Source organism: Microbacterium sp. KR10-403, from assembly GCF_040196215.1.
Taxonomy (GTDB): Bacteria; Actinomycetota; Actinomycetes; order Actinomycetales; family Microbacteriaceae; genus Microbacterium.
This window is the reverse complement of sequence record NZ_JBEGDC010000008.1, coordinates 173015-228336: the sequence shown is the minus strand read 5'-3', so window position 1 is coordinate 228336 and position 55322 is coordinate 173015. Positions and strand designations below refer to the sequence as shown.

The following is a 55322-nucleotide window of genomic DNA, read 5'->3' as shown; positions in this document are numbered from 1 at the left end:
TTGATCGCACCGACCAGGTCGGCGCCGTCTTCCAGGAGCAGGGTGCCCGCGAACGGGGAGGTGTGGTCCTGCGCGGTGGCCACCAGCGGGTTGGCCATCAGCCCAGGGCCCCCTCGATCTGCCGGATGGAGGCAGCCAGTTCCTCTTCGAACGCGGCCATGTCGTCGCCGACCCCGCGGATCTCTGTGGCGGACCGGTCGACCAGGCCCTGCGCGGAGCCGATCGCCGCGGAGGCGGCGGTAGCGACCAGGGTGGCAGGGCCTACCAGGAACGCGCACAGGATCCCGAACGCGCCCCCGGACATGCTGGTGGCCGAGGCGGCGTCCCGTGCGGTCTGCACGTCGGCGGAGACCTGTCGCACGCGTGCGGCGTGGGCGATGATCAGGTCCTGATCGATCGTGATCTGACCGGCCACCGGTTACCGTTCCTCGTCCGGGACGCCGGTGCGGGCGGTCACCTCGTCACGCAGCCGTGCGACCACCGGGGAGTCCTCCCCGAACGCGGCCGCGGCCAGACCCACCGCCTGCTGCCCGGCATCGCGGGACGCGGCCTGCGCGGTGGTGATGATCAGGCGTGACAGATCCCGTGCCCGCAGGTCCAGCGCGGCATCCGACAACTCCACATCCACCAGCCGCCCCGACGCGTCGACGGTGACCGACAGTTCCCGGCGTTGCGAGTACGCGGTGCCACGGACCGCCTCGACCTGCGCCCGCATCTGCTGCGCGGCCTGCGCACGCTGCTGCGCCGCCGCAACCTGATCCTGCACCCGGGCGATCAGAACATCCGGATCCTCAGCTGTGAAACCATCCATCCCGAACGACGATACGACAACATGCGGCGCGGGCGGAAACGGATCGACACGAACGGACGATGTTCACACCGGCACGGGTGCCGGTGGGGGAGTGGATGCCGCGACCCGCGGCATCCACCATTCATCATCGGTCCAGCGATCCGAGGCCGTCGCCCGCGCGAGCGACGGCAGGTACGACGGCGTCGCCGCCCGACGCTCGCGCACCGAGGCGTGCAGCACGGCGTGATCGGGGATCTGCCGGTGCAGCGGCAGCAGCAGGTTCCAGGCCCAGCCGTTCGCGTGCACGGGGCCCGAATCCGCCCAGGCGCGCTCGACGCCGCAGTACCGGTGGTAGATCGCGGCGGTCTGCTCGTCGCGTAGTAGGAGCGATCCGCAGATGCCGTCGAACACCCACTTGAGTGCGATCGTGGCGAGCTCGTGATTCTCGAAGGTGCCGCCCACATCGCAGTGCACGCCGGGGAACCACACCTCTTCGCAGTCGGCGCGGCACTCGATCGGCAGGTAGCGGAACGGCCGGCGCGCCTCGTCGATCGACACCGCATGGCGGATGCGACGCACGTTCCACAGCGACGCGGTGTCGGGCCAGTCGAGGCTGCCGAGCCCCGCGAACCAGGCCTCGACGGTGTCCCACAGGCCGAGGTATTCGACGGGGATCGCGTGGATGTCGCGGGCCAGATCGTCGGGAGTGGATGACGCGAACCCGCCGGTCGCGCCCGAGATGGGTTCGCCCGCGGTGCCCCAGCACAGTGCGTCGGCGAACGCCTTCGCCTCTTCGGCGCGCTTCGCGACCGCCTTGCGGGTGCCGGCGGGCTTCACGTACTGCGCGACGGCGTAGTCGACGAGGTGCTCGGATCCGCTGCGCAGCAGCCCCGGCCGGGCCAGGAGCGCGGCCAGGGCGCGGGCCGTGTAGGCGCCGCGGCTGAATCCGAAGATGTAGATGCGGTCGCCGGGCCGGTAGCGCTCGACGAGCCAGCCGTAGGCGCGGCTCACCTTGGTGCGCATGCCGAAGCCGAACGCCAGGCCGCACAGCTCGGAGAGACGGCGCTCGATCCAGCCGTGTGCGGTGGCCGACGGCAGCGTGCCGACGCCCGGGTCGTAGTAGGCGATCTGCTTCGCGGGGTCGTCGAGGTCGAGCATCATGAACACCTTCGCGGCGTTCGTCGGATGGTGATCGAGCTCGTTGCTCGTGCCGTCGAGGCAGATGACGATGTTCTTCGGCGTGATCGGGGCGCTCATGGTGACCTCCCTCTGAGGAGAGAGGCGTTGCGCGCGGTCGCTGATACCGCGTGGATGCCGCGGGTCCAGAGCGCGCGGCGGCGAGCCCGCGCGGCGTGGTCAGCGCGCGGCGGCCCGCGCGGCGAGCACCGCGTCCCACACGACGTCGGCGACCGCGCGCTTGGTGCCGGCGGCCTCGGCCACGACATGCCCGCCGCGGCCCAGCACGACCACCTCGTTCGCGCTCGCCTCGAACCCCTTCTCCCAGCCCACCTCGTTGACCACGAGCAGGTCGGCGCCCTTGCGCTCGAGCTTGCGGCGCCCGCGTGCGAGCAGCTCGTCGCCGCGCGAGGTCTCGGCGGCGAAGCCGACGAGCGTCTGCCCGTCGCTCCGGCGAGCGGCGAGGGTCGCGAGCACATCCTCGGTCTCGACGAGCTCGAGCGACCGGCCCTTGCGCCGCGAGCCCTCCTTCGTCAGCTTCCCGTCGGAGGTCGACGCGGGCCGATAGTCGGCGACCGCCGCGGCCATGATCACGACGTCGGCGTCGGCCGCGGCATCCACCATCTCGGTCAGCAGGTCGGCGGCCGTCGTCGCCCGCACGACCGGCAGGCCTGCGGCATCGGCCAGCACGCCGTCGTCGGTGTGCGCGGCCACGAGCGTCACGTCCGCGCCGCGGTCGGCGGCCGCGCGAGCCAGCGCCACGCCCTGCCGCCCGCTCGACCGGTTGCCGATGAAGCGCACCGGGTCGATGGGTTCGCGCGTGCCGCCGGTGGAGACGACGACGCGCAGCCCGTCGAGGTCGGCCGGGTGCACCACGGCCAGCGCCTTCGCCACGATCTCTTCGGGCTCGAGCATGCGGCCGGGGCCCGAGTCGCCGCCGGTCAGCTCGCCGTCGGCGGGCCCTGCGATCTGCACCCCGCGCTCGGCGAGGGTCGCGATGTTGGCCTGCGTGGCCGGATGCCGCCACATCTCCGTGTGCATGGCGGGCGCGACGACGACCGGTGCGGTCGTCGCAAGTAGGGTGGTTCCCAGCAGGTCGCCGGCGAGTCCGGCGGCCATCTTCGCGAGGGAGTCAGCCGTGGCGGGAGCGACGATGACCAGGTCGGCCTGGCGTCCGAGTGCGACGTGGCGCACCTGCGGAACATCGTCGTGCACGCTCGTGGTCACCGGGTGGCGGCTGATGGCCTCCCACGTCGGCAGCCCGACGAACCGCAGCGCGTCCGCGGTGGGGATGACGTGCACCTCATGACCCGCCTTCACGAGCAGGCGCACCAGGTGCACGGACTTGTACGCGGCGATGCCGCCGGTCACTCCCACGACCACGAACATGGCTCGATCCTCCCATGCGCGGGTGCTCCGTGTGCACGGTGATCGTCCGGGTGCCGGCGGCCGCCGGCGAACCCGTGCGCATGCTCGCCGTACGCGATGAAGACCCGGCGCGACCGTGGCAGCCGCTGGGAGAGTGGTGGCCCGACCGCCCCGGCGTGATCGGCGTGCGCGATGTGCGAGCGGGCGGTGCGTGGTTGGCGGCGGATGCTGCGGCCGGCCGCCTCGCGGTGCTGCTGAACCGCGAGAGCCCGCCGGTGCCCGCGGGGGTCGTGCCTGTGTCCCGGGGAGGGATCGTTCTCGATGCGGTCGCGGGGCGGCCGCCGCATCCCACCCCCGCGGTGCTGGGATTCAACCTCGTCACCGTCGACCGTTCGGGCGTGCACGTGGTCACCTGGGACGGTGTCGTGCGCACCGAGCTGACCGTGCCGCCGGGAACGCACATGATCGCGCACCATGACCTCGACGACGCGCGCTCGCCCCGCATCGTGGCGTGGCACGACGCGTTCGCGGCCGCGGACCCCGACGAGTGGATGCGGGTGCTCGCCCGCACCGCGCAGCTCGACCCGTCGGATGATCGGGCGATCATCCGCGACAACAACGCGCACGGATACCCGACCCAGTCGCTGCTGTTGTGCACGGCGTCGGTGGGGCCGTCGGGGGTCGACGTGGAGTACGCGGAGTTCGACCGCCCCGGCGTGTGGAACCCGGTGACCCTCGTCGGCCCGGTGCGCCCGGGCTGAGCCGGGCGCGTCGTGCTCCGCGCTCGCGGGCCATGCGATCTCGCGTGGTCCTGTGCGACCTCGCGAGGTCGTACCTTCTTTCGCGAGGTCGTATGTCTTCTCGCGAGATCTGGTGCGACCTCGCGAGCTCGAGCGCGACGGCGTCAGACGAGGCGGTGGTCGACGCCGAGCGCGTCGTACGTTCGATGTGCCCGCCGATCGAGGGAGAGCAGCGTCAAACCGTGACGGCGGGCTGTCGCGGCGATGAGTGCGTCGTACGACGCGCCGCCCGAGACATCGGCGGCTGCGAGCTCGGTGATGAGCTGTGACTGGTCGGTGGCGCTCAGCGACAGCGGCCGCCACGGCAGCGACGCGAGCGCAGCTGCCGCGACGACAGGTGCGACTCGTCGTGCTGCCGGAAGGCGGGTCAAGACGCTGTACGTCTCGAGCAGCACATGCGCCGGCACGACACGCACGTCGGCGACCGCCTCGCGCGCGGCATCGTGCGATTCATGCCACGACACGAGCGCGGCGACGAGCACGCTGGTGTCGCAGGAGGGCGTCATCGTCGAGTGGTCTCCAGGGTCGCACGCACTTCTTCGCTCGTGAGCGGGGGGACGTCGTCGCTCGTCGTGATCACCGGGAGCCCGTTCGACGCGTCGACGGTGGCGTCGATCGGTGCGAACTCGATCTGAATGCGCCCATCGATGTACACGATGTCGATGGGCACGCCGGGCTTCAGCCCCATCGCGTCGCGCACGGCCTTCGGCACCACGAGGCGTCCGGCCGGATCGATGGTAGTGGACATGGTAAAAGTCTACCATTTTGGAGGGACGGCGGCATCCATTCGACTCCTCGAACGCGCCACCCCTGATACGCGAGATCATCCTTGTGCACGCCCGGAGGCGTCAAAGGCGTGCACAAGGATGATCTCGCGAGGTCGTTCGCCCCGCGCGGACCGGCCGCGGCATCCGCTCGTCGTCCGCTGTCGGAGCGCACGGATACGATCGAGCGGATGTCGAAGAAGCCCGCACTCGCCGCCCCGTCCATCGATCCGCTCGAGCTGCACGATCTCGAAGACGGCGACGTCGCGCGCCTCGAGGCGCACGGCATGGTCGACGCGACCCGGTTCACCGGCGGCGACATCTCGGGCGACGACCTCTCGGGCCTCTCGTTCAACGAGTGCGAGCTGATCGGGGTGACCGCGCACGAGACGCAGCTGCGCGCGGCGCGGTTCGTCTCCACGCGCATCGAGCGGATGAACGCACCGGTGTTCACCGCGGCGCGGGCGACGGTGCGGGATGCCGAGATCCGCAGCTCGCGCATGGGATCGATGGAGCTCTACGACACCGACTGGCAGAACGTCGTCGTCTCGGGCAGCAAGCTCGGCTTCGTCAACCTGCGCGCCGCGCGCATGCGCGATGTGCGCTTCACCGGGTGCACGATCGACGAGCTCGATCTGTCGGGTGCGCAGCTGTCACGCGTCGCATTCGGCGAGTGCACGGTCGAGACGCTGCGGCTCGACGGCGCCCGGCTGGTGAACGTCGACCTGCGCGGCCTCGACATGCACGTGGTCGCGGGTATCGAGGGCATGCGCGGCGCGACGCTCAGCCACGAGCAGACCGTGCTCATGGCGCCCCTGTTCGCCGAGCACCTCGGCGTGCGCGTCGACGGGTGAGTCCGGCCCTTCGTCTCGCTGCGCTCGTTCAGGTACCTGGGGTGCCGGGTCAGAGGCTGCCGTCGCGGACGCGGGCCGCGGCATCCCCCCGCCCCTCCGCCTCGAAGCCGGAGACGACTCCCGACCGATCGGCGTCGGAGCGGTTCTGGCTCCACTTCGCCTTCGCATCGACGTGTTCCACGGCCATCTCGACTCCGACGATCGCCCGCAGCTGGCCGTTCACGTACTTCTCGGGCGCATCGGTCACGGCCCACGGCTCGTCGCGCGGGGTCTCGTGCGTGTCGGTGAGGGCGGTCACGGCATCCCGCAGCCACTCGACGTCGTCGTGCACGGTCACCGGGCCGCGCAGCTGCACGGCGGAGTAGTTCCACGTCGGAACGACCTTGCCGTGCTCGGCCTTGGCGGCGTACCACGACGGGGTCACGTACGCGTCGGGCCCGTAGACGATGAACAGGCCGGGCGCGCCGGTGACGATGCGCTTCCAGTGCTCATTGGCCCGGGCGAAGTGGGCGATGACGCGATCGCCGTGCCACATGATCGGCAGCAGCGTGGCGTCGGGTGCGCCGTCGGGTCCGGTCGTGACGAGGGTGGCGACGGATGCCGCGGCCACGAACCCGCGCGCCGCGTCGAGGTCTTCGATCCGGTTGAAGTGGGGGACGTACATAGAAGGAGCGTACGCGGCTATCGTGGGCGCAAAGGTCGGAGGCGGCATGCGCAGGCTCGTCGGACTCGTGGTGGGCACGGTGGCGCTCGCCGGCGCCCTTGCCGGCTGCTCGGCGGCGGGCGTGAGCTACGAGCGGGTCACGGCGTTTCCGACGGATGCGCCGATCGCGAGCATCGCGCCCGAAGACATGGGCACGCCGCTCGCCCTCGCACACGGTGCGGATGCGCTCATCGTCGTGGTGTGGGGCAGCTCGTCCTGCCGGCCGACGCCGACCGGTATCGATGCCGGCGCTGCCGTGCCGGTGATCACGTTCGCCGCCGACAGCAAGGGCGGGGCCGCGTGCACGGCCGACCTCACGTCGACGATGTACTCCTTCCCGGTCTCCGAGCTCGGTGGAGCCATGCCGGCGAAGGTCGTCATCGTGACCGACGGGGTGCGCAGCACCGTGACCGTCGTCGACTGAGACGGGATGCCGCAGGCGGGTCGCGGCCCTGGGCTCTGCCCGTGGCGCGCACCGTGTCGCGCCGGCGTCACTTCGTCGGCACCAGGGCCGCGTCGGTGGTGATCTCCGATACCGCGACGTCGACGAGACGCGGGTCACCGGGCGTCACGCGGTGCACGTCGCCGGTGATCTCGATCACGGCGCTCGTCTCGTGCTCCTCGCACGACGGTCCGACCCAGAGCTCGACGTGGCCGGGCTCGACGATGCGCACGCCGTCGCGCCCGGTGAACGCCAGACGCTGCGTGGGCACGGTGAACGTGACGTCGGCCGACGCCCCCGGCTCGAGCTCGACGCGCCGGTATCCGAGCAGCTGAGCGACCGGACGCGTGACGCTCGCATACACGTCTCGCGCGTACAGCTGCACGACGTCGGCGCCGCTTCGGTCGCCGGTGTTCGTCACCCGCACGGTCGCGGTGAACGCGTCGCCTGCATGCACCGCGTCGGAGACCTGCAGCGCTTCGTGGGCGAACGACGCGTACGACAGGCCGAAGCCGAAGGGCGCCGCCGGCGTCGAGTCGGCGCTGGTCACCTCGGTCGGCCCGCCCAGGATCGGATGCAGGTAGGTGTACGGCTGCGCGCCCGCCGAGCGCGGCAGCGACACGGGCAGCCGCCCCGAGGGGTTGACCCGGCCCGACAGCACGCCGGCGATCGCCGGCCCGCCCTCTTCGCCGGGGAAGAACGCCTGCACGACAGCAGCCGGCGCAGGCGCGTCGCGCTGCAGCGCCCAGTCGAGCGCGTACGGGCGCCCCGACAGCACCACGAGCACGACGGGCGTCCCGGTCGCGATCGTGGCCTCGACGAGCTCGCGCTGCACACCGGGCAGGTCGAGGCTCTCAACGTCATTGCCCTCGCCGACGGTTCCGCGCCCGAACAAGCCCGCGCGATCACCCACGACGACCACTGCGACGTCTGCCTCGGCTGCGGCAGCGGCCGCGGCATCCACCCTCGTCCGGTCGTCGCCCTCGACCTCGCAGCCAGCGACGTGCACGAGCCGCGCATCGGGGAGCTCTGCGCGCAACGCGTCGAGCACGGAGGGGATCTCGAAGCCCAGCGGCGTCTCGGGATGGTGTGCGAGCACGTGGTTCGCGAACGAGTAGCAGCCCATGAGCGCCTCGGGGGCGGCGGCGTTCGGCCCGAGCACGGCGATGCGCCGCGCGGTCGTCGATAGCGGCAGGGCCCCGTCGTTGCGCAGCAGCACGATCGATCGCTCGGCGAGCACGCGGGCGGCGGCGCGATGCGCGGGAGAGTCGAGGTCGACCGATGTCGGCGGCTGGGCGAAGTCGTCGTCGAGCAGGCCGAGCTCTTCCTTCTGCGCCAGTACGCGCAGGACGGCCCGGTCGACGAGCGTCTCATCGGTGCGCCCGTCGGCGATGCGGTCGGCGAGCTCGAGGAACGCGTCACCCGTGGGCAGCTCGACGTCGACGCCGGCCTCGAGGGCGAGTGCCGCGGCCTCGCCGCGGTCGACGGCCACTGCATGCATCGTGTGCAGGAACGCGACCGCGAAGTAGTCGGAGACCACGGCTCCCTCGAAGCCCCACTCGTCGCGCAGGATCCCGGTGAGGTAGGCGGGGGTGGATGCCACGGGCAGGCCGTCGATCTCGGCATACGAGTTCATCACCGAGCGCACTCCGCCGTCGCGCACGGCCATTTCGAAGGGGGGCAGCAGCACATCGGCGAGCTCTCGCGTGCCCACGTGCACGGGTGCGTGGTTGCGGCCGGCCTGCGACGCCGAGTAGCCGACGAAGTGCTTCAGAGTGGCGTGGACTCCGGCATCCTGCAGTCCGCGTACGTAAGCGGTGCCGATCGTGCCGACCACGTATGGGTCTTCGGCGATGCACTCGTCGACGCGGCCCCAGCGAGGGTCGCGGATCACGTCGAGCACGGGTGCGAGCCCCTGGTGGATGCCGAGCTCCCGCATCGAGGCGCCGATCGTTCCGGCCATCTGCGCGACCGCATCGGGGTCGAACGACGCCCCCCAGGCCAGCGGCGTCGGGAATGTGGCCGCCTGCCAGGCGGCGAGGCCCGTCAGGCACTCCTCGTGGACGATCGCGGGGATCCCGAGCCGGGTCTGCGTGCGCAGGCGGCGCTGCTGCTCCCACAGCCACGCCGCACGCTCGACCGGGTCCACGGGGCGTGTGCCGTAGACGCGCGTCAGGTGCCCGATGCCGTGCACGATGGCCTCGTCGTAACGCGTCGAGGTCGCCATCTCACCGGCCATGGGCGCGACCAGGTCATCGCCCTGATCGACCCAGAATCCGACGAGCTGCGCGATCTTCTCGTCGAGCGTCATCGCGGCGAGGATGCCGCGCACGCGCTCGGATGCCGTCGGGCTCATCCCTTGACCGCCCCCGTCAGGCCGCCGACGATGCGGCGCTCGAAGATGCTGAAGAAGATCAGCGCGGGCAGCATCGACAGCGAGACGAAGGCGAGGACCTTCGCGGTGTCCATCGAGTACTGCGATGAGAACGCCTGCACGCCCAGCGGCAGCGTGAACGACGTGTCGTCGTTGAGGATGAACAGCGGCAGCATGTAGCTGTTCCAACTCGCGATGAAGGCGAGGATGCCGACGGTCACCACTCCGGGACGCGACAGAGGCAGCACCATCCGCCAGAAGAAGCCCAGGCGTCCGCATCCGTCGATCGAGGCGGCCTCCTGCAGCTCAGCGGGGATCGCCTGCAGGAACGGCACGAGGATCACGATCGTCATCGGCAGGGCGAAGGCGACCTGCGGGATGATGACGCCGGCGAGCGAGTTCATCAGACCGAGCGAGCGAACGAGGATGTAGAGCGGCGTGATCGCGACGGTGATCGGGAACATCAGCCCCGCGGTGAACAGCGTGTAGATGAGCCCGCGACCGCGGAACGAGTACCGCGCGAGCGCGAAGCTGGCCATGAGACCCAGCACGACGACGAGAAGGGTGGTGGCCACGGCCGCGATGACGGAGTTGCCCGCCTCGCGCCAGAACACCTCGCTGCTCAGCACGTCGAGGTAGTTCGACACATGCCAGACGGTGGGCAGTCCCGCCGGATCCTGCGAGATCTCCGAGTTCGTGCGGAACCCGCCGATCACGATGTAGGCGACCGGCGCGAGCATCGCGGCCACCAGGATCAGCGCGATGAAGTAGATCACCGGCTTGCTCCACGTGATGCGGCGTCGGGGGCGCTGGGGTGCCGTGGGGCGGACGGCGGTTGAGGTCACGGCGGTCATCGGCTCTTCTTCCCTCCGGTGAGTGCTCCCTCGGTGTCGCGGCGCAGCACGAAGCGCTGGTAGAGCAGCGCGATGACCAGGGAGATGACGAACATGACGACGGCCACGGCGTTGCCGTACCCGTAGCTGCCGGCGTTGCGGCCGTTGACGACCATGTAGGTCGCCATCGTCGACGTGCCGGCGGTCGAGGCGACGTACTGGCCCCAGATGATGTAGACGAGGTCGAACAGCTGCAGTGAGCCGATGATCGACAGGAACGCCCAGATGCGGATCGTCGGCCCCAGCAGTGGCAGCACGATGTGGCGCTGCACCTGCCAGAACGAGGCGCCGTCGATCGCGGCGGCTTCGGAGAGCTCCTCGGGGATGCCCTGGAGGCCGGCGAGGAAGAGGATGACGGCGAAGCCGACGTACTTCCAGGTGAGGATGCCCACGAGCGACCAGATCGCGAGCTTGGGATCGGCGAGCCAGTCCGAGGCCAGTGAGCCCAGCCCGACCTTCTCGAGCAGGCCGTTCAGGCCGCCCTCGGTCTGCAGCATCAGGCTCCAGCCGATGCCCACGACGACCTCGGCGATCACGTAGGGGATGAAGATGAGGACCCGGATGAGCGACTGCCCGCGCATCTTGCGGTTCAGCAGCAGGGCGAGCCCGAGGGCGACGGGCCCCTGGATGACCAGCGACAGCACGACGATGACGCCGTTGTGCCACAGCGCGTCGTGGAAGGTCGGGTCGGTGAAGATCGTGACGTAGTTGCGCAGGCCGACGAAGTCGGTGGCGGGGCCGTAGCCGTTCCAGCTGAAGAAGCCGTAGTACGCGGCCATCGCGACCGGAAAGATCACGAACGCGAGGAAGACGACCAGCGCGGGCGCGATGAGGACGATGAGTTCGATCCGGGCGGCCCAGCCGATGCCGCGGCGGCGCCGCCGGGCGGACGGAGATGTGTTCTCTCCGTCCGCCCGGTCGGCGGGCGCGGCATCCACGCGGGTCGCCTTCATGGTGACGGATGCCATCGGTCGGGGCCTTACGACTTGGCCGCGGCGGAGTTGACGGCGTCGACGATGGCCTGCGCGTCTCCCTTGCCGGCGAGCATGTTGACGACGGCGACGTTCAGCGCGTTGCCGACGTTCGAGCCGTACATGGTGTCGAGCCACAGCATCACGTACGACGCGTCGTCGTAGGCCTTCAGCACCGACTTGAGCGACGGGTCGGTGACGACGTCGGTCGCGTCTTTGCTGGCGGGCAGGGTTCCGTAGGCGGTTGCGTAGCCCTCCTGGTACTTCTTCTGCACGATGAAGTTGAGGAAGTCGGCGCACTGCTTCGGGGCGTTGATCGAGCACGAGAACCCGTCGACGCCGCCCATCATGGCACTCGGGTCGCCCTGGCCGCCGTCGATCGACGGGAAGGGGAACCACGACAGGTCGGCGAGTGCCTTCTCATCGGGGGTCAGCGACTGCACGACGCCCGGCTCCCAGGCGCCCATGAGCTCCATGGCGGCCTTGTGGTTGGCGAGCATGCCCGCCGACGAGCCGGCGCCCTGCTGCGCCGAGGTGGTGAGGAAGCCCTCGTTGAACGGCTTCGTCGCGGCGAAGTCGGCGAGGTCCTGCCCGGCCTTCAGCCAGCAGCTGTCGGAGAAGGTGCGGGATGACGCGGCCTGGTTCATGACGTCCTCCGAGCACTCGCGGAGCGCGAAGAAGTAGTACCAGTGCGCGGCGGGCCAGGCGTCCTTCGCACCGACGGCGACGGCGGTGGAGCCGTTGGCCTTGAGCTTGGCGATGTCGGCGTTCAGCTCATCCATCGTCGTCGGAGTGTCGGTGATGCCGGCGGCCTTGAACATGTCCGCGCTGTAGAAGAGACCACCGGGCAGAACCGAGACCGGCATGCCGTAGATCTTGTCATCGACCGTGAACGCCTTGAAGACGGCGTCGCCGAGTGCGGCCTTCGTCTCATCGGTGATCTTGTCGGTGAGGTCCTGCACCTGGCCGGCCTTCACGACGTCGCCGAGCTTGCCGCCGCCGCGGGCCATGAAGATGTCGGGCGCGGCGCCCGAGTTCAGGGCGGTCTGCAGCTTTCCGTCCATGTCTTCGTTCTGGATGAACTGGACCTTGATCGTCACGCCCGGGTTGGCGTCTTCGAAGTCCTTGATCGTGTCGTTCCAGTACGTCTTGCCGGGGCCGGTGCTCGCGTTGTTCCAGAACGTCATCTCGACGTTGCCGCCGCTGTCGCCCGAGTCGCCGCTCGAGCCCGAGCACGCGCTGAGCGCGAGGGCGCCCGCCACGAGGACAGCCGATCCGGCGAGGATCTTCTTGGCCTTCATGTCATTCCTGCTCTCGTCGTTGAGTGGTGCCTCGTGCATCGAGGCACGCATGGGTGTGCTGTGTTGCCGCAGGGGCCGGGCGCAGGTCGCGTCGGTCCTTGCCGCTCCTGCCCGGGGAGGGATCCGGACTCGGAAAGTTTCACAGCACAACAAATACGTGTCAAACGTTTTCGAAAACGTTTTTCATCTATGCTGACGACGATGCAGCGACGCGCGACGATCCATGATGTGGCGGCGGCGGCGGGGGTCTCCGTCTCCACCGTCTCAAAGGCCGTCAACGGCCGGTATGGGGTCTCGCCGGTGACGGTCGAGCGCGTGCTCGCCGCCGTGCGTGAGCTGGGGTACGAATCGAGCCTGATCGCCAGCAGCATGCGCTCTCGGCGCACCGGCGTCATCGGCGTGCTCGTCGCGGACTTCGAGCCCTTCAGTGCCGAGATCCTCAAGGGCGTCGCGACCGGTCTGCGCGAGACGGGCTACGACCTGCTCGCCTACAGCGGCGCGCGCGAGGCGCCCGGCGACGGGTGGGAGCGGCGCTCGCTCAGCCGCCTGTCGGGCACGCTCATCGACGGTGCGATCATGGTCACGCCGTCGGTGGTGAACGTGACGGCCGACGTGCCCGTCGTCGCCATCGACCCGCATACCGGGCCCGCAGACCTGCCCGTCGTCGAATCCGACAGTTTCGGCGGTGCGCTGCAGGCCGTGCGCTACCTCACGCAGCTCGGTCACACGCGCATCGGCTTCGTCGCAGGGCGCCCGGACCTGCGCTCGTCGATCGCTCGTGAGGCCGGGTACCGCAAGGCGCTGGGGGAGGCGGGCATCCTGGTCGACCCGGCACTCATCGGTGTGGGGCGCTATCGCGACGACACGGTGCGCGAAGCGGCGCGGGCGGTGCTGTCGCGCAGCGACCGGCCGACCGCGGTGTTCGCCGCCAATGACATCTCGGCGATCGCGGTGATCCGCGTCGCCGCCGAACTCGGCCTCGACGTGCCGGAGGATCTGTCGGTCGTCGGCTTCGACGATGTGCCGGACGCCTCGCAGTTCACGCCGGCGCTGACGACCGTACGACAGCGGATGCAGAAGCTCGGCGAGACCGCCGTCGGCATGCTGCTCGGGTTCATCGAGGGTCGGGAGCCCGAGCGCACCCGCGTGCAGCTGCCGACCGAACTCGTGGTGCGCGCGACGACCGCGCGCCTGCGCTGACCCCGTCGCCCCTCGCAGAGGACCGTCGGCCTTGAGCCGGGCTGCCCATCATCGCGGAGTGGTGCTCGACCGGGTGCGGCGCGACCTCGCGAGATCCCGTGCGACCTCGCGAGATCCCGTGCGACCTCGCGGGAGAAAAGTTACCAAGTGGTAGAAAATGTGGCATACTGATCGCGCGCTTCGACCCGGGGCGCCTGCAATCCACACACACAACGGAGTCTGTACATGAACAAGAGAGTTCTCGGCGCCCTCGGCGCCGCAGTGGCAGCGGTGCTGCTGCTCTCGGGCTGCGCGGGCGGCGGCGCCGATGCGAGCGCGTCGACCCACGACAAGACCCTGCGCCTGGCGACGATGACCGTGCCGCAGAGCCTGGACCCGAAAGACGCCACCGGCAGCGCGCTGCCGTTCTTCCAGGCGGTGTACGACACGCTCGTGCTGCGCACGCCCGACGGCGACTACAAGCCGATGCTGGCGACCGAGTGGTCGTACAACGACGACCAGACGGTGCTGAGCATGACGCTGCGCACCGGTGTGACCTTCGACGACGGCACCCCGTTCGACGCGAAGGCGGCGAAGGCGAACCTCGAGCGGTTCCGTGACAGCGGGGGACCGGATGCCGCGAACCTGGCCGGCATCACGGTGGACGCCGTCGACGACACCCATCTCACTCTCACCCTCCAACAGCCCAACCCCGGCCTGCTGTTCTACCTCTCCGACTCGGCGGGCCTCATGGCCAACCCGTCGGACTTCGACCAGAAGGACGCGCTGGTCACCACCCCCGACGGCACCGGCCCGTACGTGCTCGACAAGGACAAGACCGCGATCGGCACCACCTGGGTGTACGACGCGCGCAAGGGCTACTGGGGCGACGCCCCCGACTTCTCGACGGTCACGATGCAGGTGTTCGACAACGAGAACGCCGTCGTCAACGGCCTGAAGACCGGCCAGATCGACTCGGCGCTGCTGCAGACGGCCGACCAGCAGCTGGCCGCCGAGCAGGACAAGGACCTCGCCTTCCAGGACGTGCCCTTCGACTTCCAGGGCATCCTGCTGTTCGACCGCGGCGGCGCGCTGACGCCGGCGCTGGCCAAGCCGGAGGTGCGCCAGGCGCTCAACTACGCGCTCGACCGCGAGACCCTGCTCAAGGTCGTGCGCGACGGCCGCGGACAGGTCACCAGCCAGGTGTGGGGCGTCGACAGCCAGGGCTACGAGAAGTCGCTCGACGACTACTACACGTACGACCCCGAGAAGGCGAAGCAGCTGCTCGCCGACGCCGGCTACCCGAACGGCTTCGAGCTCACGCTGCCGCGGCTGACCTCGATCGTCACCGACAACATCGCGAGCGCCCTGCAGACCGACTTCGCGAAGGTCGGCGTGAAGCTGACGTGGGCCGATGTGGACTCGGCGTCCGCCCTCAAGCAGATCTTCGTCGAGAAGAAGTTCTCGGGCATGGTCATGAACATGGGCCAGTCGTCGAACGACTGGATCGTCTACTCGACGCTGATCGCACCCGGCACGTTCAACTTCTTCGGCACCATGGACGACGAGGTCACCCAGCTCGCCACCCAGGCGCGGTCGCTGCCCGAGGACCAGACCGCCGAGCTGTACCAGAAGATGAACGAGCGCATCGTCGAGCAGGCGTGGTTCGTGCCCTTCTACCGGATGACGTACAAGCTCGTCACGGTGCCCGGCGTCACCGCCGTGCCGCAGGCCGGCATGGCCGTCCCGTCCATCTACAACTACTCGCTCAGCAAGTGAGCCGTCGCGGCGGGGCCGATCCGGGCCCCGCCGCGATCCCTACCCGGAGAGAACACCCATGCTCGGCTTCCTCATCCGCCGGCTGTTGAGCAGCATCGCCCTGCTGCTGGTGACCGCGCTGCTGACGTTCGTGCTGCTGTCGATCCCGAATCAAGACGTCGGCCGCCAGCTGCTCGGCATGCAGGCCACCCCGCAGGCCATCGACGCCAAGAACGCCGAGCTGGGCCTCGACCGGCCCATCCTCGTGCAGTTCTTCGACTGGCTCGTCCACGCGGTGCAGGGCGACTTCGGCCGCTCGTGGTTCTCCAGCGAGAACGTCGCCGTCGCCATCGGCAACCGCCTGCCGGTCACCCTCAGCCTCATGATCGGCGTGACCCTGGTCACCGCCGTCTTCGGTTACCTGCTGGGCGTCTGGGCGGGCACCCGCCGCGGCCGCATCGACACGTTCGTGCAGGTGTTCTCGGTCGCCGGGTACGCGCTGCCCGGCTTCCTCGTCACGATCGTGATCGTGATCGTCTTCGCGGTGAAGCTCGGCTGGTTCCCCGCCGTCGGCTACACGCCGATCAGCACCTCGTTCACCGGATGGCTGTCGACCATCACCCTGCCGGTGATCTCGCTGTCGCTCGCGGCCGTGGCCGGCGTCGCGCAGCAGGTGCGCTCGTCGGTCATCGAGGTGTCGCGCTCCGATTACATCCGCACCCTGACCACTCGCGGGCTGCCGCGCCGCCGCATCCTCTTCCGGCATGTGCTGCGCAACGCCTCGGCCCCTGCGCTCACCGTGCTCGGACTGCAGTTCGTCGGCCTGCTGGGCGGCGCCGTCATCGTCGAGCAGATCTTCGGACTGCCCGGCATCGGGTCGATGACCATCAAGTACACGTCGCAGGGCGACATCCCGATCATCATGGGCCTGGTCATGCTCACCGCGATCGGCGTCGTCATCATCAACCTGCTCGTCGATCTCGCGATCGGCGCGCTGCTCCCGAAGGCGAGGGTGTCATGACACAGGATGCCGCAGTCCTCACCGACGGTCTGGCACAGGCCGAGGCATCCCGCCCCGTCGGCGTCTGGCGGGCGCTGCTCTCACGTCCGCTCGCGGTCGTCTCGGCCGTGGTGCTGCTGGTCGTCATCCTCGTGGCGATCCTCGCCCCCTGGATCGCGCCGTTCGGCGCCAATCAGGCCGACCTCATCCACGCGTTCGAGGGGCCGCAGGCCGGCCACCCGCTCGGCTTCGACTCGGCCGGCCGCGACGTGCTCTCGCGCCTGATCTACGGCGCGCAGAACACCATCGGCGGTGCCGGCATCGCCCTGATCGTCGCACTCGTGATCGGCGTGCCCACCGGCCTTGTCGCCGGGTACTACGGGCGCTGGTTCGACGCGGTGTCGAACTGGATGACCAACCTCGTCATGTCGCTGCCGGCCATGATCATCCTGCTCGCGTCGCGGGCCGTGCTCGGTCCCACCGTCTGGGTGCTGATGATCGTGCTCGGATTCCTCGTCTCTCCGTCGTTCTTCCGCCTCGTGCGCGGGGCCGTCGCGGGCGTGCGCGGCGAGCTGTATGTCGACGCGGCCCGGGTCTCGGGCCTGTCGGACGCGCGCATCATCGCCCGGCACGTGCTCACCGTGGTGCGGGCGCCCGTCATCATCCAGGTCGCTCTCGTGGGCGGCATCGCCATCGGTCTGCAGGCGGGCCTGGAGTTCATCGGCATCGGCAGCGGCAACATCCCCACCTGGGGCGCCATGCTCAACGAGGCGTTCACGAACTTCTACCGCGCGCCGCTGCTGCTGCTCTGGCCCGGCCTGGCGCTGGGCCTCACCAGCGCCGCGCTCGTGCTGCTGGCCGCCGGCATCCGCGACGCGCTCGACGACCGCGGCCGCGAGCCACGCTCCCCCGGGCGCGCGCGCCGTCGTGCCATGGCGGCGCAGCGCGCCGCCGAGCGCGCCGAGCTGCCCGCCGAAGGCCGCGGCGATCTGCTGTCGATCCGCGGGCTGCGGGTCGCCTACCGGCAGGGCGAGGGCGACGACATCGAGGTCGTGCACGGCGTCGACCTCGACGTGGCCCGCGGCCAGATCGTGGGCCTGGTCGGCGAGTCGGGATCGGGCAAGAGCCAGACCGCGTTCTCGGCCCTGGGCATCATCCCCACAGACGGCTACGTGGGGTCGGGGTCGATCCTGGTCGCGGATCGGGAGGTGGTGGATGCCGCAGCCGACGACGCCCGCCGCGCCCGTCGTGCGCTCGGCTATGTGCCGCAGGAGCCGATGAGCAACCTCGACCCCTCGTTCACGATCGGCTCGCAGCTGACCGAGCCGCTGCGCGTCGGCGGCGGGATGAGCCGCGCCGACGCCCGGCGCACGGTGCTCGACCTGCTGCGCGCCGTCGAGATCGCCGACCCCGAGCGGGTGTTCCGCTCGTACCCGCACGAGATCTCGGGCGGCATGGCGCAGCGCGTGCTCATCGCCGGCGCGCTGTCGACCGACCCGGCGCTGATCATCGCCGACGAGCCCACCACGGCGCTCGACGTCACGGTGCAGGCCGAGGTGCTCGGCATCCTGCGCCGGCTGCGCGACGAGCGCGGCGTGGGCGTGCTCATCGTCACGCACAACCTCGGCGTGATCGCCGACCTCTGCGACCGCGTCTGCGTGATGAGCGAGGGGCGCATCGTCGAGACCGGCGAGACGACCCAGGTGCTCACCGCGCCGCGGCATCCCTACACCCGGCGCCTGGTCGCATCGGTGCCCGACGAGTCGGTGACCCGTGCCCCGTGGCGCGACCCGGCCCTCATCGAGGAGGCCTCATGACCCCGCTGCTGGACGTGCGCGATCTGCACGTGTCGTTCCCCGGGCGCGGGCTGCGCGCTCCCCGGGTCGAGGTGCTGAAGGGCGTCTCCCTCGACATCCGTCCCGGTGAGACACTCGGACTGGTGGGTGAATCGGGGTCGGGCAAGACGACGATCGGTCGCGCCGTGCTGGGCCTGGTGCCCGTGGCATCCGGCACCATCTCGTTCGACGGCCGGCGCATCGAGCACGCGACCCGGCGTCGGCGCCGCGCGCTCTCGCGCGAGCTGCAGGTCGTCTTCCAGGACCCGTACACCTCGCTGAACCCCGCGCTGCCGGTCGGCGAGACGCTGGCAGAACCCCTGATCGCGCAGGGAGTGGGGAGAGATGCCGCGCGCCGCCGCATCGCCGAGCTGCTCGACCGGGTACGCCTGCCGCGAGCCGCGGCCGGCCGCCTGCCCCGCGAGTTCTCGGGCGGGCAGCGCCAGCGCATCGCGATCGCGCGGGCGCTGGCGCTGCAGCCGAAGCTCATCGTGTGCGACGAGCCGGTGTCGGCGCTCGACCTGACCACGCAGGGCGCGGTGCTCGAGCTGCTCACCGAGATCCAGGAGTCCACCGGTGTCGCGTACCTGTTCATCTCGCACGACCTGACCGTCGTGCGGCACCTGAGCCACCGGGTCGCGGTCATCCACCACGGCGAGATCGTCGAGCACGGCGAGACCGCCGAGGTCACCGAGCATCCCCGCGACCCGTACACGCGCAAGCTGCTGCTGGCCGCGCCCGTCGTCGACCCGGCGCGGCAGCGCGAGCGGCGCGAGGCGTTCGACCGCGAGTTCCGAGAGCAGGCCGTCGCATGACCGGCCTGCCCCTGCCCGTGCGGGCCGTCGCGCACGGCACGCTGCGGCGCCTGCCCGGCCGGGTGCTGCGGGTGGATGCCGCGGCCCGCCCCGAGATCGTCGACGCGGTCACCGCGCTCGCCGCGAGGGCGTTCGAGGTGACCGTCACGGCCGGCGGATGCGCGCCCGACGTGGTGCTGGTCGATGCGCCGGTGCCGGCGCCCGCCGCGCTCGGTGCGGATCCCCGCGCCGGCGAGCGGCGCGGGCGCAGCGAGGCGTACCGCATCCGTCCCACCAGCGACCGGCTCGAGATTGCCGCGGGCAGCGCCGAGGGGCACTTCCGCGGTCTCGTCACGCTGCTGGCCGCGTGCGGCGAGGCGCTGCCGGGGCTCGAGGTCGACGATCATCCGCGATATGCGTGGCGGGGGCTGTCGCTCGACGTGGTGCGGCGGCGGTTCCCCGTCGACGAGGTGTGCCGGGTGATCGACCTGCTCGCCGTGCACGGCATGAACGTGCTGCACCTGCACCTGACCGACACCCAGGGCTGGACCTTCGCGGTGCCCGGGTACGAGGCGCTCGCCGACGACGACGCGTACACGGCGGCCGACCTCGACGCGCTCGAGGCCTATGCACGCGCACGCTTCGTGACGATCGTGCCCGAGGTCGACGTGCCCGGGCATGTGCCCGCCCGCATGGCGCGCGTGGTGCCGGTGCGCGAGGGCGTGCACCCCTTCCTCGCCGCGATCGACACCGACGATCCCGGTGTCGAAGCGCTGCTGGCGGCCGCGTTCGGCGAGCTGGCGGCGCACTTCGCCTCGCCGCACCTGCACCTGGGCGGCGATGAGGCGTTCGGCGCGAGCGCCGAGGGCTTCGCGCGCACGGTGGCCGCGGCATCCCGCATCATCCGCGCGCGGGGGCGCACGCCCATCGGGTGGCAGGAGGCGGGCCGCGCGGGCGCTCTCGGCCCCGGCGATCTCGGCCAGCTGTGGATCGCCGAGCGCGACCGGCTCGACCCCGAGAAGCTCGCCGACACCGTGCCGGCGGAGTTCCGCGCGCTCGTCGCGCAGGCCGGCCCGCTGCTGGCGGAGTCGGCGCATGACCCCGCGCGACTGGGCGCGGCCGGCGTCGGGGTGATCGTCTCGTCGAGCGATCCGCTCTACCTCGACCGGCGGCCGAGCGAGCCGAGCATCGATGCCGCGCAGCGCGCGGCGGCGGAGCGGCTGGGCAATCCCGGATACGAGCCGACGCCGAGCCTGTCGGTCCTCGACTGGCAGCCCGAGACCCAGCCTGACATCGCCGCGAACGGCCTCACCGTCGCCGGCGTCGAGGCCGCGCTGTGGTGCGAGACCGTGCGCGATCTGGACGACGCCGCCACCCTGCTGCTGCCGCGCCTCGCGTTCGTCGCGCAGAAGGCGTGGGGCGACGCCGACCGCGACGGGGTGCGGGCGGCCGCGGCATCCACCACCGCCGTCTGGGAGCGCCTGGGCTTCGGCGCCTTCCACCGCTCCCGCGAGATCTTCCGACCATGACCGAAAGCGAGACCATGCGACTTCCCGATTCCTTCCTGGTGGGGGCATCCACCGCCGCCCACCAGATCGAGGGCGACAACACGACCAGCGACTGGTGGATGTTCGAGCAGACCCGGCCCGAGCGGCTGCAGCCCAGCGGGCGCGCCTGCGACAGCCTGCACCGCTGGGAGGAGGACATGGACCTCGTCGCGGCCGCCGGGCTGAACGCCTACCGGTTCAGTGTCGAGTGGGCGCGCATCGAGCCCGAGCCGGGCGCGTTCTCGCCCGCGGCGATCGACCACTACCGGCGCATGGTCGCCGGCGCGCACGAGCGCGGCATCGAGCCGATCGTGACCCTGCATCACTTCACCAACCCGCTGTGGTTCCAGGTCGGCGGCGGGTGGCTGCGCGACGACGCGACCGACCTCTTCGGCCGCTACCTCGAGAAGGTCGCCCCCGTGCTCGACGAGGGCGTGCGCACGGCGGTCTCGATCAACGAGCCGAACATGATCGCGGTCATGCACCGGGTCATCTCGGGCGAGGTCGACCTCACGAAGGGGCTGGGGGGCGGGATGCCGCTCCCCGACCCCGCGGTGACCGACGCGCTGATCCGCGTCCACGATGCGGCGCACGAGCAGCTGCGCGCGCAGCATCCCGACCTCGCGGTCGGCTGGTCGGTGGCCAACCAGAACGTGCAGTCGGTGCCCGGGGGAGAGGAGGCGGCCGCCGCGTGCTCCGAGGCCATCGAAGACGTCTTCCTGCGCGCGGCGATCGGCGACGACTTCATCGCGGTGCAGTCGTACAGCCGGGTGGTCTACGGGCCGGACGGGATCGTCGAGCCGGCGCCCGAGGTGCCCCGTACCTCGAACGGCTGGGAGTACCGCCCCGAGGCGCTCGGCGAGGCGGTACGGCACACAGCGGCGATCGTTCCGGGCGTGCCGATCCTGGTGACCGAGAACGGCATCTCGACGCGCGACGACGCGCAGCGCATCGCCTACACGACGGGTGCACTGCGCAGTCTGCGCGCGTGCATGGACGACGGCATCGACGTGCGCAGCTACCTGCACTGGAGCCTGCTCGACAACTACGAGTGGGGGCAATGGGAGCCCACGTTCGGCCTCGTCGCCGTCGACCGCGACACCTTCGTGCGCACGCCCAAGCCGTCGCTCGAGTGGCTCGGCGCCGTCGCGCGGTCGCGCGAGCTGCCGTGACGCCGAGCGCCTCGGCGGTCGCGGGATACGATCGACGCGTGACGACCGCGGCATCGGGCAAGCTGACCAAGGGACAGCGGACGCGGCAGCGCATCTTCGACGCGGCGTTCCGGCTGTTCGGCGAGCGCGGCTACCAGGCCGTCTCCCTGCGCGACATCGCCGCCGAGGTCGGCATCACGCACGTGACGGTGCTGCACTACTTCTCGTCGAAGGACGAGCTGCTCGCCGAGCTCATGGTGCACCGCGACGAGATCGAGCGCGAGGCCGCGGCGGCGTTCCTGGCCACGGACCATGAGGCCGATGCCGAGTACGGCGGGCTGCACGCGCCGGCCCTCCGCTGGATGATCCACCGCCTGGAGGTCAACGCCCGCGAGCAGGGCGCGGTGCCGCTGTTCCTGAAGATCTCGACCGAGGCGTCGGATCCGGCTCACCCCGCGCACGAGCACTTCGTCGGCCGTTACCGGACGCTGGTCGAGCTGCTCGCCCAGGGGTTCGAGGAGGAGTTCTCGTACCTGCCCGCCGACGCCGTGCGGGTCGAGCCGCGGGTGGCCGCCGAGCACCTGATCGCGATCGCCGACGGCCTGCAGATCCAGTCGATCTACAACGCCGACACGAACCTCATCGTCGACGACGTGTGGGAGTACCTGCGCCTGCTCGGCGTGGTCTCCGCGCGCCCCTGACCGCGCGCGACGTCGCGAGGTCGCACGGGATCTCGCGAGGTCGCATGAGATCTCGCGAGAAGACACGCGACCTCGCGGAAACACGCGCGACCTCGTGGAAACACGCGCGACCTCGCGGAAACACACGCGACCTCGCGAGGTCGCACAGGATCTCGCGAGGTCGCATGAGGGTTCGGGATGCCGCAGGCCCAGGCCCGCGGCATCCCGCCCCGTCACTCCTTCTCGAGGACCGTGATCGCGCCGGTCGTGGCCGCCACCGCGTTCGAGCCGTCGATCTCAAGGCTCTCGGCGGTGACGTCGCCGCGCTCGATGGTCTTCTTCAGCGGCTCTTCCTTGACGAAGCACACGAGCACCGTGGCGATGAGCACGAGCGGCAGGATGTACAGGAAGATCGGCGTCAGCGCGTCGTTGTACGCACCCACCACGATGTCGCGAATCGCATCGGGCAGCTTGTGCACGAGCTCGGGCGTGAGGCTGTTCGTCCCGCCGGTCTGGCCGCCGGCGCCGGCGGGCATCCGGTCGGCGAGCAGATCGATCAGACGCGTCGTGAACAGGCTGCCGACGATCGCCGAGCCCAGCGATGCGCCGATCTGGCGGAAGTAGTTGTTCGTCGACGTCGCGACGCCCACCTCGGAGTTCGGGAACGTGTTCTGCACGACCAGGACGAAGATCTGCATGCACAGGCCGAGTCCGAGACCCATGACCGCGAGGTACGCGCACATCTGCCAGACCGGCAGGTCGCTGGTCATGGTCGACAGCAGCACCATGCCGCCCGCGGTCACCAGGGTGCCGGCGATCGGCGCCCACTTGTACCGGCCGGTGCGGGTCACGAGCGCGCCCGAGACGATCGAGGCGATCAGCACGGTGCCCATCATCGGGATCATCAGCAGACCCGACTGCGTCGCATTGGCGCCGGTGACCATCTGCAGGTACGTCGGGATGTACGCGAGCGTGCCGAACATCGCCACGCCGATCGCCAGGCCGGCGGCCGTCATCAGGTTGAAGTTCAGCTTGCGGAACAGGTGCATGGGCATGACCGGCTCCTTCACCTTCAGCTCGACGAACACGAAGGCGATGGCGGTGACGGCGGTGCCGATGATGAGCCAGATGATCTGCGGCGAGTCCCACGCATAGCCGTTGGGTGCATCGTGACCGCCCCACGTGCTGATCAGGACGATGCCGGTGGATGCCAGGGCCAGAAGCGCGATCCCGAACACATCGAGCCGCATCTTCCGCTTCGAATGCGCCGGCAGGTGCAGGAAGAAGGCCGCGGCCAGGATGGCGAGGATGCCGAGCGGGATGTTCATCCACAGTCCCCAGCGCCATCCGATGACGTCGGTGAACCATCCGCCCAGCAGCGGGCCCGCGACCGACGAGATCGCGAACACGCCGCCCATGATGCCCATGTACTTGCCGCGCTCGCGGGCGGGGACGACGTCGGCGATGATCGCCTGCGACAGGATCATGAGGCCGCCGCCGCCGATGCCCTGCACGCCGCGGCCGATGATGAGCCAGGTCATGTCCTGTGCCCAGCCGCCGATGATCGACCCGATGATGAACACCGCGATCGCGCCGATGAAGATGCCCTTGCGGCCGATGAGGTCGCCGAGCTTGCCGTAGACCGGCAGCATGATCGTCGAGGCGAGGATGTAGATCGTGATGACCCAGCTCATCTCATTGACCCCGTGCAGGTCGCCGACGATGGTGGGCAGGGCGGTGGAGAAGATGGTCTGGTCGAGCGATGCCAGCAGCATCGTGACCATGAGGCCCGCGAACACCAAGAGGATGTTGCGGGTGTGATGCGGCTCGGTGGCCGCTTCGGGTTCTGTCGTGCTCATCGCAGTCTTTCGATCGTGTCGCGCAGCATCGCCGCGGCGCGGATGCGCAGTTCGGCGGCTGATTCGTCGGTGGTCAGGTCCGCCCGCTCTCGGGTGAGATCGAGCATGGTGGAGCGCAGAGCCGCTCCGCACATCATGAGGAGGATCTCCGCCGGCCCGTTCGAGGCGGGCAGGCCGAATTCGTCGGTCGACGCGGCCGCCGGCCCCGTCGAGCGGGGGGTGTCGGAGGCGCCGGGGGTTCCGGTGCGGGCTGCCGCGGCATCCACCCCCGTCCCGTCGGCGCGCGCGACCAGCTGCGCCACGCCGTCGGTCAGGGGTGCGAGCATGCGTCCCAGGTGCAGGAAGTGCCGCTGCAGGAGTGCCGGATACGAGTGGATGACGCGGTGCCGCCGATCGCGGACGTCGGGGTCGAGCCCCGGCCCGTCGCTCACGCGCACGAGCAGGTCGAGGACCTGCTCGGGCAGGGGGCCGTCGGGCACCTCGTCGACGACCTCGGCCACCGTGCGGCGGGTGTCGTCTTCGGGACGCAGGCCGAGCACGGCGTCTTCTTTGCTGTCGAAGTAGTTGAAGAAGGTGCGCGGCGAGACGTCGGCGCGCTCACTGATCGCGTCGATCGTGAGCGCGTCGAGGCCGCGGTCGTCGACGATGTCGACGGCCGCCTTCTCGATGCGGCGACGCGTGTCGGCGCGCTTGCGCTCGCGCAGTCCGGGAGTTTCTGGCACCGGACGATTGTCACGCCGCCACCACTCATTGCACAAATGCAAGATTGCATTCATGCATGATTCCCAGCTTGGGGCCGCGGCGCGCGGAATCGCCGCGGGCCGGGTGGTGCCGGGCGCTCCGCAGCGCGCCTGCCCGTGGCATCCCCTCACCCGATGCTGACCTGACTGTCAGACACCCGCCGTACGGTGAGTGCTATGCAGACCCCGTCTGATCTCGATGAGCCCGTGGAAGTCTCGCCCTCGCAGCTGCGGTCGGTGCGCGATGAGTTGCAGAGGTTCCTGCTGCCGTACCGTTTCGGGCTGCAGGAGGTCTCGACGAAGATCGACATCCTGCGCGACGAGTTCCAGTACATGCACGACTACAACCCGATCGAGCACGTGTCGAGTCGCGTGAAGTCGCCCGACAGCCTGGTCGAGAAGCTCGCCCGCAAGGGCATCGAGCCCGACTTCGAGAGCATCCGGTCGCGCATCACCGACATCGCCGGCATCCGCATCACCACGAGCTTCACCGCCGACGCCTACCGGCTCTTCGACCTGCTGACCGCGCAGGCCGACATCTCGGTGCGGCGGGTCAAGGACTACATCGCCCACCCCAAGCCCAACGGATACAAGAGCCTGCACGCGATCATCGAGGTGCCGGTCTTCCTGTCGACGGGGACGCTGAGCGTGCCGGTCGAGGTGCAGTTCCGCACGATCGCGATGGACTTCTGGGCCAGCCTCGAGCACAAGATCTACTACAAGTACGCATCGCAGGTGCCGCCCGAGCTGCTGGTGGAGCTGAAGGACGCCGCGGACTCGGCCGCCCTCCTCGACGCCCGCATGGAGCGCCTGCACCAGGAGCTGCACGGCGGCCAGAAGCAGCTCGAGGCTCCGCAGGCCGGCAGCGACCGCGTCATCACCGTCTGAGGAGCCGGCGCGGGCCGTGTTGTTCGCGCGCGCTGTTCAGAACTCATCAAGACCGTGTGCGCGTGGAGCCGCAGGGCACCGATATGCGCCGCAAGGGCGCAGAGTTGCGGAGTTCTGAACCCTGCGGCGCGGATACCCTGGCGTGATGGACCTCGCCGCGCTGCTGGATGACGCTCGGCAGCGGCTCACGGGCACCCCGCAGGAGCGCCTGGGCGAGATCGTGCAGCCGCGCCGGGTGCTCGGGGTGGCCCGGGCTCCCCGCATCGTGCCGCGCGTGGGCGCCTGGCACCTGGGCGTGCTGCTGCTGGCCGACGATGCGCTGTACGCGACGGGCGAGATCGTGCGCGCCCGCGAGGAGGTGCGGCGCGGCTTCACTGCCGAGTCGCAGCGCGAGCGCGACGCGCTGGCCGGCGCTGCGTTCCGCGGCGGATACGCCCCCGGCGAGGTCGTGCACATCGGCTGGGCGCCGATCGACCTCGCGGCGATCGCGCGGGGCGAGGCGTCGGGACCGGTGCGCGTCGTGGAGGGGATGCCGCGGGTGCGCTGGAGTCGCGCCGGCGGCGAGAGCGACCTGGCCGCCTATCTCGACGAGCGGGTCGAGCTGCTGCGGCATCCCGCCCCCGGCGCCACCTGACCCGCCTCGCGCCACCTGGCCGCGGAGGGGATCGATAGGCGGCCCGCGGTAACGTTGACCGGGTCAAGGAGGGGGAGCCTGTGGACACCTGGCCCGGAACGGCCTACCCGCTGGGAGCGACGTACGACGGCAACGGCACGAACTTCGCCCTCTTCAGCGAGGGGGCGCAGCGCGTCGAGCTGTGTCTGTTCGACGACGCCGGTGCCGAGGTGCGCGTCGAGCTCATCGACGTCGACGGCTACGTCTGGCACACCTATCTGCCACAGGTCGGGCCCGGCCAGCGCTACGGCTACCGCGTGCACGGCGAGTACGACCCGGCGAAGGGCGCGCGGTTCAATCCGGCCAAGCTGCTGATCGACCCGTACGCGAAGGCCGTCGAGGGGCAGATCATCGACGACCCGGCGTTGAACGGCGGCGACCCCGACGATCCGACCGCGCCCGACGGGCGCGACTCGGCCGCCCTCACCATGACCTGTGTGGTCATCAACCCGTACTTCGACTGGCAGGGCGACCGCTCCCCGCGCACCCCCTACGCCGACACCCTCATCTACGAGGCCCACGTGAAGGGCCTGACCGAGCGGCATCCCGACGTCCCCGACGAGATCCGCGGCACCTACAGCGGCATCGCGCACCCGGCGATCATCGCGCACCTGCAGAAGATCGGCGTCACCGCGATCGAGCTGATGCCCGTGCACCAGTTCACCGCGCCCAGTGCCGCCGACGACCGCTCGAACTACTGGGGCTACAACACCATCGCGTTCCTCGCGCCGCACAACGGCTACTCGTCGACCGGTCAGCGCGGGCAGCAGGTGCAGGAGTTCAAGGCCATGGTGCGCGCGCTGCACGCGGCGGGCATCGAGGTGATCCTCGACGTGGTCTACAACCACACCGCCGAGGGCAACGAGAACGGGCCCACCCTCAGCATGCGCGGCATCGACAACCGCGCCTATTACAAGCTCGACGAGAAGGACCCGTCGAAGTACACCGACTACACCGGCACCGGCAACAGCCTGAACGTCAGCCACCCGCACACGCTGCAGCTGATCATGGACTCGCTGCGCTACTGGGTGCTCGAGATGCACGTCGACGGCTTCCGCTTCGACCTGGCCTCCACGCTCGCGCGCGAGTTCTACGAGGTCGACCGGCTGTCGGCGTTCTTCGACATCGTGCAGCAGGACCCGGTGATCTCGCAGGTCAAGCTCATCGCCGAGCCGTGGGACGTCGGGCCCGGCGGATACCAGGTCGGCAACTTCCCGCCGCTGTGGACCGAGTGGAACGGGCAGTTTCGCGACACCGTCCGCGACTTCTGGCGCGGCGAGCCGCAGGCCCTCGGCGAGTTCGCGTCGCGGCTGACCGGGTCGAGCGACCTGTACGCCCACTCGGGGCGCCGGCCCGTGGCATCCATCAACTTCGTCACGGCCCATGACGGGTTCACCTTGAGCGACCTGGTCTCGTACAACGAGAAGCACAACGAGGCCAACGGCGAAGACAATCGCGACGGCACGAACGACAACCGCTCGTGGAACTGCGGCGTCGAGGGCCCGACCGACGACGCCGAGGTGCTGGCGATGCGCGCGCGCCAGCAGCGCAACTTCATCGCGACGCTGCTGCTCAGCCAGGGCGTGCCGATGCTCTCGCACGGCGACGAGCTGGGCCGCACGCAGCACGGCAACAACAACGCCTACAACCAGGACAACGAGCTGACCTGGGTGGACTGGGACGCCGCGGACCGGCCCCTCATCGAGTTCACGTCGAGGCTCGCGCGGCTGCGGCGCGAGCACCGGACCTTCCGTCGCGGGCGCTTCTTCGACGGCCGGCCGATCCGTCGTGACGAGGGCGGCCCGGTGCCCGACATCGCCTGGCTGCGCCCCGACGGCACGCAGATGCAGCCCGAGGACTGGGAGTCGGGCTTCGGGCGCGCGATCGGCGTCTTCCTCAACGGGGACGGGATCAGAGAGCGGGATGCCCGGGGCCGCGCCATCCACGATCGGCACTTCATCGTGCTGTTCAATGCGGGCGACGAGGCGATCGACTTCTCGATCCCGAAGGTGAAGGCGAGTCCGAGCTGGGACCTGCTCGTCGAGACCGGCGCGCACGGCAACGGCGCACATCCGGTCGAGCCGGGCGGCACCGTCACGCTGCAGGCGCGGGCGCTCGCCGTGCTCGGCGCGCACAGCGACGAGACCGCCGACGTCGACCACTCGGCCGCCGCCTCGGTGGCGCAGGCGACGGACGCGTCGCGCTGACGTCCGCCCGTGTGACTCCCCGGCGAGCACACGGGAGGGGATGCCGCCTGACGCGCCGCACCGCGGCATCCTGCATCCCGTCGGAAAACCCCCGCGGACGCCATGTATCAGCGGCCCGCCTTCCTTCCTCTGCCGGATGTGGCCACAATTGTCGATGTGACATCTCTTGACGAACCGGCGACCGGCGATCCGCCGGCCGGCGGCGAGCCGCCGCGCTGGGAGCGCGCCGGCACCCTCTTCGCGCAGTGGCGCGAGGGCGATACGCGCGCGATGGACGAGCTCGTGCGGCTGATGACGCCGACGCTCTGGCACGTCGTGCGGGCGTACGGGGTGGATGCCGCGCTCGCCGAAGACGTCGTGCAGACCACGTGGCTGACGCTGGTGCGCCGGCACGAGACGATCGCCGATCCGCGCGCGGTGTCGGGGTGGCTCACGACCTGTGCGCGCCGCGAGGCATGGCGTGCCGGCAAAGCGCAGCGCCGCGCCGATGTCACCGAGACCGAGGAGCTCGAACCGCAACTGCCGTCGGCCGAGTCGGCCGAGGCGTCCGCCACCCGCAGCGACGCGTCGCAGCGGCTGTGGACCGCGGTCGAACAGCTCGCCGAGCGCTGCCGGCGCCTGCTGCGGGTCATCGCGTTCGACGACCGGCCCGACTACGCGCGCATCGCGAAGGACATGGCGATGCCCATCGGATCGATCGGCCCGACCCGGCAGCGCTGCCTCGCCAAGCTCCGCGCGCTGCTCGGAGACGAGGGGGTGACGGCATATGGAGACTGACGACTTCGCCGCCGACGCCGCGCTGTTCGCGCAGCTGCGCGCCGCGTGGCAAGAGCGCGACCCGCTGCCCGCCGGGCTCATCGACCGCATGGTCGCGGCGGTCGCGGTCGAAGACCTCAGCCGCGAGTACGCGCTGCTGACCCTCGTCGAGGGCGAGTACGCCGAGGTGCGCGGCGAGAGCGACACCTCGACGCTGCAGTTCAGCGACGGCAAGACCAGCGTGCTGCTGCACGTGACCGCGCTGGAGGGCGGTGAGCACCGCATCGACGGATGGGTGGATGCCGCGGCCCACGAGGTGCGGCTGGTGCAGGGCGAGCGCGAGCAGAAGAGCAAGGTCGGCGAGCACGGCCGGTTCGCGTTCGACGGGGTGCGCACGGGGCTCACCCGCGTGCGGCTGGCGATCACGCGCGACGAAGAGGCGAGCTGGTTCCAGACCCCGCAGTTCGAGATCTGAGTTCCGGCCGGTCAGAGGCTGCGCCAAGATGGGAGCGTGACTCCGACCGCAGCAGTGCTGCACCGTCGCGCCGTCGAGCAGTGCAACGACGGACGCTTCGCGCTGGCCGGGCGCACCCTGCAGCGGGCGGCGGCCCGCACCGATGACATCGACCTGCAGGCGCGGATCAAGGGCACGCAGGCGGTCGTCCTGCAGCGCACGGGGCAGCCTGCCGAGGCGGAGGCGCTGTGCCGCCAGGCGCTGTCGACGAGCGGACTGGCCGAGTCGACGCGCGCCGTGCTGCTGGGACAGCTGGGGCTCCTCGCGCTGGGCGCCGGACGGCTGCACGATGCGGAGCGCGACCTGTCCGCGGCGATCGCCCGCCTCTCCGACGACCCGGTCGCCGAGGCGCGAACGCGCATGAACCGGAGCGTCACCCGCCTGCAGCGGCGGGACGCCGCCGGAGCCGCGGCCGACCTCGAACGGGCGGCCGAGATCTTCGCCGACATGGGGCTCACCGTCGACGAGGGACAGGCCCAGCACAACCGGGCCTACGTCGCGCTGCTGCAAGGCGATCTCGTGGCGGCGCTGCGCGGCATGCAGGAGGCGCGACCCCGCGCGGTGACCTCGGCGGTCGCCGGTGCCGTGTGCGACATGGACCAGGCGGAGGTGATGCGCGACGCCGGTCTGACGCGCGAGGCCGAGCGGGCGCTGACCGCGGCGGCCGCGGTGTTCGGCGCGCAGCGCATGCCGCAGTCCCGCGGTGAGGCGGAGTTCCAGCTCGCGTCGTCGCAGCTGCTGCACGACCCGCGCGCGGCGGCGCGCACCGCCGCGGCGGCCGAGCGCCGCTTCACCGCGCTCGGCAACACGGCGTGGGCGACGCGGGCGACCGCCGTGCGGATGCGCGCCGGTCTCAGCGGCGGCAGCGTGCAACGCGGCGGCGGACGGCTCTCCGACCCGCGGCGGGTGCCGGCGGCCGAAGACGTCGAGTCGACGGCATCCCTCCTCGACCAGGTGGGCTTCCCCGCAGAAGCGGCGGCACTGCGGCTGACTTTGGCGGTGTGGCAGGCACGCCATCGCCGAGCCGACGGCGTCGGGACGATCCGCGTGCCGCGGCGCGCTCCCATCCGTGTGCAGCTGCTGGCATATGAGGCGCGCGTGGCCCGTGCATCGGCACGCCGCCGGTACGCCGAGGCCCGCCGGGCCGCCGCCGAGGGGCTCGACGTGCTGACCGGATGGCGTCGCTCGTTCGGAAGCCTCGATCTGCAGACCTCGATCGCGATGCACGGGAGCGATCTGGTCTTCGCCGGGCTCGCGAGCGCCGTGCACACGGGGCGCGCCGACATCGTCTTCGAGTGGTCGGAGCGTGCACGGCAGCTCAGCCAGCAGGTCGTGCCGTTGCGCCCTCCGCACGATCCGGAGCTGGCCGCCGACCTTGCGGAGCTCCGGATGCTGCGCGCCGATGACCCGGACGGCGTGGACACGCCGCGCGTCGCACGGCTGCGCGAACGGGCCCGCTCGCGGCAATGGACGCAGACGGCGGCAGGGGTCGCGTGGGAGCGTCAGACCCTCGAGGGCTTCGTCGGCGCCCTCGACCGGAACACGGCGCTGATCAGCTTCGTGTACACCGGTGACGCGCTGACGGCGCTCGTGGTGACGGACCAGGAGCAGAGGGTCGTGCCTCTTCCCCGGGCGCCGGGAGGGCGCGCACTGCTCCCGGGACTGCGCGCGGACCTCGACATGGTCGCCACCGTGCGCACCGGCCCGCTCGCCGAGGTCGTGCGACGGTCACTCGACGCACGGCTCACCGCGCTGTCGGAGGTGCTGCTCGATCCTCCGCTGCGTGTCGCCGGTGACCGACGGATCGTCATCACCGCGCCGGGCATCCTCGCGGGGATCCCGTGGGCGATGCTCCCCGGTGTGAGGGGACGCGCATTCACCCTGGCACGGTCTGCGACGCAGTGGGCCGAGCGGCGCAGCGAGCCGTATGCGGCCGCTGCGGCGGGCTTCGGCGTCGGCCCCCGTGTCGCCCGCGGTGACGAGGAGGTGCGGGCGGCCGCAGACGCCTGGGCATCGTCGACGGTGCTGCAGGGGGATGCCGCGTCCGTCGACGCCGTCACCTCCCTCGCCGCGCGCGTCGATGTGCTGCATGTCGCGGCACACGGCAGGCACGCGGTCGACAACGCGCTGTTCTCCGGACTCGAACTGTCCGACGGCACGCTGTTCGGCTACGACATCGATCGCATCGACCACGTTCCCGACGTCATCGTGCTCTCCGCCTGTGAAGGCGGACGGTCATCGGTCCGCTGGGGAGAGGAAGCGGTCGGCATGGCCCGCATCTGGCTGTCGGCGGGTGCCCGCTGCGTGATCGCCACGCCCGTCGTCGTCGCCGACGACGACGCCTGCGAGCTGCTCGGCACGCTGCACGGCGAACTCGCTGCAGGACGGGCGCCGGCCGAGGCGCTGGCCGCGGCATCCACCCGCACCGGTCTGGTCACCCCGTTCCAGACGCACGGCACCGGATTCTGAACTCGGACGTATCAGCACCAGATGAGGCCGCTCTAACAGTGTGGGACGTTCGCAGCGCCGAGGGTCATCAGACTGGGGAGTCGACCCCGACGGCGGTGCGCTGCGGCGGAGATGCGCGGACTGGGGACGCCATCGCCGAGCCCAACGGGAAGGATGCCGGAGGATCCGACATCCTTCCCGTGTGCTCGGAGGGCGATAAAGTTCGAGATCACAGCGCGGGAGCGCACGGGCGAGGAGGCCATCATGGCGGTGCAGGACGGCAGCGACGGACGGGTCGGGAAGAGCGGCGCCGGGTGGCGTGAGCGCGAGGACATGATCAAGCCGCTCGGCGTGGTCCTGCAGCCGGACGCCCGCTTCGATCCGGGCGACATCTACCCGACCGTGTACATCCCCGATCGCATCCTGATCGATGGAGAGCGGGATGCCGTCGAAGTGGCGAATGCGCTCAACGAGACGTTCCGCACGGCGGGGTGGCGTTTCTCGCCGTCTCGGATCGTCACCATCGAACCCGAGGAGGGGGCCCGCGCCGAGGAGGTGGCCACGGCCAGCCTCCTGCACATCACGGGCGAGGGTGCGGCCGCCGGCTCATCGCCGGACGCGTGGGCGATCCTGCGATCCGCGCGTCGCGAGAACGTCGACCTCACCGGCGTCGGACTCGACCATCTGCTCACGGTCTCCCCGATCGGGATGAATCCGTTCACCTCCACGAACCCGTTCACCTCGACGAACCCGTTCACGTCGACGAACCCGTTCACCTCGACCAACCCGTTCACGTCGACGAACCCGTTCGGCTCGACGAATCCGGCGTCGGCCGGGCTCGGTGCATACGCGCTGCCGGGTTTCGGTGGACGCCAGGTCGTGAACTGGATCGGTGCCCAGCCGCACCGCGACCGGCGGCGGAGGAAGGAGCGCCCCGTCGTCATGATCATCGACACCGGATGCGCGAAGCACCCGTGGTTCGAAGGCGACGTCGTGCAGACCCACGTCGAGGTCGACGGAGAGCCGATCGGGCTCGACGACCCCGCCACCTCGCCGGATCTGCATCCGGACCTCGTGGGGCCGCTCGACGGCGAGATCGATCCGGTGTCGGGGCACGGCACCTTCCTGGCCGGCATCGTGCATCAGCTCTGCCCGGACGCCGACATCCTCGCACCGCGCATCGCCGACAGCCTCGGCCGGGTCGCCGAGTCGGATCTGATGGCCGCGCTCGAGAAGGTGGCCAAGCTGGTGCGCATGCACCGGAGAAACCCGAAGACCGGACGGCGGATCGACGTGCTGAACCTGTCGCTCGGCTACTATCACGAGACTCCGGACGATGTGCTCTACAGCGATGGCCTGCGGAAGGTCCTGATGAAGATCGCGCGGTGCGGTACGACGATCGTCTGCAGCGCCGGCAACGACGCGACCGACCGGCCGATGTTCCCCGCCGCGTTCCCCGATGAGGACGGCGCCGCGCCCCTGGTGTCGGTGGGGGCGAAGAACCCCAGCGGCAAGACCGTCGCGCTCTTCAGCAACACGGCGGATTGGGTGGATCTCTATGCGCCGGGTGTGTCGATCGTCTCGGCCTTCCCGAGCTTCGACGGAGGCGCGCAGGCCATCACCCGTTGCGACGCGCACGGCAAGCAGCGTGAGTCACTCGACCCCGATGATTTCACCGGCGGATTCGCCGTGTGGAGCGGCACCTCGTTCGCTGCGCCGTTCGCCGCCGGCCGGATCGCCGCCGGGATCGACGAGCTGAAGGCGGGGGCGGGGGTCGCGGAGCGCATCGCGCGTGCACACGATGTGATCGCGGAGCTCGGGAAGGAGTAGCCCGGCTTCACCGCGACGAGTTCGCGGTGCGGCCGCGCACGATGCCCACGAACGCGTCGACGAGCTCGGTGGTGCGGTCGGCGTCCCACGCGAGCGCGACCGTCGAGACGGGCCCGCCTCGCAGCGGGCGGTAGGTGACGTCTTTGCGATGGTGCAGCCGCGCCAGCGACATCGGCACGACGAGCACCCCGACGCCCGCGGCGACGGTGGCCACGGCATCCTCCGTCGTCTCGGGCGCGTCGAAGACGGGCTCGACCGTGCCGGGCGCTGCGAAGCGCAGCACGTCGTCGGCCGGGGTGATGAGCACTTCGCCGTCGAGGTCCGACACGTCGAGCTCGTCGGCCGCCGTCAACTCTGAGTCGACGGAGACGACGACGACCGGCACCTCGTCGTAGAGCGCGATGACGTGCAGGCCGCCGCTGTCGATCGGCAGCCGAACGAGCGCGGCGTCGACGCGGGAGAGGGCCGCGCGCTGGTCCGCGAACGGCACCGGCACGAGCTCGAGCGGATTGCGCGGCATCCGCTCCTCCCAGATGCGGATCCACTTGCCCGGCGTCGCGCCCTCGACGGCGCCCAGGCGGAAGGGCCCCGCGGGCGGCGGTGCCGGCGACGGGGACGGTGCGGGCTTTTTCTTGGGCGCGGACTTGGGGGCTGACGTGCCCGCCGGCTTCCTGCCGACAGGCTTCTTGCCGGCCGGCTTCTTGCCCGCCGGCCGTGCCGGTCGCCGCGGCGCGTGCCCGCCCGATCGCCCTTTCGCCATACCGTTCAACCTAGCGTGCGCGCACATCATCCTCCCGACCGATGCGGATACACCCGCCGACGGACGACACCGCGGGCGCCGGCGACGAGGCTGGAACCATGAACACCGATCTGCCCGTCCTGACCGCCATCGGCCTCACCCAGCGCTACGGCGATCTCGTGGCGCTCGACGGCGTCACGGTCACGATCGGCCGCGGCGAGTCCGTCGCCATCATGGGCGCCTCCGGCTCCGGCAAGACCACGCTGCTGCACGCGCTCGCGGCCGTGTCGGCGGTGGATGCCGGATCCATCCGCCTCGTCACGGACCCCGCGTCGCCGCCCCTGGAGCTGGTCGGGATGACCGAGTCGCAGCGGTCGGCCGTGCGCCGCGAGCACGTCGGTTTCGTCTTCCAGGAGCACCTGCTGCTACCCGAGCTGACCGCCCTCGAGAACGCCGCGCTGCCGCTGCTGGTGCTCGGGATGCCGCGGCGCGACGCCGATCGGCGCGCCGCCGCGTGGCTGGCCACGCTGGGCCTCGCCGGCATGGAAGACCGTCGCATCGGCCAGCTCTCCGGCGGACAGGCGCAGCGCGTCGCCATCGCTCGCGCGCAGGTCACCGGCGCTCCGGTCGTCTTCGCCGACGAGCCCACCGGAGCCCTCGACTCGCACACCTCCGACGAGGTCATGACCGCGCTGCTGCACGCCACGACCGGGCAGGGTCGCAGTCTCGTCGTCGTCACGCACGACGCCGGCGTCGCGGCCCGCTGTGACCGCGTGCTGCACATGCGCGACGGACATCTGACGGAGGGGGTGGATGCCGCGGCCGCCGCGCCGGCGCCGGTCGGGGTCGCTGCGCGTGCCCTGGCCGGCATCGCTGCGCCGGTGCCCGCCAGAGCCGCGCCGCACTGGGCGCCGCCGGCGACCGCGCCGCAGTTGCCGGCGCCCGCGGCATCCACTCCCGCGTTCGCCGCGCCGCAGAACAGCGAGGCGTCGCGATGAGCGCCGTGGCCGTGGCATCCACGCCCCGCCGGATCGGGCCGGTGCGGCGCGTGCTCACGCTGACCGCCCTGCTCGCGCGGCCCACGCGCCAGGGGCGCGCGGCGCTCGTGCTGCCGGTCGTCGCTTTCGCGGTCACGACGGCGCTGCTGCTGACGGTCGTGGGCGGCACGCGGATGTTCCTGACCGATCCGCGCGTGACGACCGACTCGGAGTTCGGCTTCCTCTACGGGCAGCTGAGCCTGCTCGCGCTGATCCTGTTGGCGGTACCGGTCGCGACGCTCGGCGCCGCGGCCGCCCGCCTGTCGAGCCGGCGGCGCAACGACCGGCTTGCGACGCTGCGACTGCTGGGCGCGTCGAGCGCTGAGGTGTCGGCGATGACCGTGCTGGAGGCCGGCGCGACCGCGCTGGTCGGTGCGGTCATCGGCGTGGGGCTGTACGGCGCGGTGCTGCCGCTGGTCGGGATGCTGCCGTTCTTCGGCGGCCCGATCGGCGCCGCCGCCGTCTGGACGGGATGGGGCATCGTCGCGCTCGTCGTCGCCGCGCTCACGCTGCTGGCGACCGTGAGCGCCGCGGTCGGCCTACGCAAGGTGCGGCTCACACCGCTCGGCGTGCGGCAGCGCACCGACGCGGCGCCGCGCCGCACGGCGCTGATCGTCGTGGGCGCTCTCGCCGTGGCGCTGATGCTGCTGGTCGTGACGAACGTCAACGCGCTCGGTCAGCTGCTCGGCTCGGTCGCGGCGATCGCGGTGCTGCTGGCGCTGTTCGGGCTGGCGATGCTCGTGATCAACCTGGTCGGTGCACCACTGGTGGCCGCGCGCGGGCGGGCGATGGCGAAGAAGTCGAAGTCGGCCGCGCATCTCATCGCGGGGCGCGAGCTGGCGGCCCACGCCGCGACGGCTTGGCGCCGGGTGTCGGCGATCGCGATGATCGCGTTCATCGCGGTGGTCGGTGGGGCGGGCGTGTCGATCGCGGACCTCGCAGGCGATCAGGCGGGACCGGTGTTCACCGATATCCGTACGGGGGTCATGGTGACGCTGGTGGCAGGGTTCCTGCTGCTGGCGTGCTCGGTCGGCGTCACGCAGGCCGCGTCGGTGCTCGAAGACCGCGAGCTCATCGTCGGGCTCGACCGGCTCGGCATGCCCGAGGCGCAGCTGCGTCGCGCGCGCCGCATGACGGTGCTCGTGCCGCTGCGGTGGGCGGCGCTGGGCGGTGTCGGCGTCGGGCTGGTGCTGAGCTTCCCGCTGGTCGGGATCGCCCTCTTCGTCTCGCCGATCTCTCTGCTCATCGTGGCAGGGGCCTTCGTGCTCGGCTTCGCGCTCGTGCTGCTCGCGCTGGCGGCGGTGCGTCCGCTGTTGACCGCGGTGCGGCGCGGGGCGTAGGGCGGGCCGTGGCACAGGCTGCGGGCCGCGGCATCCCGCCTCATCCTCGCCTCGGGCGAGGGGAATGGACGAGGCGAGGGCCGAATCGCGCGAAAGAGCCCTCGCTTCGGCAGATCTCCTCGCCTCGGGCGAGGGGCGGGGCGTTCCGACTCGGCGGCTGCGCCGCCTCGCTCAACGGCCGGGTTGCGGGGCGGTTCGGCTCGCTGCGCTCGCTCAGGGACCTGGGGAATCGCCCCTTCGGCATATCCCATAGACGTATTGAACTTCCGGTTCACACAGCTTTCGGGGGCTGTGTGAACCGGAAGTTCACTACGGTTTTGAGAAGGTCTCCTGCGACGACGAACCGCGGTGCCGACTCGCCGGCCGCGGCATCCTGCCCCACCCTCGCCTCGGGCGAGGGGATTGGACGACGCGAGGGCCGAATCGCGCGAAAAGGCCCTCGCTCCGGCAGATCTCCTCGCCCCGGGCGAGGGGTGCGGCGTCTCGGCCCGCTGCCCGCGCGCAACGACCTATGCGGCCAGGTGGAAGCCCCGGCGGTCGGTCGCGACGTGCGCGCCGTCTCCGATGACCTCGTCGTCGCCGATCAGCGACGCGGGCGCTACGGCGGCGTGGTCGCCGATGTGCGTGCGCACGCCGATCTTGGCCTTCGCGCCGACGGAGGCGTGCGGGCCGATGTGCGCGTGCGGGGCGATGAAGACGTCGGGTCCGATGACGGCGTCCTCTTCGATCCATGCGCCGCGGCCGACGTGCACGCCCGCGGCGATGTGGACTCCGGGTTCGACATATGCCCCCGCTTCGACGACGGCGCTGGGGTGGACCTTCGCGCCGTGCGCGATCAGGCCGCGGCCGTTGGCGTGCTTGCGGTAGCGCAGCGTCTCGCCCTGGTCGTTCTCGATGTCGACGTAGTTCTTGCCCACGGTGTCCTCCTGCGGCATCCATGATGCCACTTTCTTGGAATAACCCTGGAACAAATCATTCCATTCCCGGCGCAGAAGACGAAATCGGTTCGGGGTACGCGTACTTTCCGCCCCGCAGCGCCGACGCGACGGCCGCCACCACGCACGCGACGATGGCGAACACGAACGCCACCGTGAGCCCGTCGGCGAACGGCCCCGAGATCAGCGAGGGGAAGAAGCCGCGCCCCGTGAGGTACGCGGCGCTGGATGCCGGCAGCTGCGCGATCACGGCGGGCCCGAGCAGCGTCTGCACGGGGTTGTAGCCCAGCAGCGACGCGAACAGCACGCTCACCGGCGGCAGGGCCGCGACCTTCGCGGCGGCCGCGGCCGGTACCCCGTGCGCGACGAGCCCCGACTGCAGCGCCTCGGGCAGCGAGTGGGCGAGCCCGGTGATCATGAGCGAGAAGAAGATGCCGATCGACAGCACCATCGCCGCGTTCTGGAACACCGTGCTCATGCCCGCGCCCACACCGCGCTCGCCGGGCGGCAGGCTGTTCATGATCCCGGCGCGGTTCGGCGACGCGAACACGCCCATGCCGATGCCGTTGAGCAGCAGCGCCGCCGCGAATGGGGGATAGGTGAAATCCACGGGCAGCAGAAGGAGCCAGACGAAGGATGCCGCGGCCACCAGCATCCCGCCCGTCGCGAAAGCCCGTGCGCCGAAGCGGTCCGACAGCCAGCCCGAGACCGGGCCCGCGATGAGGAATCCGACCGTGAGCGGCAGCATGTAGATGCCCGCCCACAGCGGTGTTGACGCGAAGTCGTAGCCGTGCTGCGGCAGCCAGATGCCCTGCAGCCAGATGATGAGCACGAACATCAGCCCGCCGCGGCCGAGCGAGCTGAGCAGTGACGCCAGGTTGCCGGCGGTGAACGCGCGGATGCGGAACAGTGCGAGGTGGAACATGGGTTCTGCGACGCGCGTCTCGATGATGCAGAAGACGATGAGGACGAGGATGCCGCCGCCCATCGCCGACAGGACGGCGGGGTTCGTCCAGCCCATCGTGTGTGCGCCGTAGGGCTGGATGCCGTACGTGATGCCGACGAGGAGCGCGACGAGTCCGACGGCGAACGTGATGTTGCCCCACCAGTCCATGCGGGCGCGGCGGCGCACGCCGGTGTCGTGCAGGCTGATGTACGCCCACACGGTGCCGATGACACCGACCGGCACCGAGACGAGGAACACCAGGCGCCAGTCGATCGGCCCGAGGATGCCGCCGATGATGAGGCCGATGAACGACCCGGCGATGCCGGCGACCTGGTTGAGGCCGAGGGCGAGTCCCCGCTGATGCACCGGGAACGCGTCGGTGATGATCGCGTTCGAGTTCGCGAACAGCATCGCACCGCCCACGCCCTGCAGGATGCGCATGACGATCATCCAGAGGGCGCCCGCGGTGCCCTGCATCCAGGTGACCGAGAGCAGCACCGAGAAGATCGTGAAGATCGCAAAGCCGGCGTTGTACATGCGCACCCGGCCGTACATGTCGCCCAGGCGCCCGAAGCTGACCACGAGCACGGCCGTGACGACCATGTAGCCCATGATCAGCCACAGCATGAGGCTCGTGTTGCCGGGCTCGAGCGGGTTCACGCCGATGCCGCGGAAGATGTCGGGGAGGGCGATCAGCAGAATGGATGCGTTGATCGACGCCATCAGCACGCCCAGGGTCGTGTTCGACAGGGCGATCCAGCGGTAGTGCGGGCTCGCCGTGCGCACGGCGGCGCGACGGGCGCGGGCGGCCGCGCGCGTGCTGAGCGTCGCGCGGCGGGGTGCGGCCGGGCGGGTCTCGCGCACGCTCATGCGCGCACCGGCGCCTGGATGCCTGCGACGAGCAGCCGCGCGATGGCGCGCAGCGTGTCGGATGCGTGCAGCCGCGCGATCGTGTCGGACGCCTCGAGCGGACGCGCCGTGATCGTCGCGGCCCACGCGAACGCGGCCGCCCGCACCGCGTCGCCGTTGACGGGTGCAGGCAGGCTCGCGGTCAGAGCCCGGGTGATGGTGTCGTGCAGCGCGTGCCGATAGCGCGTCAGCGCGCTGCGCACCTCGGGTCGGGTATGGGATTCGTGCCAGATGATCTCGCGCAGCACGTCCGACCCCTCGTGGTCGCGGCGCACGCCGTCGGCGACGTTGACGAGCGTCTGCAGCGGGTCGCCGGCGACCGTCAGCGGCGCGGGGTCGAGCGTGTGCGCGCCGAGGCGCTCGTCGATGAGCGCCGTGAGGATGTCGGGTTTGGTGGCGAAGTAGTAGAACAGCAGGCCTTTGGGCACCTCGGCCGTGCGGGCGATGCGCGCCGTCGACGTGCCGTCGAAGCCGTGCTCGGCGAACAGGGCGGCCGCGGCATCCAGGATCCTCGTCCTGGCCTGCGCGGGGTCGGCCGTCTCTTGCATCTCGGACTCCTTCGGCCGATGGGCGGGGCGACGGTCGCCCGTCGCCCCTTCTGGTGTGCGTCAGGCGTGTGCCGGATGCATGGTGTGATGCGTCTTCTCGGCCGGTGCTAGTGCCCACAGCCCTGCCACGACGCCGACGCCGCCGCAGATCCATGAGGTCCAGGCCGGGCCCATGCTGTGCATGTAGACGCCCATCCACGGCGAGACGAACAGCAGCGCGCCGAAGAGCGCGATGATCCATTCCATCGACACCATGCCGGGGGCGGCCAGGCTCCAGAGTCCGGCGGCGATCATCAGGACGCCGAAGATGATCATCAGCGACATCGACGCGCCCGTGCGGGGCGTCGTCCAGATGCTCGCGAGGGCGGCGTACAGGCCTGCGGCCACGGCCACCCAGTCTTGCCAGCGTGTCCACCTCTTCATTGAACTCATCCTCCTGTGTGGTCAGATGGCTCCCGAATCGGGGGTCAGCGCCCACTATACGCTCTTGATTGACCGGTCGGTCAGGAATTGGTGGGGTTCGGGATGCCGCGGCCTGCGGATCTGGCGCTGTTGCGCATCTTGCGGGTCTGGGCTGCGCAATGGCGACAGATATGGGGTTGGGCGGCGGCTGCGGCATCCACTCTTCTCGGCGGTGAGGGCGGGAGCGCGCAGATCCGGTGTCGGCGGCCGGTGTCAGGATGGGAGGGATGCCGCGGGCGGCCGCGGCGGGAGAGGGGCACGATGCGCGCGGTGCGGTTCGACGAGTACGGTTCCGAAGACGTTCTGACGGTGGTCGAGGTGCCCGACCCGCACGCGGGTCCCGGCCAGGTCGTCGTCACGGTGCGTGCGGCGGGGATCAATCCGGGCGAGGTGGGCATCCGCACCGGGGCGCTGAGCGAGCGGTGGCCGGCGCACTTCCCCGAGGGGGAGGGCAGCGACTTCGCCGGTGTCGTGCTGTCGGTCGGCGACGGCGTGACCGGGGTCGCCGTCGGCGACGAGGTCATCGGATACACCGACGAGCGCGCGAGCCACGCCGAGCAGGTCGTCGTACCGGCCGGGCAGCTCACGCCCAAGCCGCAGGCCGTGCCGTGGGAGGTCGCCGGAACGCTGTACGTCGCCCCGACGGCCGGGCATGCGCTGGTGGATGCCGCATCCGTCGTCCCCGGTGACGTCGTGGTCGTCTCGGGCGCTGCCGGGGGCGTGGGGTCGGTCGCCGCGCAGTGGGCGCGCCGCGCGGGCGCCACCGTGATCGGGCTCGCGAGCCCCGACAACCACGCGTGGCTGCGGTCGCGCGAGATCATCCCGGTCGATTACCACGGAGGCGACCTCGCGGGCCGTATCCGCGACGCCGCGGGCGCACCCGTGACCGCGCTGCTCGACGCGGTGGGCGCTCCGTATCCGCGACTGGGCATCGACCTCGGCATCGAGCCGGCCCGCATCGCGACGGTCGCCGACTTCGCGGCCGGCGCTCTGGGCGTCCAGGTCGTGTTCCATCACGTCACCGCGAATGCCGCGATGCTCGCGGAGCTCGCGCAGGCGGTCGCCGAGGGCGCGCTCGAGATCCCGATCCGCGCGACGTTCCCGCTCGACCAGGTCGGCGACGCCTACCGGCTGCTCGGCGACCGGCACACGCGCGGCAAGATCGTGCTCGTTCCCTGAGCGGTGGGGCTCACCCCCTCAGCGTTCCGATGACCAGTTCGGCTGTGGCGCGCGCGACGGCGTTGCGTGACGGCGACGGTTCGAGGTCGCTCATGAACACGTTGCCGAGCGCGATCGAGACGACGCCGGCCGCCACGCGCGCGCACTCGGCGGAGTCGGCGGTCGGAGATGCCGCGGCCAGGAGCGTCTCGACCTCGTCGTGCATGCTCTCGTAGGCCCGAAGCACGATCCGATGGATGTCGGGGTTCGTCCGGCCGGCCTCGATGAACGCCAGGGCGGCCGTGTTCTCCAGGCCCGGGGTGGCGAACTCGCCGAACAGATAATCCAGCGCGCTCTCGACGTCGTGCACGTCGGCGGGAAGGAACGATCCCCCCGGCGGTGCGGCGTCGTCGCCGTCTTCCGGCAGGGCGCTGAAGTACAGGTACCAGGCCGCCGTGACCAGCATCGCGTCCCGGTTGCCCGCGAAATGCCGCACATGGCCGCGTGCCATTCCGGCCGCCTCGGCGACCCGGTCGAGGGTCGTGCCGGCGTAGCCGTGCTCGCCGATGCAGCGGACCGTCGCCTCGGCGATCTGGACGCGTCGCTCGGCGGCGACGGAGGGACGTGCCACGGATCCTCCTCAGATTGTCGAAATTGTTATTAGTCGGACTTGACTAGAAACTATCAGGCGCTTTAGCGTATCGGGAACACCCACCCCAACGAAGGGATGACAGTGACCGAGTTCATCCGGATCGGCCCGGCAGAGCCCAACCCCCTCGCCGTCGAGGAATTCGTGCGGATGCGCGACGGCGTGCGCCTCGCGACCGACGTCTATCTGCCCGGCGGTGTCGATGCCCCCGGTGACACGATCCTGATCCGGCTGCCGTACGACAAGCGCGGCGACTACACGTTCATCCCGCTCATCGCCGAGTACTTCATGGACCGCGGCTACCGCGTCGTCGCGCAGGATGTGCGCGGCAAGTTCCGCTCCGAGGGCGAGACGCTGCTCTTCGTGAACGAGGCCGACGACGGCTACGACACCATCGAGTGGATCATCGGGCAGCGCTGGTCGAACGGGCGGGTCGCCATGTGGGGCGACAGCTACTACGGCTTCACGCAGTGGGCCGCGGCATCCAGCCGTCATCCGGCACTGAAGGCGATCTCGCCGCGGGTGACCGGCACGCAGCTCGGTGAGCCGGCCCGCGACGGCGCGGTGGAGATGGGGATCACCTACCTCTACGCGCTCACGTACTTCCACTCGCGCGACGGCTACTTCTGGGACATGGACTGGACCCGACGCCCCTACACCGTGCAGGTCGAGAAATTCCTCGCCGCGGTCGGCGCGCGTTCGGCCTCGTACGACCAGTGGTACCCGCACCCGGTGCGGCTGCGGCGCTTCCGCAACGGCAGCCCGTTCGACGGCCCCGCCGTGCCGGTGCTGCACACGATCGGCTGGTGGGACAACTGCGCGCCCCTCTCCTGGGCCGATGTCGCCGAGATCCACCGCCACCCCGCCTGGGACCAGAGCCACTACCTGCGCATCGAGCCGATGGACCACGAGACGTTCCATCTTCTCGACGGGCCCGAGAAGCTCGTCGAGGATCGTCCGGAAGAGCAGATCCGTGCCGAGCTGCCGCGGATGCTCGACCCGACGCTCGACTTCTTCGAGGTCTTCGTCCGCGGCAACGGCAGCGCCCGCGATATCCCGCGCGTGGCCTGGAACCTCGCCGGCACCGAGGGTATGCGCACGAGCGAGACGTGGCCGCCGTCGGGGGTGCGCGAGGTCGTGTACGCGGCGACGGCCGACGGCGGGCTGACCACGGAGGAGGTGGATGCCGCGGCCGACGTCACGTGGACGCACGACCCCGACGATCCCGTGCCGTCGAGCGTCGAGAACGCGTTCGCGTTCCTGCTCACCCGGCCCGACGAGGCGCCGCTGGCCGCACGCGACGATGTGCTCGCGTTCACGGCGGCGCCGGTGGGCTCCGATGTCGATCTCGTCGGACCGGTGCGCGCGACCGCGACGGTGCACAGCGACGGCCCGGTCATGGACCTCTTCGTGCGCCTGCTCGACCTCGCACCCGACGGCACCGCGCTGCGCATCGCCCGCGGGCAGGTGCATGTTCCCGAGGCCGCAGCCCCGACCGCGGTCGAGATCGACCTGGGGCAGCTCGGCTACCGGCTGCGGGCCGGGCACGCACTGCGCGTGCACGTCTCGGCCAGCGACGCGCCGGAGTTCATCCCGCTGCCCGGCACCGGCGACGAGCCCTGGGGCGCGACCGAGACCGTGACCAACACCGAGCACCTGACCGTGGGCGGGCCCGACGGACTGCGCCTGAGCCTGAGCATCTTGGAGGACGCATGACTCTCCCCGACCCGCAGCTCGCGTTCGCGTTCGAGATCCGCGCCGACATCGGCCCGTTCCTGCGCATCGGTCGCAGCGCCGACGAAGAGCTGACCTTCACCCCGGTCACCGGCGGCAGCGTCGCCGGCCCCCTGCTGAACGGCACGATCGTCGCCGGCGGCGGCGACTGGGCCGTCGAGCGCAGCCGCACGGCGCAGCTCGAGGCACGGTACGTCGTGCAGGCCGATGACGGCGCGTACATCGACGTGCTCAACCGCGGCTATTACCGGGCGTCGAAGGAGGTCATCGACCGCGTCGAGGCCGGCGAGAACGTGCCCGAGACCGAGTACTACTTCCGCACCGCGCCGGTGTTCCAGACGGATGCCGCTCCCCATCGTTGGCTCGCCGAGCACCAGTTCGTGGGGCTCGCACGCGACGAGGACGGCCAGGTGCGCGTCCGGGTCTTCCTGGTGAAGTGAGGTGAGGTGACCATGGCATCGTTCGACACCATCTTCATCGGCGGGTCCGCCTTCACCGCGGGGTGGCAGACGTCGCGGCCGGTCGGCATCGGCGTGCGGGGCGGTCGCATCGCCGCCGTCGCGCCCGACGACGAGTTGCGGGCCGCCGGCGCCGCCGAGACCGTCGACCTGCGCGGCGGGCTCGTGCTGCCGGGCTTCCACGATGCGCACGCGCATCCGGTCGTCGGCGGACTCGAGCTTCTGCAGTGCGACCTGAGCGGGGCCACCTCCGCCGAGGACGCCGTGGCGCGCGTGGCCGCCTATGCCGCGGCGCATCCCGACGAGGAGTGGATCCGCGGGGGCGGCTGGACGATGTCGCACTTCCCGGGCGGCACACCGACGCGGCAGCTGCTCGACGCCGTGGTGCCCGACCGGCCGGTGGCGCTGAGCAACCGCGACCACCACGGCACGTGGGCCAACTCTCTGGCCCTGCGGCGGGCCGGCATCGACGCTGAGACCCCCGATCCGGCCGACGGGCGCATCGAGCGCGAGGCCGACGGCGCCCCCGCCGGCACCCTGCACGAGGGCGCCGCGGGCCTGCTCGATCCGGTGCTGCCGGGCATCGACCGCGCCACGGCGCTGCGGGCGCTGAACCGCGCGCAGGAGGAGTTCTTCGCCCTCGGCGTCGTCGGCTGGCAGGACGCGTGGGTCGGTGCGACCGCCGGCATCGACGACGTGCTCGACGCGTATCTGGACGGGGTGGATGCCGGAACCCTGCGCATGCGCGTCACCGCTGCGCTCTGGTGGGACCGTGCGCGCGGCCTCGAGCAGCTGGACGACCTCGTGCATCGCCGCGAGCGGGCGGCCGCGGCATCCCGTCCCGACCTCCTTGTCGCTGACACCGTCAAGATCATGGTCGACGGGGTCGCCGAGGACTTCACCGCCGCGCTGTCGGCGCCGTACCTCGACCGCTGTGGCCACGCCACCGACAACCTCGGCCTCACCTTCGTCGCACCCGAGGCCCTGGCCGAGGCCGTCACCGCCCTCGATGCGGCGGGCTTCCACGTGCACTTCCATGCGCTCGGCGATCGCGCCGTCACCGTGGCGCTCGACGCGATCGCCGCCGCGCGCGCGGCGAACGGACCGCGCGAGGCCCGGCACCAGCTCGCGCATCTGCAGATGGTGCGCCGCGACGACGTGCCCCGCTTCGCCGACCTCGGCGCGACCGCCAACCTGCAGATGCTGTGGGGTGGGCTCGACGAGCAGCTCGAGCAGCTCACGTTCCCGTTCGTCGCACCCGAGCTCGTCGCACGGCACTATCCCTTCCGTGAGCTGCGCGACGCCGGCGCCGCGCTGTGCGCCGGGTCGGACTGGCCGGTCTCGTCGGCCGATCCGCTCGCGGCGATCCACGTCGGCGTGAACCGGGCCGAGCCGGGAGCGTCGGCCGACGCGCGCATGGACCCCTCGCAGGCGCTCGATCTGGCCACCGCCCTGTCGGCGTACACGGCGGGATCCGCACGCGCCTGCGGCCGCGCATCCTTCTCCGGGACGCTCGCCCCGGGCAGCGCGGCGGATCTCGCCGTGCTCGACACCGACCCGTTCGCGGTCGATCCGCGCGAGCTGCATGCGATCCGCGTGCGGCAGACGCGTGTCGGTGGGCGGATGGTTCACGACCACACCTGACCACGCATTCAATGGCGAATCGAAAGGACCCGAAATGAGAGTTCGCACCATGACCGCGGCGGTCGCCGCGGCCGGAGCCCTTGTGCTCGTACTCAGCGGCTGCACCTCGGACGGCGGCGGCGACGGCGGTGACACGGCCAAGCCGGTCGACACCGATCAGCTCGTGACGGCGCTGCCGGCCGCGACGAAGGACGTCGACAGCGTCACCTGGGCGCTCGTCGAGGGCGAACCGCTCTCGGTGCTGCCCGGCGCCGACTACAACTTCGTCTCCCCGAACCTGTGCACGAGCCTGCTCGACCTGCAGGGCGACTTCACGATCAAGCCGGGCATCGCCGAGAAGGCAGACTGGGTCGACCCGGTCACCTTCCAGATCGACCTGCGCGACGGCGTCACGTTCTGGGACGGCGAGCCGGTCACCCCCGAAGACGTCGTCTACAGCCTGACGCGGCACTGGAAGGACGTCACCGACGCCTATTACGGCGCGTTCGTGTTCGTGAAGTCGATCGAGGTGACCGGGGACACGCAGGTGACGGTGCACTTCACCGCCCCCGACTCGGGGTTCCGCGACGCGCTGAGCGGCGGATCGGGTGCGGTGCTCGAGAAGGCGTACAGCGAGAAGGCGGGCAAGACGCTGGGCACCGCCGAGGGCGGCATCATGTGCGCGGGCCCCTACCAGCTCGAGAAGTGGACCCCGGGCAAAGACATCGTCACGACCGCCTACGACGGCTACTGGGACGGCGCCCCGAAGGTGAAGACGCTCACCTATCAGTTCATCTCCGACGGCACGACGCTGACCAACGCGCTGCTGTCCGGTGACGTGGACGGCGCGTTCGACGTGCCGCCGTCGAGCCGCACGTCGTTCGAGTCGTCCGACACGGGTCGGCTCGTGCTCGGCCCGTCGACGGCGTCGTACTCCTTCGGCCCCCTGCACGACAAGGGCCTCGGCGCGAACATCAAGATCCGTCAGGCGCTGAGCCTCGCGATCGACCGCCAGCAGTACATCCAGACGGTACTGCACGGACTCGGTGCGGAGCAGAAGTCGTTCGTCGGTCCGTTCTCGTGGGCGGGCTCCGACGTCGCCGACATCTACCAGGCCGGCTATGACGCCCTCGCGGCGCCGAAGGTGGATCTGGACGCGGCCAAGAAGCTCGTCGAGGAATCCGGGGAGGACACCTCCCAGCCCATCACGCTCGCGATCCCCGCGGGCAGCAAGGAGTTCTCGCAGACCGCGGCGATCGTGCAGGCGGCCGCCCAGCAGATCGGGCTCACCGTGTCCATTCAGGAGCTGCAGGCCTCCGACTACTCGGCCCTGTTCGTCGACGACAGCGCCCGCGGCGACCTCGACCTGGTCGCCACGGTCGGCTACATGGAGACCCCCGGTGTGCTGACCTACCCGCAGCTGTTCGTGCTGCCTCCCGACCAGGGCGGTCTGTTCAACCTGAGTGGTTACGACAATGCCGAGGCGGCCGGCCTCATCCAGAAGGCGCGCACCGCCTCCGACGCGAAGCAGGCGGCGGAGGACTACGTGCAGGCGCAGAAGCTGTTCGCCCCCGACATGCTGCAGGTCACGCTCGCCGGTTCGTACCACACACTGTTCCTGAGCAACACGCTGACCGGTGCGGTGACCTCCGTCGCGGCCTACGCGACGCCGTGGGCGCTGCACCTCGGCGGAGAGTGACGCGGATGCCGGAGAGGAAGAGGACCCGATGAGAGCACGCGTCGTCACACAGCTGCTCGCCAAGCTGGGCGGGCTGGCGCTGACCCTCTTCCTTTCCAGCATCGTCATCTTCTCGGCGCTGCTGCTCACCCCCGGCGACCCGGTGGCCACCCTCGCTGGGGGCAAGCGGCCCACACCCGAGATGATCGCGGCCATCCGCGAGCAGTTCCACCTCGACGACCCGATCTGGCTGCAGTACCTGCGCTGGCTGGGCAACGTCGTCACCGGAAATCTCGGCGACTCGTTCGTCTACAAGGCGCCGGTCGCCGAGGTCATCGGTCCGCGTATCGGCGTCACGGTCGCCCTGGTCGCGTACGCGATCGTGCTCATCGCGATCTTCGGCATCGGGTCGGGCATCCTCGCGGCCACCCGCGGGCCCGGGGCCGATCGCGCGGTGCTGCTGTCGACGTCGATCGGCATGGCGATGCCGACCTTCGTGGTCGCGATCCTGCTGATCTGGGTGTTCGCGAAGAGCCTGGGCTGGTTCCCCGTGTACGGGGCGGGCACCGGGTTCTTCGACCAGCTGCACCATCTGACCCTGCCCGCCATCTCACTCGCCGTGGTCTACATCGCCTACATCAGCCGGATCACCCGCGGCGCGCTCGTCGGCCAGCTCGGCGCCGAGCATGTCGACACGGCCCGGGTCCGCGGCATCCCCCGTTCCCGCATCTTCCGCTCGCACGTGTTCCTGAACGCGTCGCCGCAGATCCTCGCGGTCTCGGGCGCGACGATCGCGGGCCTGTTCGCGACGTCGGCCATCGCCGAGCAGGCGTTCGGCATCAACGGGCTCGGTTCGCTGCTCACCGACGCGGCGGCCCGCAAGGATCTGCCGGTCGTGCAGATCATCTCGCTGCTGCTGGTCGCCGTCTTCGTCGTGCTGAACGCGGTCGTCGACACGGTGAACGCGCTCATCGACCCCGACAGCCTCAAATCCGGGAGGACCGCATGAGCGTCGCCCAGCTGACCGGAGGCCGCGTCGCGCAGGTCGCGCGCCGCGCGTCGAAGCGCGATCCGCTCGTCATCATCTCGCTCGTCGTGCTCGTCGTGCTCGCGGTGATCGCGATCGCCGGCCCCCTGCTGGCCCCGTACGATCCGAACCAGCTGTTCACGGGCCCCACGGCGGGGCACCCATCGCTCAGTCACCCCTTCGGCACCGACGACCTGGGCCGCGACATCCTCTCCCGCGTGCTCGTCGGCGGGCGGGTGAGCCTGTTCGCGCCGATCGGCATCGTCGTGCTCTCCAGCGCGCTCGGCCTCGTCTTCGCCATCGTCGCCGCGTGGTTCGGGGGCTGGGTCGACGGCATCCTCGCCCGCATCATCGAGGTCGTGTTCGCGATCCCGGGACTGGTGCTGGCCGTGCTCGCGGTGGCGATGTTCGGCAAGGGAGTGATCGCCCCGATCATCGCCCTGTCGATCGCCTACATGCCCATCATCGCCCGGCTCATGCGCGCGGCGGCGATGACCGAGCTCGGCAAGCCGTACGTCGCGGCGCTGCGCATCCAGGGGCTCGGCGGCTTCGCGATCTTCTGGCGGCACCTCGTTCCCGCGCTGCTGCCGCCGCTGCTCGCGCAGGCCACGGTCGGCTTCGGCTACGCGATGCTCGACCTCGCCGCGATCTCGTACCTCGGCCTCGGACAGCAGCCGCCGACGGCCGACTGGGGCGTGATGATCTCGGCGGGGCAGCCGTCGATCCTCGTCGGGGCGCCCGAGCAGTCGCTGTTCCCGGCGATCCTCATCGTGGTCACGGTGCTGGCCGTGAACGTCGTCGGCGCGCGCGTGACGACCTGGGCGGAAAGGAAGGACCGATGACCGACGTCCTCGAACTCGACGCGGTGCGCGTCGACGCCGCGATCGGCGGCCGCGTGCGCACCCTCGTGCACGACTGCACGCTGACGGTGGGCGCCGGCGAGACCGTCGGACTGGTCGGCGAATCGGGCTCGGGCAAGACCCTGTCGACGCGCGCGGTCGTGGGCCTGGTGCCCGACTACATGGAGGTCGGCGGCACGATCCGCATCGACGGCGCCGACATCGCGACGATGCCGGCCAGGCAGCTGCGCGAGCTGCGCTCGCACCGGCTGGGGATGGTGTTCCAGACGCCGCGGGCGCACCTGAATCCGCTGCGCACGATCGGTGACTTCATGACCGAGGCCCTCGTGCACGTCGCCGGGGTGAAGCGGGATGCCGCGGACCGGCGCGCCGCCGAGCTGCTCGACGAGGTCGGCATCACCGACCCGTATCGCCGGCTGCGCCAGCGGCCCGGTGACCTGTCGGGCGGTCTGCTGCAGCGCGTGATGATCGCGGCGACGCTCGCGATGGATCCGCACATCCTGCTGGCCGACGAGATCACCACGGCGCTCGACGTCACCACCCAGGAAGAGGTGATGGCGGTCATCGCGGACCTGCGCCGCGAGCGCGAGCTGGCGATGCTGTTCATCACCCACGACCTCGCGCTCGCGCAGGCCGTGTGCGATCGCATCACCGTCATGAAGGACGGCCGCACGATCGAGACGCACCCGGCGGCGACGATCGCCCACGACGCGAGAGACCCCTACACGCGGGCGCTCCTGTCGGCCTCGTCGGGGCTGGAGTCGCTCACCGTGGAGGCGGCGGATGCGGCATCCACCCCGCTTCTGCGGGTGGCGGACCTGCGCAAGACCTTCGCGGTGCGCGGCGCCTCGGGCGTCGGGCACGAGACGTTCGTCGCGGTCGACGGGGTCGGCTTCACGCTCGATGCCGGCGGGGCGCTGGGCATCGTCGGCGAGTCGGGCTCGGGCAAGTCGACGACGGCGCGCATCGTCTGCGGTCTCGAGAAGGCCGATGCGGGGGCGGTGACGGTCAAGGGGGAGTCGTGGGATGCCCCGGCTCGCGGAAAGCGCGAGCGGCGACGCCGCGCGCGGGTCGTGCAGATGGTGTTCCAGGACCCGTACCAGTCCCTCGATCCTCGGCAGACGGTGCGGGCGTGCCTGGCCGAGGCCGTGCGCGTGCATCGGCCGCGCGCGTCGTCGGCCGACGTGACGGCGCGCGTCGACGAGCTGCTGACGGCGGTCACCCTCGACCTCGAGCTGGCGTCTGCACGCCCGCGCGCGCTGTCGGGCGGTCAGCGGCAGCGGGTCGCCATCGCGCGGGCGCTCGCCGCCGACCCTGAGATCCTCGTGCTCGACGAGGCGGTCTCGGCGCTGGATGTCACGACCCAGGTCGAGATCCTGACGCTGCTCGACGGCATCCGGCGTTCCACCGGCGTCGCGCTGCTGATGATCTCGCACGATCTGAACGTCGTGCGCCGGCTGTGCGACCATGTCGTGGTGATGCGCTCGGGACGGATCGAGGAGCAGGGACCGGCCGCGGCCGTGCTCGATGACCCGCAGGCGCAGTACACGCGCGATCTGCTCGCCTCGATCCCGCGGCCCGGCTGGGTGCCGACCCGCCGCAGAGCCGGGCGCACGAGACCGCTCGCCGTCGTGACCAGTGCGACGCCCACCGTGAAGGAAGGACGCCGATGAACGCGGACCTCATCATCGTCAACGGCCGTGTGTTCGACGGACGGGTGCGCACGGTGCACACCGCCGTCGCGGTTGCCGACGGTCGCATCGTCGCCGTGGGGCCGGACGACGACGTCGCGGCGCTCGCCGGCCCCGGCACCCGGGTGATCGATGCGGGCGGCGGACTCATCCATCCCGGCTTCGTCGACGCGCACGTGCACGCCGCGTTCGCCGGCGTCGAGCGCCGCAGCATCGATCTCACTCCGGCGGCGAGCGTCGATGAGACGCTCGCGCTGATCCGGGTGGGGGCCGAGCGCTCTGCAGGGGAGTGGGTGACCGGCGGCGGATGGAGCCACGACCTGTTCCCGGCGCCCACGCGGCAGCAGCTCGACGCGCTCGTGCCCGACCGGCCCGTGGCGCTCAGCGACGCCGGGCATCACACGCTGTGGGTGAACTCCGCGGCGCTGGCCGCCGCCGGCATCGACCGCGACACGGCCGCACCGCACAACGGGCACATCCACCGCGATGAGGCCGGCGAGCCGACCGGGTACCTGAACGAGACCGCCGCCGAGCTCGTCGGCCGCGTCATCCCGCCCGCCGGCGACGACGAGATCCACGACGGCCTGCTGAATGCGCAGGAGCACCTCTGGTCGCTGGGCATCACCGGGTGGCACGAGGCGATCCTCGGTGAGTACAACGGCAAGGCCGACTGCACGAACGCGTACCGGCGCGCCATCGGATCGGGCGTGCTGCGCAGCGATGTCTCGGGCGCCCTGTGGATCGCGCCGGGGCTTTCGGCCGCGGAGGTGCCGGCACTGGTGTCGCGCTTCGTCGCGTTGCGCGCGCAGAACGCGGCCGCCGGCTTCGCGACGTCGACCGCGAAGGCGATGATCGACGGCGTGCCGCACGGTGAGACCGCGGCGCTGCTCGAGCCGTACTGCACCCACGCCGACGGCTTCACCGGCGAACTGCACTTCGACGTGGAGGCGATCCACGCATTCGTGCGGGAGCTGGATGCCGCGGGCTTCGCCCTGCACCTGCACATCATGGGCGACCGGGGTGTGCGTGTGGCCCTCGACGCGATCGAGGCCGCGCGCGGCGAACGGTCCCGGGCCGCGGCACCACATCGCGCACCTGTCGATGGTCGACGCCGTCGACGCCGCGCGGTTCGGGCCGCTCGGTGTCACCGCGAACATCCAGGGGCTGTGGGCGGCACCCGACCCGTTCCTGGCGACGGTGGTCGGCGACGAGCGGATGCGCCACGGCTACCCGTTCCGCACCATGGTCGACGGCGGTGCCGACCTCGCGATGGGCTCGGACTGGCCGGTCTCACCGCCCGACCCCTGGCTGGCGATCCATGTCGCGGTGAACCGGTGGGCGCCCGCGCCGCCCGGTGCGCCGGCGGATGTGCCGCCGGGCGGGGTGGCGGGTGTGCCACCGGCCGGTGCCCCGGCGACGCTCGACGCCGAGCATCAGGCGCTGACGCTGGCCGAGGCGCTGGGCGCCTACACGGCGGGGTCCACGTCGCTCGTGCTCGGGCGCGCCGGACGCGTGCGCGTCGGTGAGCGGGCCGATCTGGCCGTGGCATCCACCGATCCCTTCGCACTGCCCGCCGAGGCGCTCGTCTCGGTGCGCACGACCGTCACCGTCGTGCGCGGCGAGGTGGTGTTCGCGGCGGACGCGGCGTCCTGAGCTGCGGGTCCATGTTCAGCAGTCAGCTTCTGCAAGCGCACCGCGGCGAGACCTGCAGAACCTGACTGCCGAACAAGCCGCTGGGGCCTCGACGGTCAGCTGCGGCGGGGTCATCGCCCGGCGGATCTGTCGCCGTTGCGCGCTGGTGGCGGGCGGCGTGCGCAACGGCGACAGATGTGTGCGGCCGAGCGTGAAACGGACGCGATGTCATGCCCGCGATCGGTCTCGTGCGGGATCGCGTCCACCGTGCGTCGGTGCTGGGTGCCGGGGTTCGCGGCATCCCGTCCCTGCGTCACCGCACGACGCGGTACTCGAGGATCGTCGCCCCGGTGTCGACGGCGATGCAGCCGGTGCGTTCAAGCGTCGTGCGCGCGTGGTCGCCGTCGAACAGGGGGATGCCGCCGCCCAGCAGCAGCGGGGTGACCATGATCCGCAGCCGGTCGACGAGGCCGAGCCGCAGGAACGACTGCGCGACACCCGCGCCGCCGATCACGACGATGGGGTCGGTCGTGTCTTCCTTGAGCGCCGCGATCTCGGTGGGGAGGTCCCGGATGACGCGGCCGTTCCACCCCACCTCGGTCAGGGTGTGCGAGACCACGAGCTTGGGGATGGCGTGCATGACCTCAGCGAACGCGCGCTGGTCGGCCGGGGCATCCTCGTCCGCTTCCAGCCCCTGCCAGAACGCCGCGTTGAACTCGAAGTTGGTGCGCCCGTAGACGAAGTACGAGGCGCGCACGTTGACATCCGACCAGTCGGCCTGCATCTGGGGTGAGAAATCGGGCGGCACGAACTCGCCGCCCGGACCGGCGATGTACCCATCGAGGCTCATGAACATCGTCAGCACCACATCGCTCATCATCGAGCTCCCTTCCCTTCACTTCAGCAGTCAGCTTCGGCAAGTGCGAAGCGATTCGGACTGCAGGAAGTGACTGTTGAACCGATGGCACCGGCCCGGCAGCCCAGCCCGTGCGATCTCGCGAGTTTTCGTGCGATCTCGCGAGAATCCGTGCGATCTCGGCGGCGACTCAGAGCCGCGCCCAGGCCTCCGTCAGCACCCCGCGCAGGATCTGCTCGATCTCATCGAACTCGCTCTGGCCGATCGTCAGCGGCGGCGCGAGCTGGATCACCGGGTCGCCGCGGTCGTCGGCGCGGCAGTACAGCCCCGCATCGAACAGCGCCTTGGAGAGGAACCCGCGCAGCAGCCGCTCGGCCTCGTCGTCGTCGAAGGTCTCCTTGGTCGCCTTGTCTTTGACCAGCTCGATGCCGAAGAAGTAGCCGTCGCCGCGCACGTCGCCGACGATGGGCAGGTCGAGCAGCTTCTCGAGCGTCGCGCGGAACGCCGGCGAGTTGGCCTTGACGTTCTCGAGCAGCCCCTCCTCGGCGAAGATGTCGAGGTTCTCCATCGCCACCGCGGTCGAGACGGGGTGTCCGCCGAAGGTGTAGCCGTGGGGGAAGGATGCCTCGCCGTGCGCGAACGGTTCGTACAGGCGGTCCGAAACGATCGTTCCGCCCAGCGGCGAGTACCCGCTGGTGACGGCCTTCGCGAACGTGATCATGTCGGGCTTGTAGCCGTAGGTGTC

Annotated in this window: 49 protein-coding genes and 1 pseudogene (1 of these 50 cut by a window edge); 29 read left to right on the top strand and 21 right to left on the bottom strand. The window is 70.8% G+C overall.

Annotated features, from left to right (window positions below; translation table 11 throughout):
- Window positions 1-97: 97 nt before the first annotated feature.
- From ABMQ42_RS18105 to coaBC, 4 genes are all read right to left on the bottom strand, one after another.
- Window positions 98-415, bottom strand: a complete 318-nt coding sequence (locus ABMQ42_RS18105) for a hypothetical protein (RefSeq protein ID WP_349724441.1) — start codon at window positions 413-415, stop codon at window positions 98-100.
- Window positions 416-418: 3 nt separating this feature from the next.
- A complete protein-coding gene (locus ABMQ42_RS18100) occupies window positions 419-811 on the bottom strand; it encodes a YbaB/EbfC family nucleoid-associated protein (protein WP_349724439.1) in 393 nt (130 codons plus the stop codon).
- A gap of 63 nt (window positions 812-874) precedes the next feature.
- Complete coding sequence (locus ABMQ42_RS18095; RefSeq protein ID WP_349724438.1) at window positions 875-2047, bottom strand: phospholipase effector Tle1 domain-containing protein; 1173 nt, start codon at window positions 2045-2047, stop codon at window positions 875-877.
- 99 nt (window positions 2048-2146) lie between these two features.
- Complete coding sequence (gene coaBC, locus ABMQ42_RS18090) at window positions 2147-3355, bottom strand: bifunctional phosphopantothenoylcysteine decarboxylase/phosphopantothenate--cysteine ligase CoaBC (RefSeq protein ID WP_349724436.1); 1209 nt, start codon at window positions 3353-3355, stop codon at window positions 2147-2149.
- 14 nt (window positions 3356-3369) lie between these two features.
- Between coaBC and ABMQ42_RS18085 the strand changes: the two genes are divergently transcribed.
- Window positions 3370-4095 (top strand): NRDE family protein, encoded by a 726-nt coding sequence (locus tag ABMQ42_RS18085; protein ID WP_349724434.1) that lies wholly within the window; start codon window positions 3370-3372, stop codon window positions 4093-4095.
- A 143-nt stretch (window positions 4096-4238) separates the two neighbouring features.
- Here ABMQ42_RS18085 and ABMQ42_RS18080 read toward each other — a convergent pair whose 3' ends face one another.
- Complete coding sequence (locus ABMQ42_RS18080) at window positions 4239-4640, bottom strand: PIN domain-containing protein (RefSeq protein WP_349724433.1); 402 nt, start codon at window positions 4638-4640, stop codon at window positions 4239-4241.
- Window positions 4637-4882, bottom strand: coding sequence for an AbrB/MazE/SpoVT family DNA-binding domain-containing protein (locus ABMQ42_RS18075; RefSeq protein ID WP_349724431.1), 246 nt, complete (start codon window positions 4880-4882; stop codon window positions 4637-4639). Before ABMQ42_RS18075 ends, ABMQ42_RS18080 begins: the two co-directional genes overlap by 4 nt.
- 207 nt (window positions 4883-5089) lie before the next feature.
- On the opposite strand from ABMQ42_RS18075, the gene ABMQ42_RS18070 reads away from it, so the two are divergent.
- Window positions 5090-5752 carry a pentapeptide repeat-containing protein gene (locus ABMQ42_RS18070; protein WP_349724429.1) on the top strand — a complete coding sequence of 221 codons (663 nt, stop codon included), beginning with the start codon at window positions 5090-5092 and terminating at the stop codon, window positions 5750-5752.
- Between the two features lie 49 nt (window positions 5753-5801).
- Here ABMQ42_RS18070 and ABMQ42_RS18065 read toward each other — a convergent pair whose 3' ends face one another.
- Window positions 5802-6416, bottom strand: coding sequence for an FMN-binding negative transcriptional regulator (locus tag ABMQ42_RS18065; protein WP_349724427.1), 615 nt, complete (start codon window positions 6414-6416; stop codon window positions 5802-5804).
- Window positions 6417-6462: 46 nt separating this feature from the next.
- Between ABMQ42_RS18065 and ABMQ42_RS18060 the strand changes: the two genes are divergently transcribed.
- Window positions 6463-6879: a hypothetical protein gene (locus ABMQ42_RS18060; protein ID WP_349724425.1), complete on the top strand. Its 417-nt coding sequence runs from the start codon at window positions 6463-6465 to the stop codon at window positions 6877-6879.
- A 67-nt stretch (window positions 6880-6946) separates the two neighbouring features.
- On the opposite strand, the gene ABMQ42_RS18055 is transcribed toward ABMQ42_RS18060, so the two are convergent.
- From ABMQ42_RS18055 to ABMQ42_RS18040, 4 genes are read right to left on the bottom strand one after another with little or no spacing between them, the layout of a single operon-like run.
- Window positions 6947-9253: a beta-xylosidase/alpha-l-arabinosidase gene (locus tag ABMQ42_RS18055; protein ID WP_349724424.1), complete on the bottom strand. Its 2307-nt coding sequence runs from the start codon at window positions 9251-9253 to the stop codon at window positions 6947-6949.
- The gene (locus ABMQ42_RS18050) at window positions 9250-10125 is read right to left on the bottom strand and encodes a carbohydrate ABC transporter permease (RefSeq protein WP_349724422.1); all 876 of its coding nucleotides are present in this window, start codon (window positions 10123-10125) and stop codon (window positions 9250-9252) included. Before ABMQ42_RS18050 ends, ABMQ42_RS18055 begins: the two co-directional genes overlap by 4 nt.
- Window positions 10122-11117 (bottom strand): carbohydrate ABC transporter permease, encoded by a 996-nt coding sequence (locus ABMQ42_RS18045; RefSeq protein ID WP_349724453.1) that lies wholly within the window; start codon window positions 11115-11117, stop codon window positions 10122-10124. The genes ABMQ42_RS18050 and ABMQ42_RS18045 overlap by 4 nt, the downstream gene beginning before the upstream one ends.
- Window positions 11118-11143: 26 nt before the next feature.
- Window positions 11144-12436 (bottom strand): ABC transporter substrate-binding protein, encoded by a 1293-nt coding sequence (locus ABMQ42_RS18040; protein ID WP_349724421.1) that lies wholly within the window; start codon window positions 12434-12436, stop codon window positions 11144-11146.
- 201 nt (window positions 12437-12637) lie between these two features.
- Here ABMQ42_RS18040 and ABMQ42_RS18035 point away from each other — a divergent pair, with 201 nt between their 5' ends.
- The 8 genes from ABMQ42_RS18035 (at window position 12638) to ABMQ42_RS18000 (ending at window position 22401) form a co-directional block, all read left to right on the top strand.
- On the top strand, window positions 12638-13636 hold the full coding sequence (locus ABMQ42_RS18035; protein WP_349724420.1) for a LacI family DNA-binding transcriptional regulator: 999 nt from the start codon (window positions 12638-12640) through the stop codon (window positions 13634-13636).
- Window positions 13637-13861: 225 nt separating this feature from the next.
- On the top strand, window positions 13862-15394 hold the full coding sequence (locus ABMQ42_RS18030; RefSeq protein ID WP_349724418.1) for an ABC transporter substrate-binding protein: 1533 nt from the start codon (window positions 13862-13864) through the stop codon (window positions 15392-15394).
- A gap of 58 nt (window positions 15395-15452) precedes the next feature.
- On the top strand, window positions 15453-16394 hold the full coding sequence (locus ABMQ42_RS18025; RefSeq protein ID WP_349724416.1) for an ABC transporter permease: 942 nt from the start codon (window positions 15453-15455) through the stop codon (window positions 16392-16394).
- A complete protein-coding gene (locus tag ABMQ42_RS18020) occupies window positions 16391-18190 on the top strand; it encodes a dipeptide/oligopeptide/nickel ABC transporter permease/ATP-binding protein (RefSeq protein ID WP_349724415.1) in 1800 nt (599 codons plus the stop codon). Before ABMQ42_RS18025 ends, ABMQ42_RS18020 begins: the two co-directional genes overlap by 4 nt.
- Window positions 18187-19023 carry an ATP-binding cassette domain-containing protein gene (locus ABMQ42_RS18015; RefSeq protein WP_349724414.1) on the top strand — a complete coding sequence of 279 codons (837 nt, stop codon included), beginning with the start codon at window positions 18187-18189 and terminating at the stop codon, window positions 19021-19023. Before ABMQ42_RS18020 ends, ABMQ42_RS18015 begins: the two co-directional genes overlap by 4 nt.
- Entirely contained in the window at window positions 19020-20531 is a 1512-nt protein-coding gene (locus ABMQ42_RS18010) for a family 20 glycosylhydrolase (protein ID WP_349724412.1), read from the top strand. Before ABMQ42_RS18015 ends, ABMQ42_RS18010 begins: the two co-directional genes overlap by 4 nt.
- Window positions 20528-21721 (top strand): glycoside hydrolase family 1 protein, encoded by a 1194-nt coding sequence (locus ABMQ42_RS18005; RefSeq protein WP_349724410.1) that lies wholly within the window; start codon window positions 20528-20530, stop codon window positions 21719-21721. Before ABMQ42_RS18010 ends, ABMQ42_RS18005 begins: the two co-directional genes overlap by 4 nt.
- 38 nt (window positions 21722-21759) lie before the next feature.
- Window positions 21760-22401: a TetR/AcrR family transcriptional regulator gene (locus ABMQ42_RS18000; RefSeq protein WP_349724408.1), complete on the top strand. Its 642-nt coding sequence runs from the start codon at window positions 21760-21762 to the stop codon at window positions 22399-22401.
- A 212-nt stretch (window positions 22402-22613) separates the two neighbouring features.
- Here the strand turns inward: ABMQ42_RS18000 and ABMQ42_RS17995 are convergent, their stop codons facing one another.
- Together ABMQ42_RS17995 and ABMQ42_RS17990 are read right to left on the bottom strand one after the other, a co-directional pair.
- Window positions 22614-24239, bottom strand: coding sequence for an MDR family MFS transporter (locus ABMQ42_RS17995; RefSeq protein WP_349724406.1), 1626 nt, complete (start codon window positions 24237-24239; stop codon window positions 22614-22616).
- Entirely contained in the window at window positions 24236-24961 is a 726-nt protein-coding gene (locus ABMQ42_RS17990; RefSeq protein WP_349724405.1) for a TetR/AcrR family transcriptional regulator, read from the bottom strand. Before ABMQ42_RS17990 ends, ABMQ42_RS17995 begins: the two co-directional genes overlap by 4 nt.
- A gap of 195 nt (window positions 24962-25156) precedes the next feature.
- On the opposite strand from ABMQ42_RS17990, the gene ABMQ42_RS17985 reads away from it, so the two are divergent.
- From ABMQ42_RS17985 to ABMQ42_RS17955, 7 genes are all read left to right on the top strand, one after another.
- Window positions 25157-25867: a GTP pyrophosphokinase gene (locus ABMQ42_RS17985; RefSeq protein WP_349724404.1), complete on the top strand. Its 711-nt coding sequence runs from the start codon at window positions 25157-25159 to the stop codon at window positions 25865-25867.
- Between the two features lie 145 nt (window positions 25868-26012).
- On the top strand, window positions 26013-26501 hold the full coding sequence (locus ABMQ42_RS17980; RefSeq protein WP_349724403.1) for a glutaminase: 489 nt from the start codon (window positions 26013-26015) through the stop codon (window positions 26499-26501).
- 80 nt (window positions 26502-26581) lie between these two features.
- Complete coding sequence (gene glgX, locus ABMQ42_RS17975) at window positions 26582-28747, top strand: glycogen debranching protein GlgX (RefSeq protein WP_349724402.1); 2166 nt, start codon at window positions 26582-26584, stop codon at window positions 28745-28747.
- Between the two features lie 156 nt (window positions 28748-28903).
- Complete coding sequence (locus tag ABMQ42_RS17970; RefSeq protein WP_349724400.1) at window positions 28904-29524, top strand: RNA polymerase sigma factor; 621 nt, start codon at window positions 28904-28906, stop codon at window positions 29522-29524.
- Entirely contained in the window at window positions 29514-29978 is a 465-nt protein-coding gene (locus tag ABMQ42_RS17965; protein WP_349724399.1) for a hypothetical protein, read from the top strand. The genes ABMQ42_RS17970 and ABMQ42_RS17965 overlap by 11 nt, the downstream gene beginning before the upstream one ends.
- Before the next feature lie 36 nt (window positions 29979-30014).
- Window positions 30015-32486, top strand: a complete 2472-nt coding sequence (locus ABMQ42_RS17960; RefSeq protein ID WP_349724397.1) for a CHAT domain-containing protein — start codon at window positions 30015-30017, stop codon at window positions 32484-32486.
- A 243-nt stretch (window positions 32487-32729) separates the two neighbouring features.
- Entirely contained in the window at window positions 32730-34295 is a 1566-nt protein-coding gene (locus ABMQ42_RS17955) for a S8 family peptidase (protein WP_349724395.1), read from the top strand.
- A 7-nt stretch (window positions 34296-34302) separates the two neighbouring features.
- On the opposite strand, the gene ABMQ42_RS17950 is transcribed toward ABMQ42_RS17955, so the two are convergent.
- Entirely contained in the window at window positions 34303-35055 is a 753-nt protein-coding gene (locus ABMQ42_RS17950; RefSeq protein ID WP_349724394.1) for a LysR substrate-binding domain-containing protein, read from the bottom strand.
- Between the two features lie 98 nt (window positions 35056-35153).
- On the opposite strand from ABMQ42_RS17950, the gene ABMQ42_RS17945 reads away from it, so the two are divergent.
- Both ABMQ42_RS17945 and ABMQ42_RS17940 read left to right on the top strand, forming a co-directional pair.
- Window positions 35154-36032: an ABC transporter ATP-binding protein gene (locus tag ABMQ42_RS17945; RefSeq protein ID WP_502884766.1), complete on the top strand. Its 879-nt coding sequence runs from the start codon at window positions 35154-35156 to the stop codon at window positions 36030-36032.
- Window positions 36029-37411, top strand: a complete 1383-nt coding sequence (locus ABMQ42_RS17940; RefSeq protein ID WP_349724393.1) for an FtsX-like permease family protein — start codon at window positions 36029-36031, stop codon at window positions 37409-37411. The genes ABMQ42_RS17945 and ABMQ42_RS17940 overlap by 4 nt, the downstream gene beginning before the upstream one ends.
- A 509-nt stretch (window positions 37412-37920) precedes the next feature.
- Here ABMQ42_RS17940 and ABMQ42_RS17935 read toward each other — a convergent pair.
- The 4 genes from ABMQ42_RS17935 to ABMQ42_RS17920 are packed head-to-tail and all read right to left on the bottom strand — an operon-like array spanning window position 37921 to window position 41172.
- Window positions 37921-38346: a transferase gene (locus ABMQ42_RS17935; protein WP_502884765.1), complete on the bottom strand. Its 426-nt coding sequence runs from the start codon at window positions 38344-38346 to the stop codon at window positions 37921-37923.
- A 37-nt stretch (window positions 38347-38383) separates the two neighbouring features.
- A complete protein-coding gene (locus ABMQ42_RS17930) occupies window positions 38384-40162 on the bottom strand; it encodes an MFS transporter (protein ID WP_349724392.1) in 1779 nt (592 codons plus the stop codon).
- Entirely contained in the window at window positions 40159-40749 is a 591-nt protein-coding gene (locus ABMQ42_RS17925) for a TetR/AcrR family transcriptional regulator (RefSeq protein WP_349724391.1), read from the bottom strand. The genes ABMQ42_RS17930 and ABMQ42_RS17925 overlap by 4 nt, the downstream gene beginning before the upstream one ends.
- A 60-nt stretch (window positions 40750-40809) precedes the next feature.
- Window positions 40810-41172 (bottom strand): SPW repeat protein, encoded by a 363-nt coding sequence (locus ABMQ42_RS17920; protein ID WP_349724390.1) that lies wholly within the window; start codon window positions 41170-41172, stop codon window positions 40810-40812.
- 300 nt (window positions 41173-41472) lie between these two features.
- On the opposite strand from ABMQ42_RS17920, the gene ABMQ42_RS17915 reads away from it, so the two are divergent.
- Window positions 41473-42390 carry an NADP-dependent oxidoreductase gene (locus ABMQ42_RS17915; protein WP_349724388.1) on the top strand — a complete coding sequence of 306 codons (918 nt, stop codon included), beginning with the start codon at window positions 41473-41475 and terminating at the stop codon, window positions 42388-42390.
- Window positions 42391-42400: 10 nt separating this feature from the next.
- On the opposite strand, the gene ABMQ42_RS17910 is transcribed toward ABMQ42_RS17915, so the two are convergent.
- Window positions 42401-43000, bottom strand: coding sequence for a TetR/AcrR family transcriptional regulator (locus tag ABMQ42_RS17910; protein WP_349724387.1), 600 nt, complete (start codon window positions 42998-43000; stop codon window positions 42401-42403).
- Between the two features lie 96 nt (window positions 43001-43096).
- Between ABMQ42_RS17910 and ABMQ42_RS17905 the strand changes: the two genes are divergently transcribed.
- The 8 genes and pseudogenes from ABMQ42_RS17905 to ABMQ42_RS18220 all read left to right on the top strand — a co-directional run bounded on the left by ABMQ42_RS17905 (window position 43097) and on the right by ABMQ42_RS18220 (window position 53742).
- Entirely contained in the window at window positions 43097-44734 is a 1638-nt protein-coding gene (locus ABMQ42_RS17905) for a CocE/NonD family hydrolase (RefSeq protein WP_349724385.1), read from the top strand.
- Window positions 44731-45192 carry a DUF3237 domain-containing protein gene (locus tag ABMQ42_RS17900; RefSeq protein WP_349724383.1) on the top strand — a complete coding sequence of 154 codons (462 nt, stop codon included), beginning with the start codon at window positions 44731-44733 and terminating at the stop codon, window positions 45190-45192. Before ABMQ42_RS17905 ends, ABMQ42_RS17900 begins: the two co-directional genes overlap by 4 nt.
- A gap of 12 nt (window positions 45193-45204) precedes the next feature.
- Complete coding sequence (locus ABMQ42_RS17895) at window positions 45205-46854, top strand: amidohydrolase (protein ID WP_349724382.1); 1650 nt, start codon at window positions 45205-45207, stop codon at window positions 46852-46854.
- Window positions 46855-46888: 34 nt separating this feature from the next.
- Complete coding sequence (locus tag ABMQ42_RS17890; protein ID WP_349724381.1) at window positions 46889-48532, top strand: ABC transporter substrate-binding protein; 1644 nt, start codon at window positions 46889-46891, stop codon at window positions 48530-48532.
- A 28-nt stretch (window positions 48533-48560) separates the two neighbouring features.
- Window positions 48561-49520: an ABC transporter permease gene (locus tag ABMQ42_RS17885; RefSeq protein WP_349724380.1), complete on the top strand. Its 960-nt coding sequence runs from the start codon at window positions 48561-48563 to the stop codon at window positions 49518-49520.
- Window positions 49517-50380, top strand: coding sequence for an ABC transporter permease (locus ABMQ42_RS17880; protein WP_349724378.1), 864 nt, complete (start codon window positions 49517-49519; stop codon window positions 50378-50380). The genes ABMQ42_RS17885 and ABMQ42_RS17880 overlap by 4 nt, the downstream gene beginning before the upstream one ends.
- Window positions 50377-52071 carry a nickel ABC transporter ATP-binding protein NikE gene (nikE, locus tag ABMQ42_RS17875; protein ID WP_349724377.1) on the top strand — a complete coding sequence of 565 codons (1695 nt, stop codon included), beginning with the start codon at window positions 50377-50379 and terminating at the stop codon, window positions 52069-52071. Before ABMQ42_RS17880 ends, nikE begins: the two co-directional genes overlap by 4 nt.
- A pseudogene (locus ABMQ42_RS18220) lies at window positions 52068-53742 on the top strand (amidohydrolase). The gene nikE and the pseudogene ABMQ42_RS18220 overlap by 4 nt, the downstream one beginning before the upstream one ends.
- Before the next feature lie 292 nt (window positions 53743-54034).
- Here ABMQ42_RS18220 and ABMQ42_RS17860 read toward each other — a convergent pair.
- Both ABMQ42_RS17860 and ABMQ42_RS17855 read right to left on the bottom strand, forming a co-directional pair.
- Entirely contained in the window at window positions 54035-54598 is a 564-nt protein-coding gene (locus tag ABMQ42_RS17860) for a dihydrofolate reductase family protein (protein ID WP_349724375.1), read from the bottom strand.
- 169 nt (window positions 54599-54767) lie between these two features.
- Window positions 54768-55322: the final stretch of an aspartate aminotransferase family protein gene (locus ABMQ42_RS17855; RefSeq protein WP_349724373.1), read on the bottom strand. Its footprint extends 843 nt past the window's final position; 555 of the gene's 1398 nt are visible here — the last part of the coding sequence; the start codon falls outside the window, past its right edge; it ends in the stop codon at window positions 54768-54770.

Coding starts and splice junctions, on each gene's coding strand:
- ABMQ42_RS18070 (WP_349724429.1), top strand. CDS start 5,090: ATGTCGAAGAAGCCCGCACTCGCCGCCCCGTCCATCGATCCGCTCGAG.
- ABMQ42_RS17930 (WP_349724392.1), bottom strand. CDS start 40,162: ATGAGCGTGCGCGAGACCCGCCCGGCCGCACCCCGCCGCGCGACGCTC.
- ABMQ42_RS18060 (WP_349724425.1), top strand. CDS start 6,463: ATGCGCAGGCTCGTCGGACTCGTGGTGGGCACGGTGGCGCTCGCCGGC.
- ABMQ42_RS17945 (WP_502884766.1), top strand. CDS start 35,154: ATGAACACCGATCTGCCCGTCCTGACCGCCATCGGCCTCACCCAGCGC.
- ABMQ42_RS18045 (WP_349724453.1), bottom strand. CDS start 11,117: ATGAAGGCGACCCGCGTGGATGCCGCGCCCGCCGACCGGGCGGACGGA.
- ABMQ42_RS17985 (WP_349724404.1), top strand. CDS start 25,157: ATGCAGACCCCGTCTGATCTCGATGAGCCCGTGGAAGTCTCGCCCTCG.
- ABMQ42_RS18030 (WP_349724418.1), top strand. CDS start 13,862: ATGAACAAGAGAGTTCTCGGCGCCCTCGGCGCCGCAGTGGCAGCGGTG.
- ABMQ42_RS17955 (WP_349724395.1), top strand. CDS start 32,730: ATGGCGGTGCAGGACGGCAGCGACGGACGGGTCGGGAAGAGCGGCGCC.
- ABMQ42_RS18015 (WP_349724414.1), top strand. CDS start 18,187: ATGACCCCGCTGCTGGACGTGCGCGATCTGCACGTGTCGTTCCCCGGG.
- ABMQ42_RS17905 (WP_349724385.1), top strand. CDS start 43,097: ATGACAGTGACCGAGTTCATCCGGATCGGCCCGGCAGAGCCCAACCCC.
- ABMQ42_RS17925 (WP_349724391.1), bottom strand. CDS start 40,749: ATGCAAGAGACGGCCGACCCCGCGCAGGCCAGGACGAGGATCCTGGAT.
- ABMQ42_RS18085 (WP_349724434.1), top strand. CDS start 3,370: ATGCGCGGGTGCTCCGTGTGCACGGTGATCGTCCGGGTGCCGGCGGCC.
- ABMQ42_RS18065 (WP_349724427.1), bottom strand. CDS start 6,416: ATGTACGTCCCCCACTTCAACCGGATCGAAGACCTCGACGCGGCGCGC.
- ABMQ42_RS18035 (WP_349724420.1), top strand. CDS start 12,638: ATGCAGCGACGCGCGACGATCCATGATGTGGCGGCGGCGGCGGGGGTC.
- ABMQ42_RS17950 (WP_349724394.1), bottom strand. CDS start 35,055: ATGGCGAAAGGGCGATCGGGCGGGCACGCGCCGCGGCGACCGGCACGG.
- ABMQ42_RS18010 (WP_349724412.1), top strand. CDS start 19,020: ATGACCGGCCTGCCCCTGCCCGTGCGGGCCGTCGCGCACGGCACGCTG.
- ABMQ42_RS18050 (WP_349724422.1), bottom strand. CDS start 10,125: ATGACCGCCGTGACCTCAACCGCCGTCCGCCCCACGGCACCCCAGCGC.
- ABMQ42_RS17935 (WP_502884765.1), bottom strand. CDS start 38,346: ATGCCGCAGGAGGACACCGTGGGCAAGAACTACGTCGACATCGAGAAC.
- ABMQ42_RS18040 (WP_349724421.1), bottom strand. CDS start 12,436: ATGAAGGCCAAGAAGATCCTCGCCGGATCGGCTGTCCTCGTGGCGGGC.
- ABMQ42_RS18080 (WP_349724433.1), bottom strand. CDS start 4,640: ATGACGCCCTCCTGCGACACCAGCGTGCTCGTCGCCGCGCTCGTGTCG.
- ABMQ42_RS18005 (WP_349724410.1), top strand. CDS start 20,528: ATGACCGAAAGCGAGACCATGCGACTTCCCGATTCCTTCCTGGTGGGG.
- ABMQ42_RS18055 (WP_349724424.1), bottom strand. CDS start 9,253: ATGAGCCCGACGGCATCCGAGCGCGTGCGCGGCATCCTCGCCGCGATG.
- ABMQ42_RS17860 (WP_349724375.1), bottom strand. CDS start 54,598: ATGAGCGATGTGGTGCTGACGATGTTCATGAGCCTCGATGGGTACATC.
- ABMQ42_RS17885 (WP_349724380.1), top strand. CDS start 48,561: ATGAGAGCACGCGTCGTCACACAGCTGCTCGCCAAGCTGGGCGGGCTG.
- ABMQ42_RS18025 (WP_349724416.1), top strand. CDS start 15,453: ATGCTCGGCTTCCTCATCCGCCGGCTGTTGAGCAGCATCGCCCTGCTG.
- ABMQ42_RS17995 (WP_349724406.1), bottom strand. CDS start 24,239: ATGAGCACGACAGAACCCGAAGCGGCCACCGAGCCGCATCACACCCGC.
- ABMQ42_RS17920 (WP_349724390.1), bottom strand. CDS start 41,172: ATGAAGAGGTGGACACGCTGGCAAGACTGGGTGGCCGTGGCCGCAGGC.
- ABMQ42_RS18095 (WP_349724438.1), bottom strand. CDS start 2,047: ATGAGCGCCCCGATCACGCCGAAGAACATCGTCATCTGCCTCGACGGC.
- ABMQ42_RS18020 (WP_349724415.1), top strand. CDS start 16,391: ATGACACAGGATGCCGCAGTCCTCACCGACGGTCTGGCACAGGCCGAG.
- ABMQ42_RS17965 (WP_349724399.1), top strand. CDS start 29,514: ATGGAGACTGACGACTTCGCCGCCGACGCCGCGCTGTTCGCGCAGCTG.
- ABMQ42_RS17880 (WP_349724378.1), top strand. CDS start 49,517: ATGAGCGTCGCCCAGCTGACCGGAGGCCGCGTCGCGCAGGTCGCGCGC.
- ABMQ42_RS17890 (WP_349724381.1), top strand. CDS start 46,889: ATGAGAGTTCGCACCATGACCGCGGCGGTCGCCGCGGCCGGAGCCCTT.
- nikE (WP_349724377.1), top strand. CDS start 50,377: ATGACCGACGTCCTCGAACTCGACGCGGTGCGCGTCGACGCCGCGATC.
- ABMQ42_RS17900 (WP_349724383.1), top strand. CDS start 44,731: ATGACTCTCCCCGACCCGCAGCTCGCGTTCGCGTTCGAGATCCGCGCC.
- ABMQ42_RS18075 (WP_349724431.1), bottom strand. CDS start 4,882: ATGTCCACTACCATCGATCCGGCCGGACGCCTCGTGGTGCCGAAGGCC.
- ABMQ42_RS17940 (WP_349724393.1), top strand. CDS start 36,029: ATGAGCGCCGTGGCCGTGGCATCCACGCCCCGCCGGATCGGGCCGGTG.
- ABMQ42_RS17915 (WP_349724388.1), top strand. CDS start 41,473: ATGCGCGCGGTGCGGTTCGACGAGTACGGTTCCGAAGACGTTCTGACG.
- ABMQ42_RS17980 (WP_349724403.1), top strand. CDS start 26,013: ATGGACCTCGCCGCGCTGCTGGATGACGCTCGGCAGCGGCTCACGGGC.
- ABMQ42_RS17895 (WP_349724382.1), top strand. CDS start 45,205: ATGGCATCGTTCGACACCATCTTCATCGGCGGGTCCGCCTTCACCGCG.
- ABMQ42_RS18100 (WP_349724439.1), bottom strand. CDS start 811: ATGGATGGTTTCACAGCTGAGGATCCGGATGTTCTGATCGCCCGGGTG.
- coaBC (WP_349724436.1), bottom strand. CDS start 3,355: ATGTTCGTGGTCGTGGGAGTGACCGGCGGCATCGCCGCGTACAAGTCC.